Origin of the sequence: Dyella agri (assembly GCF_044904705.1) — a bacterium.
GTDB lineage: Bacteria > Pseudomonadota > Gammaproteobacteria > Xanthomonadales > Rhodanobacteraceae > Rhodanobacter_A > Rhodanobacter_A agri.
Map to the genome: position 1 here is coordinate 1 of NZ_JADIKL010000006.1, position 57,671 is coordinate 57,671.

Genomic DNA, 57,671 nt, shown 5'->3' on the forward strand with positions numbered 1-57,671 from the left:
AGCATCGGCGACCCACTGGCTATGGACATACAACCACGAGCGTCCGAACATGGCTCTCGGCGGCATCACACCCATGCAGAAATTGGCCTTGCCCGCTTAGCTCCACTTTTGGCGAGCGCTAAAAGCGGGGGGATTACCACAGCAAGGATCAATGCAAAAGTTTTCATGGCATCACCGCCGGAAAATGGGAAAACTCCGCCCTAGTCGGCGCCATCATGTGTCGAATTGATCCATTTAAACACTGGCTATAGTGGTGGGTTACCCAAGAAGCCGCAGCCATTTTGCGCGTAACCAACTGAATATGAAGTACAAATGGAAATTTTCCTGAAAGAGATTTCCTTTGACCCCAAGGTCCAGCACCCTCCGGTTCGATCGTTGAGTGCAACAGCTACCGTTTAGCGCTTGGCCACGCAAGAGAAAAGTAACTCGGGCGCCCAAAAGGGCACACGAAACCGCTTCGAAACTCACCCTATGCCAGGTGAGCCTTCGCCTCCCTTGCTACAGGCCTTCCCTGGCCCGTCGAGGTTCAGCGCGCCGCGGGGCTATAGCGCAAGGTCAGGTACCAGGTGCGGCCAGGCTGGTTGAAGTAGTACACGGTCTCGTAGTCGTGGTCGAAGGCGTTGGCCAGCTTGGCCTCGATCTGCCAGTCCGGCGTGAAGTGCCAGCTCGCGCGCAGCGCCAGCGTGCTGTAGCCGCCGAGGCGGTGCGTATTGGCGGCATCGTCGTAGCTGCGGCCCGCGGCGTACCAGGTGGTACCGACGCCGAACGCGCCGAAGCGGCGATCGATGTCGATGCGCGCCATGCGTTCCGGGCGGCGCGGCAGCAGGTTGCCGCTGTTGGCATCGGCCACGGCGTTGCCCACGTCCTTGGGCTGCTGCAAGGTGAGATAGCCCTGCACCTGCCAGCCGTCGAGGTTCACGCCGACCTGGCCTTCCAGGCCGCGGATACGCGCCTTGCTGACGTTGAAGGGCACGTAGTTCTGGCTGGGATCGAGCAGGATCAGGTCGTCGATCCGGGTCTGATAGGCGCTCAGGCCCCAGTTCCAGTTTTCCAGCTGCTGGGCCACGCCCAGCTCGGCACTGCGCGACTTCTCCGGCTTCAGGTCGGGGTTGGCCGACGGGATGCCGTAGTACGGCGGGTAGTACAAGTCGTTGAAGGTCGGGGCGTGGAAGGCTGTGCCGTAGCTGGCGTACACGCGCAGGCCGTGGTCGAAGTGGTAACCCCAGGAGGCCGCACCGGTGTCGTGGTCGCCGTACTGCTGGTTGTGGTCGTGGCGTACGGAGAGCTGCACTTCATTGCGGCCGAACGTGCCCTGGTACTGCGCGTAGGTGCCGGTGTCGTCGCGCTTGTCGGCGAGGTAGCCGGTGCTGCTGTCGATATGCTCCTGCTGATAGTCCACGCCCACCGTCAGCAACTGGTTCGAAGCGAGCGCGATGTCGTTCTGCCACGAGAACTGGTTGCGCCGCGAGTTGAAGTAGCCGGTCTGCGCCCGCGGGTAGTACGCGCCGTAGTAGGTGCCCTGGTAGTAGGTGGTGGCGAGATCCTTGCTCTGACCCGCGTTCAACGTGACCTGCCACGCTTCCAGCGGCGAGAAGCTCAGGCGCGCGCCGGCCACGCGCTGCTCGTTGACGGCATCGTTGCCGCCGTACGGGCTGCCGGCATAGTCGACGTCGTTCTTGCTGCGCAGCCAGGTGAAGGCCAGCTCGGTGCCGTTGTCCCAGCGGTAGCCGGCATTGGCCGCGCCATTCCAGTTGCGGTAGGCGTTGTCGCGCGAATCGTCCACGAAGCAGCCCGCCATCGCTTCCGCCGCGCCCATCTTGCAGCCCGGGAAGCCGCTGGTGTGTTCGCCGCCCAGGCTGAGGTTGTACCAGGCGTGCTGGTCGCCGCCGGACAGGCCGGCCTGGCTGCCGAACAGGCCATGGCTGCCCGCGGTCACGCTCAGCGACGGCGCGATGCCGCCATTGGCCTGGCCGTGACGGGTGAAGATCTGGATCACGCCGCCGATCGCGTCGGCGCCGTACAGGCTGGAGCGCGGGCCGCGCACGATTTCGATGCGCTCGATCTGCTCTACCGGGATCTGCTCCAGCGAAGCGAAGCCGGCGGTGACCGAGCCGACGCGCACGCCGTCGATCAGCACCAGCGTGTGGGTGGAGTTGGTGCCGCGCATGAACAGCGAGCTGGTCTGGCCCATGCCACCGCTCTGGGTGACGTTCACGCCGGGCAGGCCGGTGAGCAGGTCCAGCACCGACACCGGCTGCAGCCGCTCGATGTCGGCGCGGGTGATCACGGTGATCGAGGACAAGGCCTCGTCGGCGGTGATCGGCGTGCGGGTGGCGGTGACGATCACCGGTGCCAGTGCATTGGCGTCGTTCTGGTCGGCCGCGTAGGCGGAGGGTAGGCAGCACAGCAGTGCCGCAGCCAGCAAAGTCTTCTTCACGTCTCGTTCCTCGGCCGCACACCCGCGCGGCACATCGTATTCAAGGGCCGGCGAACGGAAACGGGGGCGGGAGCAGGCAGGTACGGCAAGGGCCGGACGCGTCTGTCCAGCCTCGCCCACCGCGAGCCAGCAGTCTTGTCCGGGCCGGTCTCCGGGCTCGCGAGCGACGCCGTATGCGTCGGTGGCGGCGCCTTCCCGTGCCATCGGGCACAGTGGCGACAAGCCGCACCTTGACTCGCTTACCGTTGCGGGGGCAGCGCCGGAATGATGGTGGAATCACCACGCACCGGCTTCCCGTTTCATCCTTCGGGCGACGGCCGTCGGGACACCTGAACCGGGAAAGTTTAACTTTGGGCGGCCATACGCGGCAATGTGCCGGGCCATGGCGCCTGCGCGCCGCTACGAGGAGCGGCCGCCGATCCAGCTCTGCCGCACGCGGCAATCGGCATCCATCGCGACGAGATCGGCGCGCCAGCCTACGGCGATGCGCCCGTGACTGGCGCCGAGACCGAGGAAGTCGGCGGGATAAGTGCTGGCCATGCGCACCGCCTCGTCCAGCGGCAAGCCGAGCATCTCGACGGTGTTGTGCACGGCGGCCGCCATGTCCAGCGCCGAGCCGGCGAGCACGCCGTCCGCGGTCTGGCAGATACCGTCCTTCGCGATGATGGTTTCGCCGTTCAACACGTAGCTGGGATCGTCCGCACCCACTGGTGGCATCGCATCGGTAACCAGCAGCGTCTTGCCGCGCGGCTTGGCAGCGACGGCGTTGCGCAGGCTGGCCGGATGCACGTGGTGGCCGTCGACGATGATGCCGCACCAGCTGCCGGGATCGTCCAGCGCCGCGCCCACCACGCCGGGCTCGCGGCTGCCCAGCGGCGTCATCGCGTTGAACAGGTGGGTGAACCCGCGCACGCCGGCAGCCAGCGCGGCGCGGATGGTGGCGTGGTCGGCGGCGGTATGGCCGGCATTGACGACCACACCCGCGGCGGCGAGCCGCGCGATGGCCGCGTGCGACACGCGCTCGGGTGCCAGCGTCACCAGGCGCACGCCGCGATGCGGCGCGCACAACAGTTCGAGTTCGTCCTCGCCGGGCACGTGGAACCATTTGGGATCGTGCACGCCCTTGCGCTCGGGTGCGAGGTAGGGGCCTTCGAGATGGATACCGAGCAGGCCCGGCACGCCTTCGTCGAAGGCCTGCTCCACCGCGGCCAGCGCGGCGCGCATGGTGGCGGTGCTGTCACTGATCAGCGTGGGCAGGAAGCCGGTGGTGCCGAACTTGCGGTGCGCCGCGCCGATGGTGCGGATCGTCTCCACCGTGGGTGCGGCGTTGAACAAGGCGCCGCCGCCGCCGTTCACCTGCGTGTCGATGAAGCCAGGCACCAGCAGGGCGCCGCCGAGGTCCCGCACCTGCGCCGCGCGCACGGCGGCGTGGTCATCCGGCAACAGTGCGGCGATGCGTTCGCCCTCGACCAGCACAGCGAGATCGTCGCGCCAGCCGTGGGCGGTGAGGACGCGGGCATTCGCGAGGGCGGTGGTCATGGCAGTCACACCGTTTCCGTAACCTTGTTGAGATGCGGCGGCACATCGGGATTGAAGCCGCGGCGCAGCGCCAGCTCGCTGGCGGCGCGGTAAAAGCTCTGGATGGTGAGCAACGGCGTGCACAGCGCGGGCAGGCCGGCGGCCAGCGGCAGGAAGCCCTCACCGCTGCGGCCCGGCGCAGCCACCAGCACCTGAGCGCCGCGGCCACGGAATTCGTTCGCCACGGCCAGCGTGCTTTCCAGCGTGCCGTCGTCCTGGGCGAAGCACAGCACCGGGAAGTCCGGGCCGACCAGCGCCATCGGGCCGTGCTTCACCTCGGCCGCACTGAACGCCTCGGCATGCAGGCCGCAGGTTTCCTTGAACTTCAGCGCCGCCTCCAGCGCGGCAGCGAAGCCGAAGCCACGGCCCACCACGAACAGGTTGTGCGCGCCGGCAAGGCCATCGACCAGCGCCGACCAATCCGCGTCCCAGCCCGCGCGCAGGGCGCCGGGCAGGGCTTCCAGCGCGGCGCACAGCTTCGCGTCGCCATGCCAGCGCGCGCACAGGTGCAGGATCGCGGCCAGCGCGGCGAGGTAGCTCTTGGTGGCGGCCACGCTGCGCTCAGGGCCGGCGTGCAGCGGGATCACCGTGTCGGCGACGGCGGCCAACGGCGAGTCCTCCACGTTGACCATCGCCACCACGCGCGCGCCGGCGACCTTGGCCGCCTGCGCGTTGCGCACCAGGTCGGGGCTCTTGCCCGACTGCGAGATCGCGATGAACAGCGCGCCTTCCCACTGTTGCGGCGCGGCGTACACCGAGGTGACCGAGGGCGAGGCCGAGGCGGTGACGATGCCGAGCTGGGTCTCGAACACGTATTTGGCGTAGGCGGCGGCGTGGTCGGAGCTGCCGCGCGCGCAGGTGACGATGAAACGCGGCGGCTGCGCGCGCAGCGCGGCGGCCAATTCGCCGACCACGCGCTCGTTGGCGGCGAACTGGCGTGCCACCACGTCGGCGGATTCGTGCGCTTCGCGGAACATCAAGGTGTCGCTGGCGTGCATGGTTTTCTCGTGTCGGGGGTAACGTCGCGCCGGGCGCGACGGGGGATCAATCGGCGTGCAGCTCGGCCACGAAGTCGTAGATGTCGCCGCGGTACCAGGAGCAGGTGAACTCGACCACGCGGCCGTCGTCGAGGAAGCTGCGCCGCTCGATGTTGAGCCCGGCACTGCCGGCGGCCACGTGCAGCAGGCGTGCGTGCTGCGCGCCCAGCGACACCGCGCGCAGGCGCTGCAAGGCGCGTTTCGGACGGCAACCCAGCGATTCCAGCACCTCGTACAGCGAATCGCGCACCAGCATCGGGTCGGGCAGCACGCTGGCCGGCACCACGGTGCGCTCGATCGCCAGCGGCTCGTCCTGGCCGTAGCGCACGCGGTGCAACCGCGCCACCAGCGTGCCGGGCGACAGGTTCATCGCCATCGCCTCCTCCGGCGTCACCTCGCCCACGCTGCGCTCGAAGAACTCCGAGCGCGGGTGCAGGCCGCGGTCGCGCAGGTCCTCGGTGAAGCTGGATAGCCGCGACATCGGCTTGACGATGCGCTCGGCGATGAAGGTGCCGGCGCCGTGGCGCTGGGTAAGCAGGCCTTCCTCGACCAGTCCGGCGATCGCCTTGCGCACGGTGACCCGCGACAGCTTCAGCGCCTGCGACAGGTCGCGCTCGCTGGGCAGCGCCTGGCCCGGCTCGATGTCGCGGTGCTCGACCACGTTGCGGATCGCACGGCGCAAACGCAGGTAAGCCAGCGGCTGATGCGTGGCGGGATCGCGGCAGATGCGGCGGTATTCGCGGGCCAGGGCGGTTTCCATCCTAAGAAGATACCAATAGCAAACCATTGGCCGCAAGCCGCCTGGCCATCCATTTCGACGCCGCGGTGAAAAACCACGCCAGAAGGCGGTCTCCGGGACCCTCATGAATTCGTATGCAGGGCAGTGCTTGCCCTGGTATTTCACTGGTACTATCGTCATGCCACGGGCCGAATCCCCTCCGCCCTGTCCGTTCCCCCCCGTATCGAGGTGTTTGCGTGACGGCTACCTTCCAGAAGGTCGATACCTTCGACCTGGTGATTTTCGGCGGCACCGGCGACCTCGCCCTGCGCAAGCTGCTGCCTGCACTGTTCCATCGCTACGTCGACGGCCAGATCCCTGCCGGCAGCCGCATCATCGGCGTGGCCCGCGAGCCGCTGGACGATGCCGGCTACCGCGCCCAGCTGAGCGAATCGCTGGCCGGCAACGGCGCCGACCCGGCCAAGGTCGACACCTTCCTGCAGCAGGTGTTCTATCGCCCGCTGGATGCGCGCAAGGACGAGGGCTGGGACGCGTTCGCCGCGCTGATCGGCGAGCAGCCCGAGCACATCCGCGTGTTCTACCTCTCCACCTCGCCCGAGCTGTTCGAAGACATCTGCCGGCGGCTCGGCCAGTACGGGCTGAACGGCGGGCACTCGCGCGTGGTGCTGGAAAAGCCGATCGGCCGCGACCTCGCCAGCGCGAACCGGATCAACGACGCGGTGGGCAAGGTGTTCGCCGAGTCGCAGACCTATCGCATCGACCACTACCTCGGCAAGGAAACGGTGCAGAACCTGCTGGCGCTGCGCTTCGGCAACGCCTTGTTCGAACCGCTGTGGAACGCCAGCCACATCGACCACGTGCAGATCACCGTGGCCGAAACGCTGGGCCTGGGCCGCCGCGCCGGCTACTACGACCGCGCCGGCGCGCTGCGCGACATGGTGCAGAACCATCTGCTGCAGCTGCTGTGCATGGTGGCGATGGAGCCGCCAGCCTCGCTGACGCCCGATGCGGTGCGCGACGAGAAGCTCAAGGTGCTGCGCTCGCTCAAGCGCATCGACGAAAGCAACGCCAGCCAGCTCACCGTGCGCGGCCAGTACCGCGCCGGCGTGGCCGAGGGCCAGTCGGTGCCGGGTTATCCGGACGAACTGAACGGTACCAAGTCGGATACCGAGACCTTCGTGGCCTTGAAGGCCGAGATCGAGAACTGGCGCTGGGCCGGCGTGCCGTTCTATCTGCGTACCGGCAAGCGCCTGCCCGAGCGCGTGTCCGAGATCGTGGTGGCGTTCAAGCCGGTGCCGCATTCGATCTTTGACGCCAGCGCGGGCCCGCTGGCGCAGAACCGCCTGGTGTTGCGCCTGCAGCCGGACGAAGGCGTGAAGCTGTGGCTCACCATCAAGGACCCCGGCCCCGGCGGCCTGCGCCTGCGCCACGTGCCGCTGGACATGAGCTTTGCCGAAGCCTTCGGCGTCGCCCAACCCGACGCCTATGAACGCCTGCTGCTCGACGTGGTGCGCGGCAACCCCACCTTGTTCATGCGCCGCGACGAAGTGGAGGCCGCATGGCGCTGGGCCGATCCCATCCTCGCCGCCTGGGCCGCCAGCGGCGAAGCACCGCGCCCCTACGCTTCCGGCAGCTGGGGCCCCAGCGCCTCGGTAGCGCTGATCGAGCGTGACGGCCGCACCTGGCACGAGGACAGCGAATAAGCGCCATGCCCAACGTGACCACGCACAGCTTCACGAATTGCAGCGCCCAGGCCGTGGCGCTGGCCGAACGCGTCGCCGCGCAGCTGCGCGAGGCGATCGCGGCACGCGGCACGGCCGTAATCGCGGTCTCCGGCGGCAGCACGCCTAAGGATTTCTTCGCACGGCTGTCGCGCGAGGCGCTGGACTGGGCGCAGGTCACGGTCACCCTGGTCGACGAACGCTGGGTGCCAGACACCGACGCGCGCTCCAACGCGAAGCTGGTGGAAACCACGCTGCTGCAGAACGCCGCCCGTGCCGCGCGCTTCGTGCCGCTGTACACCGGCACCCCCACGCCCGATGCCGGGCTGGCCGAGGCCGAGGCGCGCATCGCCGCGCTGCCCGCGCCATTCGACGTGGTAGTGCTGGGCATGGGCGAGGACGGCCACACCGCCTCGTTCTTCCCCGGCGGCGACCGCCTGGCCGAAGCACTCGATCCGCAGGGCACGGCAAAGGTACTGCCGATGCAGGCGCCCGGCGCCGGCGAACCGCGTATCACGCTGACGCTGCCCGTGCTGCTGGATACCCGCGCGCTGTACCTGCTGGTCAGCGGCGAGAAGAAGCGCGACCTGCTGGCCGACGTGCGACTGGGGCTGGCGGATGCGAAGAACTATCCGGTGCGCGCGGTGGTGAAGCAGGATCGCGTGCCACTGGCGGTTTATTGGTGCCCCTGACGGAGCGATCGCGGCCCATGGATGGGCCGCTCGTCGGGCAACGGCTTCACCGTTGTGCGACGGAGGTCAGGCCGGCGCAGCCGGGCTGGCCGAGCCTTGCGAGTGCAGGACTGCACTCGCAAGGCATCAGTAAAGGCTTCGCTTTTGGACGGTTCGATAAAAAGCGGGGCCTGTTGCAGGCACGGCAGCAGATCAAGAGCGCCATGCCTGATGCCGACCATGGGCTCCTGCCCATGGTCGGCTCGCCTGTGCCGGGCATAGCCCGGCGCAGGCTCCGCCGAATCAGGCGCAAAGCGCCTGATTCGCGGGCGGGCCTTCCCTGGCCCGCTGCTCGCTCCGCTTGTTGATTCCCGTTGATTCCCGGATTCGTGTCATGACCCTGCACCCCATCCTCGCCGAAGTCACCGCCCGTATCGCCCAGCGCAGCCGCGCCAGCCGCGCTGCCTATCTCGCGCGCATCGACGCCGCGCATCGCGAAGGTCCGCATCGCTCCCGGCTCTCCTGCGGCAACCTCGCCCACGGTTTTGCCGCTTGCGGCGCCCAGGACAAGGCGGCGCTGCGCAGCGGCCACGCGCCCAACCTCGGCATCGTCACCGCATACAACGACATGCTCTCGGCGCACCAGCCGTACGAGCGCTACCCCGAGCTGATCCGCCGGGTGGCGCGCGAGGCCGGTGTCACCGCGCAGGTGGCGGGCGGCGTGCCGGCGATGTGCGACGGCGTCACGCAAGGGCGTGCCGGCATGGAGCTCTCGCTGTTCTCGCGCGAAGTGATCGCGATGGCCACTGCGGTGGCGCTGTCGCACGACATGTTCGACGGCGCGCTGATGCTGGGCATCTGCGACAAGATCGTGCCGGGCCTGCTGATCGGCGCGCTGAGCTTCGGTCACCTGCCCACCATCTTCGTGCCGGCCGGGCCGATGCCCAGCGGCATCACCAACGACGCCAAGACCGCGGTGCGCCAGCGCTATGCCGAGGGCAAGGCCACGCGCGACGAGTTGCTGGAAGCCGAGGCCGCGTCCTACCACGCACCCGGCACCTGCACCTTCTACGGCACCGCCAACTCCAACCAGATGCTGATGGAGATCATGGGCCTGCACCTGCCGGGCTCCAGCTTCGTCAACCCGAATACGCCGCTGCGCGAGGCGCTCACCGAGGCTGCGGTGCATCGCCTCGCGACGATCAGCACGCCGGGCGAGCACCACACGCCGCTCGGCCACATGGTCGACGAGCGCACCATCGTCAACGGCGTGGTCGGCCTGCACGCCACCGGCGGCTCCACCAACCACTTGCTGCACCTGGTGGCGATGGCGCATGCGGCCGGCATCGTGCTGCGGCTGGAGGATTTCGACGCGCTGTCCGGCGTGGTGCCGCTGATGGCGCGCGTGTATCCGAACGGATCGGCCGACGTGAACCACTTCCACCAGGCCGGCGGCATGCCGTTCCTGATCGGCTCGCTGATCGACGCCGGCCTGCTGCACGGCGACGCACATACGGTATGGGGCCGCGGCCTCGACGCCTACCGCAAGATGCCAGCGCTGGACGCCGCCGGGAAGCTGGCGTGGCACGAGGCGAACGAAAGCGGCAACCGCGACGTGTTGCGCCCGGCCAGCGAACCGTTCCGCGCCGACGGCGGCTTGCGCGTTCTGGAAGGCAACCTCGGCCGCGCCGTCATCAAGGTGTCCTCGGTGCCGGGCGACCGGCTGGTGATCGAAGCGCCTGCCGTGGTGTTCCACGACCAGGACGACGTGAAGCAGGCCTTCGACCGTGGCGAACTCGACCGCGACTTCATCGCCGTGGTGCGCTTCCAGGGACCGAAGGCCATCGGCATGCCCGAACTGCACAAGCTCACCCCCACGCTGGGCGTGCTGCAGTCGCGCGGCCATCGCGTAGCACTGGTCACGGACGGCCGCATGTCCGGTGCCTCCGGCAAGATTCCCGCGGCCATCCACGTCACGCCCGAAGCCATCGATGCCGGCCCGCTGGGCAAGCTGCGCGACGGCGACATCATCCGCCTCGATGCCATCGCCGGCACGCTGGAAGCCAAGGTCGACGCCGCCGAGTGGGCCGCGCGCGAACAGGTGCACGCGGACCTCTCCGCGCATCACACCGGCATGGGTCGCGAGCTGTTCGCCAGCCTGCGCAATGCGGTGGGCTCGGCCGACGCCGGCGCCACCATCTTTGCCAGGCACGACCGCCACCACGCCGCCGACGCCTGATTCATCCCCGCAGGAGCGCACAGCGTGCGCTCCTGCGCCAAACCTTTCCCCGCGAGCCTTCCCATGACCCCACAAGACCACAAGCAGACCGTCCTCGCCGAAATCCTCGCGCTCGCTCCGGTGGTGCCGGTGGTGATCATCGAAGAAGTGGCCCATGCGGTGCCGATGGCGCGCGCGCTGGTCGCCGGTGGCATCCGCAGCATCGAGGTGACGTTGCGCACGCCGGCTGCGCTGGATGCGATCCGCGCCATTGCCGCCGAGGTGGAAGGCGCCGTAGTGGGTGTGGGCACCGTGCTCGACGGCCAGCAGCTCGAGGCTGCCCGCCAAGCCGGCGCGCGCTTCGCGGTATCGCCCGGCGTCTCGCCGAAGCTGCTCGACGCCGCCGACGCCAACGCGCTGCCGCTGCTGCCCGGCGTGGCCACCGCAGGCGAGGCGATGAGCCTGCTCGAACGCGGCTACAAGCACCTGAAGCTGTTCCCCGCCGTGCCCGTGGGCGGCGCGAAGCTGCTGGCCGCCTGGGCCAGCCCGCTGCCGCAGATCCGTTTCTGCCCCACCGGCGGCATCAGCCTCGCCAGCGCGCCGGATTTCCTCGCCCTGCCCAACGTGGCCTGCGTAGGTGGTTCCTGGCTCACCCCGAAGGACAAGCTGCAAGCCGGCGACTGGGCCGGCATCGAGCAGCTGGCGCGCGAGGCGGCGGCGCTGCGCTGAGCCACCCGGCCGCTCAGTAGCGGAAGCGGCCCTCGATCACCGTGATGCAGGCGCCGCCGATCCAGATGCGGCCGTCATTATCGTGCTCGATCGCCACGCGGCCTTCGCGCTGCAGCGCCACGCCCTGGCGCACCGTGTAGCTCGCCGCGGGGCGCCTCCCCTGCGCCTCCAGCAAGCGGGCCAGGGCGGCGTTGGCGCTGCCGGTGACGGGATCTTCGCCGGTGCCGAAGTTGCCGCCGGTCATCAGGCAACGCATCTCGAAGTCGGCCGGGCCGCCGGCGGGATGCGGCCCGTAGATCGCCACGCCATCGGTACCGGCCGCACGGGTCACCGCGGCCAGCGCGGCATCGTCTGGCTGCAGCGCAAGACAGTCCGCGGCGGAGTGCATGCGCACGAGCAACCACGGCGCGCCGTTGTCGACAGTGCTCGGGGTGGCAGCGAAATCGATCGCCTCGCTGCCCAGCGCGCGGGTCAGCAGGACGCCGTGCTCCGGCGGCAAGGGCTGGATGCGCGCCGGCGGCGCCGCGAAGGCCCAGCAATCCGCTGCACGCCTGGTCAGTTCCACCAGGCCCACGCCACACTGCTGGATCAGCCGGCCCGGTCGACGCGGCCGATAGCCGCTTTCAAGGAGGGCATACGCGGTGCCCAGGGTGGGGTGTCCGGCGAACGGCAACTCGCCGCCGGTGGTGAAGATGCGCACGCGGTAGTCCGCTTCAGGATCAGTGGGCGCCAGCAAAAAAGTGGTTTCGGACAGGTTGGTCCAGCGCGCGATGGCCTGCATCTGCGCGCCATCGAGGCCATCGGCATCGAACACCACCGCCAGCGGGTTGCCCTTGAACGGCACGGCGCTGAACACGTCGACCTGGCTGAATCGGACGGTGTGCATGGTATCCATCGAACTACGGATCTCCTGACGTCAGCCCGCAGCCGGCGCGCGCCGCGGCGTGCCGATGCTGCGCAGCGCCGGGCTGACCATGCAACTCAGCGCGATCGCGCTCAGCATGAGCCCGGCGCCCGCGAACAGCGCGGGCAGCGAGATCAGTTTCAGCAGGCTGCCGGCCACCGCCGCCGACAACGGCCCCAGGCCCATGAAAGTGAACATCAGCAAGCTCATCGTGCGGCCCATCATTTCCGGCGCCACGCGATGCTGGATCCAGCTGACGATGGTGACCTGCACGATGCCTCCCAGGATGCCGGTGGTGGCCAGCAGCGCGGCGCCGGTCAGCGTGGAGTGGTCGAGGCCCAGCGCGGCCAGTGCCAGGCCGGCGAGGCTGTCGATGCCCAACACCATCAGGCCCAACCGGTTGCCCACCAGTTTCGCGGCGATGCCGGACAACATGCTGCCGACCAGCATGCCGCCGCCGTTCGCGGTCATCAGGATGCCCAGCGAAGCGGCGCCGAGATCCAGCCGCGTGTCGGCCAGCATCGGCAGGCCGACCTGGATCGGACCGCCCACGAATACCGACACCACCGCCGCGTAGAGCACGAACGCACGCAGCGGCAAGTCGGCCCACACCGCACGGATGCCCGCACTGACGTTGGCCAGCACGCCGCCATCGGATACACGCGGATGGCGGTCGCCGTGGACGCGGATCATTGCCAGCGAAATCAGCGAAAACACGAAGCTCAACGCATCGACGACGAAGGCGAGGCCGAGCCCGGTGGCGTCAGCCACGCCGCCGTGGGCGCCGTGCGCGCCCGTGCCGATGAGCAGACCGGCCAATGCCGGCCCCACCAGCATGCTCAGCTGGCGCATCGCCATGAACAGCGCGTTGGCCGGGCGCAGCTGCGCCGGTGGCACCAGCTGCGGCAGCATCGCCGAACCGGCCGGGTAGGCGAACGCAGTGGCGAGGCCGATACCCAGCGCCAGCACATACACCTGCCACATGTGTACGGCACCGCCCAGCACCAGCGCGGCGAGCAGGCTCACCAGCAACGCATTCGCCGCACGCGCCGCCAACAGCACGCGGCGCGGCGACAGGCGATCCACCACCGCACCGCCGATCAGCATGAAGGCGGCGCGCGGCAGCGCCATCGTCGCCAGCACCAGGCCCAGCGCAGCCGGGCTGCCGGTGAGCTTGAGCACCAGCCACGGCAGCGCTACCAGGGTGAACTGGTCGCCGATCGCGGAGACCGTACTGCCGCCGAACAGCAGGCGGAAATCGCGCTGGGCAAGCGGCGACGTACCGGAAGCGGAAGACATGGGATTTCCTTCTGCAGAGTGTGTCCGTTGTGTACCGTGCTTCAGCCGGTTTCGGCCTGGGCATCGCGGGCGATCGCGGCGAGCCGGCGGGCGTGCTCGCGCACATCCTTCGGCCAGCCACGCGTATGTCGGTTGAAGGCGTCGCGGTCGCCGCGCCACAACGCGCGCGACGCTTCCTCGTAGCCGGCGAGGTCGCCGGCGACCGTGCGCATGAAGCGGTCGGCGGCTTCCCCCGCAAGGCGCGCGCGATCCTTCGCACTACCGTGGCGGCGCGCATCCTCCACCAATCGGCGCAGGGCGGCCGAGGCGCCGCCGGGCTGGCTGTTCAGCCAGTACCAATGGCGCGGCAGCAAGGTCACCTCGCGCGCCACCACGCCGAGCCGGGGACGACCCGCACCACGCGGCGCATCGGCGTCTGCGGCGGGCTGCAGGCGAGCCAGCACCTCGTCGGCGCTGCCGCGGAAATCGATCTCCACCGGCTGGCTGGTGGCGTCGTCGAAGATCAGCGGCGTGCGCGCCGGATCGCGGTCGAGCACGCGCTTCACCGCCAGCGCCACGTCGACGAGCGCGCCGGAGGCGATCAATGCGTGGCCGTCGAAGGCGGTGCAGGTGGCGTTGTCGTGCGGGGGCATGGTTCGATCCGGGTAAAATCCGATGCGTATTTTGCCCGGATCAAAACCATTGTCAATAACGCCCGGGTAAAACAGGAGCGCGCCATAACGGCCCGCATCAATGGCTGCGGTAGTACATCGCGGCTCCCGGTTTCAGCGGATCGGGACAGCCATAGTGCGCGGCGATGGCCTCCATCTGCGCATCGTCAACGTGGTTCGCAATGCGCTCCTGCGTGGTCATGCCGCCCGCGGCATCGAGCTTGAGGCAGTGCGGATCGACGGCGCCGGTCAGGTGGCCGATGAAGCGGACCACACCGGCCACGCCCTGCATGCGCGGGTCGGCCATGCGGAACACCGGCATGCCACGCACCGGCTCGCTGCCGCCCGGCACGCGGACGTTCTGCTGTCCGTAATCCGGTCCGGACAGCCGCCCGCCGCCGGCGACGTAGTCCGGCGGAGCGGTGACGATCAGGCTGTCGATGGAACGCGGCACTGCCTGCGGCATCGGTGGCGCCGGTTGTGCCGTCGGCCGGCTGGACAGCGCCACGGGCGGCGGCCGATGCGGTGGTGGCGCACTACGCGCCTGGTGCGGCACGCGCGGCGCGACCGGCGGCGGCTCGATTGTCCTGGCCTGCAACGGCAGCAGATGGACGAGCAACGCGTCCGACGCCGCGGGCGGCCTCTCCGCGGCGAACCAGCGCCAGCCCGGCGGCGGCGCGAGCAAGAACGCCAGAAAGCCCAGGTGGATCAGCAACACCGCCACCAGTGTGGCGATCCGCGCCCAACGCAGATGCCTTCGCCTGCCTGACGTCTCCTGCTGCGCCCTCGCCCTTCGTCCACTCATGCTGCGCGGTTCCATCCCGGTCACACGGCGCCGGTCGGCGCACAGACCCAGGCGAAGACCGGCTATGCGCCGATTGGTTCCGTGCAAGCATTCGGCAGAGGCTGCGCGCGATGGACCGGCGGCGCAGGCGCCGCCGAAGGACAATCAGCTGGTGGCGTCGAGGGGCAGAAGCATGTGCTCTTCGTCGAAGAACGCACCGTCGACCTGCAGCGCCCTTGGCTGCACGCCCCAGCTCACGAAACCGGCGGAACGGTACAAGGCCTTCGCTGCGGCATTCGTCGCATTGACGCCGAGTCCGAGCTGGCGCACGCCGTCGATGGAACGCGTGTGCGCGATCACCGCGTGCAGCAAGGCGGCACCCAACCCGCGCCGACGGCAGGCCGGCGCCACGTACATGCCCGCCAGCTCGGCGCCGTGGCGCAGCTTCTTCCTTTGCGGATGGATGAGGGCCACGAATCCGGCCAACGCGTCCTCCTCGAAGAGGCCGAACATGCACACCGAGCCGTCCGCCGCCGGCGCGATCCGCGTCGCCACCTCGTCGATGCTACGGCCGGCCTCGTCGTCATGGCTGGCGCTGAATACGTGCGGGCTGTCGCGCAGCGCCTGCAGCCGCAACGCCTGGTAGGCAGCGGCGTCGTGACGATCGAGCAGTCGGATCTCCATGGAAGTCGCCTGGCCTCGGATAGGGGAAGTGCCGGGCGGCCATCGTTCCACGGCCGGGCGGCTGGCGGCAATCCGTTAAGCTCGCAACCCTTCCGGATCGGGAACCGTTCGATGATCTACGTGCTGGCGAGTGCGATCTGCAGCGTACTGGTGTCGGTGCTGCTGAAGCTGGCACGGCGTTTCGGGCTGGACATCGGCCAGATGGTGGCGTGGAACTATGCGGCGGCGGTCGCGCTGGCCGCGTTGCTGCTGCAACCTTCGCTGGCGCCGCTGCAGCAGCCGGGCGCGCCGTGGTTCGCGCTGATTGGATTGGGTGTGCTGCTGCCCACGATCTTCCTGGCGCTGGGCGTCTCGGTACGGCATGCGGGCATCGTGCGGTCGGATGCGGCGCAGCGGCTGTCGCTGTTGCTCTCGCTGCTGGCGGCGTTCCTGCTGTTCGGCGAGAAACTGGACGCCACCAAGGCGCTTGGTTGCGCGCTGGGCCTGCTCGCGCTGCTGGGCATGGTGTGGCGGAGCGGGCAGGGCCGCGGCGAAGGCGGCGCAGCGCCGTGGCTGTGGCCCTTGCTGGTGTTCGCCGGCTTCGGCGCGATCGACGTGTTGTTCAAGCGCGTGGCGGCGGCCGGCGTGCCACTGGGCACCTCGCTCGCGGCGATGTTCGCGCTGGCACTGCCGGTGGCGTTCGTGCTGGCGATGTGGCGTGCCATGCACGGCGCGCGCTTCAGCCTGCGCAACGCGCTGGGCGGCCTGCTGCTGGGCCTGTTCAACTTCGGCAACATCCTGTTCTACCTGCGTGCGCACCGCGCCTTGCCGCAGCACCCGGCGCTGGTATTCGCCAGCATGAACCTCGGCGTGGTGGTGCTGGGTGCGTTGGCCGGCGTGCTGCTGTTCCGCGAGCGCCTGAGCCGCACGAACCTCGCCGGCCTGCTGCTGGCGTTGCTGGCGATCGCGTTGCTGGCCTGGGCTTGAGCCGACTGCAGGATATTGCAGGAGGGCAATGACTTCCGGGGCATGCGGGGGTGCGCAGGCGGTTTCTATGCTGCCTGTTCCACGAGGCGTCGCGCGCCTCCGCCATTCCGAGGATATCGCCCATGCGCAAGCTTCCCCTCGCCGCGGCCGTGGCCGCCCTGCTGCTCAGCACCGCCGTCGCCGCCGACACCAGCAAGAAGCACGACAAGGAGCAGCCCGCGGATGCGCCCGACGCAGCCCTGGTCAAGCCGCAGTCGTCGACCAGCGAGGGCTCGGTATCGGTGGAAGGGCATAGCATCGGCTACAAGGCGGTAGCCGGCACCCTGGTGCTGCATGGCTCAGGCGACAAGGAGCACGAGCCCACGGTAAGCATGTTCTACGTCGCCTATCTCAAGAAGGGCGCGAAGGCGAGCGAGCGGCCGGTCACCTTCATCTACAACGGCGGCCCCGGCTCGGCCACGGTGTGGCTGCACATGGGTGCGTTCGGACCGAAGCGCGTAGTGACCGCCGATGACACCCACACGCCGGCTGCGCCGTACCAGTTGGTGAACAACGACTACAGCTTGCTCGACGCCTCCGACCTGGTGTTCATCGACGCGCCGGGCGCGGGCTTCAGCCGGCTGATCGCCGACGACAAAGACCCAGGCAAGCGCGCCGAACAGATGAAGGATCGCGAGAAAGCGATCTATGGCGTGGACGGCGACGGCCATGCGTTCGCCCAGTTCATCACCGAATTCCTGTCGAAGTACGGCCGCTGGAACTCGCCGAAGTATCTGTTCGGCGAGAGCTACGGCACCACCCGTTCGGCGGTGGTGGCCAACATCCTTACCAACGAGGACAGCGTGGACCTCAATGGCGTGATCCTGTTGTCGCAGATACTCAGCTTCGACAACAGCATCGACGGCCCCGAGAGCAACCCCGGCGTGGACCAGCCCTACGAGCTGGCACTGCCCACCTACGCCGCGACCGCGTACTACCACCACAAGCTGCCCGCGCCGCCTGCCGACCTCGACACTTTGCTGCACGAGGTGGAGCAATTCGCCACCGGCGAATACGCGCAGGCCCTGATGGCCGGCGCGCAGCTCGACGCCGCGCGCAAGCAGGCCGTCGCCGAGAAGCTGTACCAGTACACCGGCCTGCCGGCGGCCTACTGGGTCAAGGCCAACCTGCGCGTCTCGGGCGGTATGTTCGAGCACGAGCTGCAAGCGAACGACGACACCACCACCGGCCGCCTCGACACGCGCTTCTCCGGCCCTTCGCTGGATCCGCTGGGCAAGGAATCGGAATACGACCCGCAGTCCTCGGCGATCAGCTCGGCCTACATCGCCGCGTTCAACGATTACGTGCGTAAGGACCTGAAGTTCGGCGACGGCCAGCGCTACCGCGAATACGCCGACATCCCGCATTGGGACATGTCGCACCAAGCGCCGGGCAGCCACGAGGCGCTGCAGCAGTCCACCAACGTGATGCCGGACCTGGCGATGGCGATGAAGACCGACCCGAACCTCAAGGTCTTCCTCAACGGCGGCTACTACGACCTCGCCACGACGTTCTATGCGGCGCAGTACGAGATGGATCACCTGCCTATCCCCGACTCGCTGCGCAAGAACATCTCCTACGCGTGGTATCCCTCCGGCCACATGGTGTACGCCCACGAGCCCTCGCTGAAGAAGCTGCACGACAACGTGGCGCGCTTCATCGAGAGCACGGATAACGCCAAGCACTGAACCGGCATGGCGGCCGCGGCAGGGGCGTGCTGAAATGCATGCCCCCGCCGAACCGGAACACCCCATGCGCGCCCTGGTCGACCGCTATCTCGATGCCTACAACCGCCTGGACGTGGCCGCCATGCTGGCGACGATGCAGGACGCGGTGGTGTTCGAGAACTACACCGCCGGCGCACTGGCCCTGCGCACCATCGGCATCGCCGAGCTGCGCCACCTCGCCGAAAGCTCGCGCCACCTGTTCTCAATGCGCCGGCAAACCGTCACCGCGTGGCGCGAAGACGGCGATACCGCCTACGCCAGCATCCATTTCGAAGGCATCTTCGCGATCGATCTGCCGAACGGCGTGCGCGCGGGGCAGTCGATCGCACTGGAGGGACGCAGCGAGTTCCGTCAGCATGACGGAAAGCTGATCTATATCGCTGATTACAGCGAGTAAGAGTGGGGGCGGGCGCGCCGCACTTTCTCCCTCTCCTCTTCGAAGAAAGGATCGGGGTGAGGGGACGGGTGCTCGCGATGCGCTGCTTATCTCGCTTTTCCGGCAAGCGCGACACGGCATGCTTTCAATTCGCCCGCCCTGAAAAGAGGGTGTAGTGGATACCGCTCGAGCGGACAACTGCGGATTTGCAGAGGCGCGACTCGGCGCAGCGTATGGCGCTCTTGATCCGGCTCTTCGAGCAGTGCGCGCAGGATGCGCGCCGCTTTTCCGGGGCCCCTGGGCGGCGGTGAGGCGGGGACGATCAGGCCGCGCAGCGGGCGTTGCCATGGAGGGCAACGCCTTTCCGCGCGGGCAGGAGCCCGCTCGGAAAGCCCGGCACCGACTCACGGACTTTCCGTCCATGGATGGACGGAAAGCGCCAACCGGGGTGTCGTTTTCTCTTGGCTACTTCTCTTTTGGACAAGCAAAAGAGAAGTAGCTCGGGCGCCGGCAGGCGCACGAAACCGCTTTGTCGTTGGCGAAGACATACAAGCAAGAGCCCCTCTCCCCCCTACCCCTCTCCCGCAAGCGGGCGAGGGGAGATGAAGAGTGTCGCGAGCACAGGCCCCTCACCCCAACCCTCTCCCCGACGGGAAGAGGGAGAAGGGCGCACGCGTCAGCGCTTGGCCGGCGTGCCGCGCAGCGGTGCAGTGGAACCGCGCACCACCAGTTCCGGGCTGAAACCCTCGTTGCCCTCCTCCTGCGGTTCGCCGTTGGCCGCACGCTGGAGATTGCTGATCAGCCGCTGCGCGGCGTGATGGGCGATCTCCTCGGTGGCCTGGCGTGCAGTGGTGAGCGCGGGCCAGGATTGCTTGGAGAACGGGCTGTCCTCGAAGCCGGCGATGGACAGCTCCCACGGCACGCTGATGCCGCCGGAATGTGCCGCGGCGAGCACGCCGGCGGCGATTTCGTCGTTGGAGCCGAAGATCGCGGTGGGCCGGTCCTTCAGCGCGAGCAGCTTGCGTGCGCCGCGGAAACCGTCGTCGAAGGAGTAGTCGCCGGGCAGGATCAGCTTGCGGTCCAGCGCGATGCCGTAGTCCTTCAGCGCGTCCTCGTAGCCCTGGTAGCGCTCGGGGCTGGAACGGTGGTCGCGGCCGCCCCACAGGAAGCCGATGCGGGTGTGGCCGAGCTGGATCAGATGCTCGGTGATCGCATACGCGGCATCGCGGTCGTCCACGTAGACGCAGGGGTAGCCGTCCTGCGGGTCCTGCCGCGCGGAAATCACCCGCATGAAGGGGATCTTCGCCGCTGCCAGGGTACGGATCAGCTCCGGCTGCTCGGACATCGGCGGCGCCAGCACCAGGCCGGCCAGCCGCGCATGCGCCGCCAGCGCGACCAGCTCCTCGGCCAATCGCGGCGAGGTGGAGTCGCAGGGATGGATCTGCAGGCCGTAGCCGTTGGCGCGGCAGGCCGCCAGCACGCCGCTCTGCATGCTGATGATGTAGTGCGGATTGGGATTGTCGTAGACCAGCCCCACCGCGTAGGCGCGCGTGCTGCGCAGGCTGCGCGCGGAAGGGTCGGGCCGGTAGCCCAGCGCGTCGATCGCCCGCTGCACCTTTTCGCGCGTGCGCGCGTGCACCGACGGCTCGTTGTTGATGACCCGCGAGACCGTCTTCAGCGAGACGCCCGCCTGCTCGGCTACATCCTTGATGGTGTTGCTGCGCAAGCTGTGGAGCCTCAGGTTCCGTCGGACGGGGTGGCGGCGCGCCGCCATGGCGCGCAGTCTAGTGGATGCGGTCGCGATGGCGGCAGGTCGTTCAACCCGCCACGTGCTGGCCCACGCGGTGGCCACGCAGGCCGTAGTACAGGATGTACAGGTAGCAGGGCACCATCAGCAGCGCGAAGGCCGCCTGAAAGTTGATGACCTCCTTCAGGTGCACGAAGGCCTGCGGGATCAGCGCACCACCGGCGATGCCCATGATCAGCAACGCCGAGCCGGCCTCGGTGTGGCGGCCCAGACCCTTGATCGCCAGCGGAAAGATCGCCGGCCACATCATCGCGTTGGCGAAACCCAACGCCGCGACGAAGGTGACCGAGGCATAGCCGGTGGTGAGGAAAGCGCCCAGCGTGAACAGCATGCCCAGCACCGCGGACACCGCGAGATAACGTTGCTGCGAGACGATCCGCGGGATCAGTACCAAGCCAACCAGGTAGCCGACCAGCATCGCGCCGAGGGTGAACGCGGTGAAGAACTTGGTCTGGTCCAGCGGCAGGCCGAAGCCGGCGCCGTAGGTTCCGATCGCGTCACCGGCCATGACCTCCACGCCCACATACAGGAACAGGCACAGCACGCCCAGCCACAGGTGCGGGAAGCTGTAGATACTGCGTCCGGTATGGCCGATCGCGTGTTCGTCGTTCGCACCCGCCGGCTTGATCTCCGGCAGCGGGGAACCCAGCACCCACACACCCAGCAGCAGCAGCACGCCGGCCATCGCCAGGTAGGGCAGGTGGATCTTGGCTGCGAACCCGTTCAGCAGGCTGTCGCGCAGTGCCGGGTCGGCGGCCTTCACCTGCGCGTCGAGGTCGCCGATGCCGTGCAGTACCAACGCGCCGATCAGCAGCGGCGCGAAGATGCCGGCAACCTTGTTGCAGATGCCCATGAAAGCGATGCGCTGCGCCGCGCTGTCGATCGGGCCCAGGATGCTGACGTAGGGATTCGAGGCCGTTTGCAACAGCGACAGACCCGCGCCGAGCATGAACAGCCCGGTGAGCGCGCCGGCGAACACACGCATGGTGGCGAACTGACCGAACAGCGCCGCGCCGGCCGCCATCACGAACAGACCCAGCCCCATCCCCTTCTTCATGCCGGTACGGCGCAGCAGCGACGAGGCCGGCAGCGAGAACACGAAGTACGAAATGTAGAACGCGAATGGCACCAGGAACGCATAGGCGTCGGGCACCTGGAACGCCAGCTTGACGAAGGTGATCAGCGGCCCGTTGAGCCACGTGAAGAAACCCATGATGAAGAACAGCACGCCGATGATGATCATCGGCCCGATGTAGGAACGTCCGGACGGCGCGGCCGCCACAGTGCTTGCCATGAAGTCTCTCCCCGAGGAACGGCGTGACGGCCGTGAGCATAACGGCACGCGCGGCCGCCAAAACATCTTTATTGGCCGCAAAGTACAACGTTGTCAACCAGGGATGACCTTGGCCTGGCCGGAACCCGTCGGCCAGGCCACACGTGTGGGTACCCGCACCCGCGAGGTTTTTTGGTTCTAACCACGGCATGGGCTATTCGCCCGCGCGGCCGCTTCCAGCGGCGATTTCCTGCTTTCGATGCCAGCCGCAACGCCTGATGCGCCAGGTTTTGGCGCGTCGACAAAATTTAAATCGATCCAGCCTCGCGACCCCTGCCAACGGTCATGTTGCAAGGCTTCGCACGCCCTGGTGAAAATTCCGGGACAGTTACTTGACAACGTTGTCATGACACTTCCAGACTCCACCGCCATCGCCCGCCGGCATGTTCGCGCGACCCATGCGTCGCACCGGCCGGCCGCAGCGGACAAGGGGAAAATTCACGTGGGAGAGTTCGCCAGCCAGCGTCATGCCGCCCGGCCGTCGCCGCAAACGTCGGCGCCGAACGGCGTGCTGGGCCAGACCGAGCCGTTCCTAGCCGCCGATGTCGGCGGCACCCACGCGCGCATCGGCCTGGTACTCGGCACGCCCGGCGACCGGCGTCCGGTCAGCGTGCTGCACTACCACCGCTATCACTGCATCGACTGGTCCGACCTCGGCGCCCTGCTGCGCGATTTCGTTGCGCAGCTGGCACTGGCTGGCCACGCCACGCTGCAGGGGCGTATCCGCCGTTGCGTGGTGGCCAGCGCCGGCGTGGTGCTGGACGACAGCATCGTCAACGAAAATCTGCCGTGGCCGGTGTCGATCGGCGCACTGCGCGAAGAGCTGGGCCTGACCCAGCTGGAAGTCATCAACGACTTCGAGGCAGTGGCCTGGGCCACCCAGTTCCTCGATGCCGACGAGACGCTGCCGGTGATCGAGACCGCGCAGCCGGCGGCGCGCGGCCCGGTGCTGGTGATGGGTCCGGGCACCGGACTGGGTTCGGCGGTGCTGCTGCCACGCGCCGGCCATGCCCAAGTGCTGCCCACCGAGGCCGGCCAGATCTCGCTGGCGCCCGGCAACGAGCGCGAGATCGACATCCTGCGCGTGCTGGCGCGTGGCCGCAGCCATATCTCCTACGAGGAGGCGCTGTCCGGCCCCGGCCTGCTCAACCTCTACCACGCGTTGTGCGAACTGCGCGGCTGCGCGGTGGCGCTGATGACGCCGGCAGAGATCACCGGCGCCGCGCTGGCCGGCCACGATGCCGCGGCACAGGAAGCGTTGCAGGTGTTCTGCGGCCTGCTCGGCAGCTTCACCGGCGACCTGGCGATGCTGTACGGCGCCAGCGGCGGCGTATTCCTCGCCGGCGGCATCCTGCCGCAGATCCACGGCTTCCTGCGCGCCAGCAGCTTCGCCGAACGCTATTTCAACAAGGGCGTGATGCGCGCATTTCTGCAGAAGGTTCCCGTACGACTGATCGAGCACGGCCAGCTAGGTGTCATCGGCGCCGCCGGCTGGTTTCTGGACGAGCGGCAGGGAGATCAAGCCATGCCACCGCTCTAGCGACACGGCGCCGAACGCCGTCAACAACCACGACAACCCGGTCCCGGACCGAACCAGCCCTCTGAGGGGAGGACATCATGAACCATCGCAAGACACTGCTTGCCGCGAGTATCGTCGCCGGCCTGTGCCTGTCCGTCGGCGCGTACGCGCAGGACAACAGCCAGAATCAGCAAAACACCCAGAACAGCAGCGCTCCAAACAAGAAAGAAACGAAGACCCTGTCGACGGTGACCGTGATCGGTGTCCGTGCCTCGCAGGCGAAGGCGCTCGACATCAAGCGCGACGCAAACTCCAACGTCGACGTGGTCACCGCCGAAGACGTGGGCAAGCTGCCGGCACACAACGTGGCCGACACCTTGCGCGCCCTGCCCGGCGTGGACATCAGCTCGTCCAGTGCCCAGGAAGGCGGCTTCGACGAAGCCGACCGCATCAGCCTGCGCGGCACCGCCCCGAGCCTGACCCAGACGCTTATCAACGGCCACACCGTCGGCTCGGCCGACTGGTTCGTGCTCAGCCAGGGCAACACCGTCGGCCGCAGCGTGAGCTACACCTTGCTGCCGTCCGAAATCGTCAGCCGCGTGGAAGTGCACAAGTCCTCCGAAGCCCGCTTCCAGGACGGCGGCACCACCGGCAACGTGGACATCATCACCCGCAAGCCGCTGGACTTCGACAAGCAGTACACCGCGGACGCCAGCATCGGCGGCGTGTACTCCAGCACGGCTTCCAAGACCGACGGCCAGTTCTCCGGCCTGTTCAACTGGAAGAATGCCGACAGCACGTTCGGCGTCCTGGCCCAGGTGTTCGACGAGAAGCGCCACCTGCAGCGTGAAGCCCAGGAGCTTCCCAGCGGCTTCACCCAGATTGGCGCGACCAGCCCGGTCGCGGCGACCAATCCCGACCTCGTGGGCGTGTATATCCCCTCGCTGCTTGGCTCCACGCTGTTCACCCAGACCCGCACGCGCAAAGGCGGCCTGCTTGAGGCGCAGTTCCGCCCGAGCAACGACCTGACCCTGGACTTGAGCGGTTTCTACTCCAAGCTCGACGCCGACAACTACAACCGCAACTACATGCTGTGGGCCGGCAACTGGGGCATGACCCAGGCGCCGAACCCGGGTTACACCGTGCAGAACGGCGTGCTCACCAATGCCACCTATGCGGGTAAGGCCGGCACGGCCTACACCGTGTACGACATGATCGCGCGCCAGTCCCAGGCGAAGACCTACTACTACACCGCGGACGCCGACTGGAACGTGTCGGACAACGTGACGGCGACGTTCCAGGCCGGCACCACCAAGGGCACCGGCACCACGCCGAAGCAGTACATCGCCGAACTCACCGACAACTATGGCGGCGGCGCCAGCTGGCAGACGCATGGTGCGGGCTCGCCGGTGGATTGGAGCGTGGGCGGCGACGGCAGCCTGGCCGGCGCGCAGTGGAACGGCACCTGGGGCGACCAGCTCGTCAAGGCCACCGACAAGGAAAACTGGCTGTCGGCCGACTTCACCCAGTACATGAACACGGGCACGCTGGAGTCGTTCAACTACGGCGTCCGTTACGCCAAGCACGACCGCGCCACCATATCGCCGGAAGGCGCTACCCCGGGCGACCTCTGGGGTGCGCTGCAAGGTGCCGCCACCGCCAACTACCCGGGCAACTTCGCCGAGGGCCTCGGCGGCCAGTTCCCGCGCAACATCTGGTACTTCACCCAGTCCGCGCTGGCCAATGCGGTCAACTCCACCGCCACCTGGCTTGCGGGCAATGACGGCCCGACCGGCCGCCACAACTATGGTGCCGACTGGACAGTGACCGAGAAGAACGCCGCGGCGTACTTCCAGGCCAACTTCCAAGGCGACAACTGGAGCGGCAACGCTGGCGTGCGCTACGTCAACATCAGCCAAGGCATCAACACGTATGCCGCCACCACGGTCAATCCGGACGTGAGCAGCCTGTTCGGCATGTGGGATCGCGAGCACTACAGCAACCACTACGGCCGCTTCCTGCCGAGCTTCAACCTGAAGTTCAACCTGGCGCAGGACCTGATTGCCCGCTTCGCGGTGTCGCAGACCCAGACCATGCCGGACTATTCCGCCCTGGGCGCATCCTCGTGGGGTTCGGACCTGAGCAAGACCGGCGGCGGCGGCAACCCGCACCTCAAGCCGGTGCTGTCGACCAACTTCGACGCCGGCCTGGAGTGGTACTTCATGCCGCGCGGCCTGCTGGCGGCCACTGCGTACTCGATGAACATGAAGGACTACGTGGCCTACGGCACCACGAACCGTCAGCTCTACAGCGAGCTGAGCCACCAGCTGGAAACGTACAACGTCGCCATCCCGCTGAATGCCGATGCCCGCCTGTCCGGCCTGGAGTTGACCTACAACCAGCCGATCGGCGACTACTTCGGCGTGAATCTCAACTACACCTATGCGGACGGTTCGTCGTCCTTCACCTGGGCGGATGGCACGCACAACCTGCTTGGCACCTCGAAGAACACCTACAACGTGGGCGCCTACTTCGAAAACGACATGTTCAACGCGCGCATCGGCTACAGCTGGCGTTCGTCGTTCCTGATCGGCCTGCAGGGCGCGGTGCCCTACTACCAGGCGGCGACCGGCACGCTGGGTGCGTCCATCGGCTACAAGGCGACGGATTGGCTGAGCTTCAGCCTGGATGCGCTGAACCTCAACAACCCGACCACCAAGTACTACCAGAGCGCATACATCCCGACCGCTTTCTACGAGAACGGCCGTCAGTATTACCTGACCGCGCATCTGAAGTTCTGATCCGGCATTTCCGCTTCACTGCAGTATCCACGCAGGCCACGGACGGCCTGCACTCTCCCCGAGCGGGCCCGGCTGTATTTTGCGGGCCCGTCTTTTTGCGACCACCGTCCATGGCGGCCGCCCTTCGGGTGATCGCTGGCGCGATGTCGAAATCGCTCCGGCGCTTTTTATATGGAATGGCCACGGAGATGGCATGCTGGGCCATTCGTGCAGGAGTCGCCGATGAATCGTCTTGCCTTGCTGTCCCGTTGCGCCTGCCTGCTGCTGGTGCTCGCCCTGCCGCTGGCGCCTGCCGCCCACGCCGATGACGCGACGCCACCCTCTCTGATTCCGCTGCCGGCGCAACTCGAGTTGCAGCACGGCGGCTTCACCGTGGACGCACACACACTCGTGCTGCTCGCGAGCCACGATGCCGCGACGAAACAGACCGCGGACTACCTGATCGATCTCGTCGCGCGCACGCGCGGCCTGCAGTTGCAGCTTGCCGCCGACGGCCATGCCGCGCAGGCCATCGTGCTGCAGCGTGACCCGCGGGCGCCGGTGGCGCAGGCCGAAGGCTATGCGCTAGCCGTCACACCCGAGGGAATCCGCGTCACGGCGCGCGACGATGCCGGCCTGTTCCACGGCGCGATCACGCTGTCCCAGCTTCTGACGCCCGACGCGAAACAAGGCGCGGTGGACGTGCCCGCGCTCAGCATCCGCGACTGGCCGCGTTTCGCCTGGCGCGGCCTGATGCTGGATTCCGCGCGCCATTTCCAGAGCGTGGCCGAGGTCGAAAAGCTGATCGACCAGATGGCCCAGCTCAAGCTCGACGTGCTGCACTGGCATCTCACCGACGACCAGGGTTGGCGCATCGAGATCAAGCGCTATCCCGAGCTCACCCGTATCGGTGCATGGCGTACGCCACCCGGCGCCGGCCACGACGGCGAACCGAAGCGCTACGGCGGCTTCTATACGCAGGAGCAGATCCGCGCAGTGGTGGCCTACGCCGCCGCACGCCACGTCACCATCGTGCCGGAGCTGGACATGCCGGGCCACGCACAGGCCGCGGTGGCCTCTTATCCGCGCATCGGCGTCACCGGCAAACAGCCGAAGGTGTCTACCGACTGGGGTGTGAACTCCTGGCTCTACAACGTGGACGACGACACCTTCACCTTCATCGACAACGTGCTCGACGAAGTGCTGGCGCTGTTCCCCTCGCAATACATCCATGTCGGCGGCGACGAGGCGATCAAGGATAAGTGGCAGGCCTCGCCCGCGGTGCAGGCGAAGATGCGCGCGCTGGGCATCGCCAACGAAGATGCGCTGCAGGGCTGGTTCATCGGCCGCATCGGCCACTACCTCGAAAAGCACGGCCGCAAACTGATCGGCTGGGACGAGATCCTGGAGGGCGACAACCTGCCCGCCGACGCCACGGTGATGTCCTGGCGCGGTATCGACGGCGCGATCAAGGCCGCGCTGCTCGGCCACGACGTGGTGATGTCGCCCTCGCCCGATCTCTACTTCGACCACGTGCAGGGCGACCTCGCCGACGAATACGCCGGACGCCTCGGCGTGGAATCGCTGAAGGACGTGTACGGCTTCCAGGTGCTGCCCGACGTGTTGAATGCCACGCAGGCGAAGCATGTGCTGGGCGTGCAGGCCAACGTGTGGACCGAGCACCTCCCGACGATGGCGCACGTGGAGCACACCACCTTTCCGCGACTCGACGCGCTCGGCGAAGTGGCTTGGTCGCCCGCCGCCAGCAACGACTGGCAGGGCTTCCTCGCCCGTCTGCCGGCGCAGCTCGAACGCCATCGTGCGCAGCAGGTCAACTACGCCGACAGCGCTTTCGCCGTGGACATCGCGGCGGACCGCAACGTGGCGCTGGCTACCGGCAAGGCGACGGTGACGCTGGGCGATCAGACCGGCTTCGGCACCATCCACTACACGCTGGACGGCAGCATCCCCACGCCGGCTTCGCCACGCTATGACGCGCCGTTCAACGTGACGCTGCCCACCACCGTGCGCGCCGCCAGCTTTGCCGTCGATGGCAGCAAGCTCGCCGCGCCCCGCGAGCGGAGGCTGGATCGCGCCGCGCTGCTGAGCCTGTCCGGCACGGAACTGGGGAACTGCCCCGGCAGCGATTTCCGCCTGCGCCTGCAGCCGGCACCCGATGCCGCCAGCCTCCAGCCGGTGTACGCAATGAATGTGTTCGACGCCTGCCAGCTGTTCCCGCCCACGCTGATGGATGGTGTCGACGCGATCCATGTCGACGCGGTGCGACTGCCGCGCAACTACGCGCTGGCGCACGACACGAAACTGGTGGTGTCGCGCCCGCACACCACGCCGTTCGGCGAACTGGTGGTGCACGCGGATCGCTGCGACGGCCCGGTGCTGGCCACGATGCTGCTGCCCGACCCGGCACACAGTCCACCCCGGTTCAAGTTCGACGCGACACTGCGCGCGCAGGACGGCGAGCACGCGCTGTGCCTGATCTACACCGCGCCCATCGACGGTCCGCTGTATGCGCTGGGCCGGGTGTCGCTGCAGGCCCGGCCTTAAGCATGCTCTGATCGATTCCACGCACCCAACCTGACAGACAGCATGGGCCGGGGGCGAGAAGCTTCGCCGTTCCGGCGCAGGCCGGAATCCTTTGCCTGGATGCCTGCGGAGCATCGCCGGATGCCGGTATCCGCCGCCTGCCAGCGGACGTCCGCGTTCCCGTCCGCGGACGGCTTCCGGCTCACGCCACGCACCGCGATATCCCCATAAACAGGCATGTTGGTGAACGCATAGGGGTTGGTACGGGTATTGCTGAGTACGGGCATTACCCACTCACCCCAGGACATGTCCCATGGGCTCACGATTGTTGCCGTTCATCGCCGCCCTCTGCTTCTGCGCAGGCGCCTTGCAGGCTCAGGAACCGCCCGCGCCCAGCAGCCGCGCGCAGGCCGTCAAGATCATCGCGGACATGCAGCGCATCGTCACGCCGCTTGGCATCCAGCGGCACGAAAAGGTGCGCATCGGCGGGATTGACCAGTGGGTGAGCATCCGCGGCGCCGACCGGCGCAATCCCATCCTGTTGATGGTGCACGGCGGGCCCGGCTGGGTCTCGATGCCGACCAGCTGGTATTTCCAGCGCGGTTGGGAGGAGTACTTCACCGTGGTGCAATGGGACCAGCGCGGCGCCGGCAGCACCTATGCCGCCAACGATCCCGCGGCGGTCGCCCCCACGATGACGCCGGAGCGCATGATTGGCGACACCGAGGAAATGGTGGCGTGGCTGCGCAAGAAGTTCGGCAAGAGAAAGATCTTCCTGCTCGGCCATTCGTGGGGTTCTTACCTCGGGCTGGAAGTCGCCCAGCGCCATCCAGACTGGCTGTATGCCTATATCGGCATGGGACAAGTGATCAACTCCCCGGCGAGCGAGCGCGAAGGCTGGCAATTCGCGATGGATGAAGCCCGCAAGGCCGGCAACGGGCAGGCGGTCAAGGAACTGGAATCCATCGCGCCGTACGCCAGCGGCACCGGGCCCGTTTCCCTCGCCAGCCTGGCGATCCAGCGGAAGTGGCTCAACCAGTATGGCGGCATGGTGTACGGCCGGACGGGCGGCCAGGCCGAAGCAGCCGCCATGTCGCTTTCACCCGAATACAGCGATCGCGACGTGCAGCTGCTCGGCGAGGCGAACGAATACTCCGTGAACAAGCTCCTCGTCAGCGTGCTCACCATGGACCTCAGCCATATCCATCGCTTCGGCTGTCCGGTGGTCATGTTCCTCGGCAGGCACGACCGCAACGTATCGTCCAACGTCGCCGCTGCCTGGTTCCAGACGGTGCAGGCACCCTCCAAGAAACTGGTGTGGTTCGAGAACTCGGCGCACGAGATGATGAACGAGGAGCCAGGCAAAACCTTGCTGTCGCTGGTGCAATACGTCCGTCCGCTCGATACCGACGATCCCGGCGACGCGGGCGCCACGGCCGACGCGCGGCCGGCGGCGGAAGGTGGCGCCCCGCGGTGATTCCCGCATGGGCGCCGATGTGATGGCCGCGTCGCCCGCGCAGCTTCCTCAGCTCACGGGCGACGCCTGCGTGCGCAGCCGCAATGCCTGCCGCGCCACCTGCATCTCGGCTGCGGACAGCTCCGCCAGCGGCAGGACTTTTCCGGCGACGAGCGCGGCCAGCGGCACACCATCGCGATAAAGCACGCGCGAGCCAGGTACCGCCGGCACCTTATCGCCGGCCAGCACGCTGCCCACCAGGTTCAGCGGATCGCAACCGCCGATGACGACCAGCTCGCCGTCGTCCGCGCGCTGGCGGATCGCGCGCAACGGCGCGATGGCTTCCGGCAGCGCGAACTGCTCGCCCACCAGGCCTTCGACGAAACGCCCGCCACGGATCTCGCCACGCGCCTCCAGCCGGCGATACACGCGCAGCAGCTCGCGCCATGGCGGCAGCCAGGGCGCCTCGCGTTCCAGCAACTGCCAGAACACTACCCCGTAGCGAGCGAGCAAGGTACGCGCCACGTGCTCGACGGCTTCAATCGAATGAACGTCGCGCGAAACGCCGCCATCACCTCCTCCCTCCTTTGGGGAGAGGGCTGAGGCGAGGGGCTGCCCTGGTGCCGGCGCCGCATCCGGCTTCCCTGCAAGCACCTGCCCCTGTTCCGCCCTACCGGGCACCCTCACCCCGGCGGGGGAAGGGAAACGAGCCACAAGCGACCAGCGACCCGCGTCCTCGATGCCACCGAATCCATGCCGGCGCATGCGCCGGTGGCGCGGCGCCTCGCGTTTCGCCGCAGGCAGCAGCAGCGCACGCAGGCCGGCGAAACTGTCCGCGCTGGCGCGGCCGGCGGCAACCAGTTCGCCCAGCGCGTCCTCCAGCTCGGTGCGCAGCAGATGGGCAATGGACAGCAGCTCGTCGAAGAACAGCGCGCCCTGTTCGCTCAGCGCATCGGCCACCGCCTGCGCGCGCGAGGACAGCAGGCTTTCCTGCGACGAGGCGCTCTGCGCGATGCTGGTCCAGGCGGCCATCTTCCGGCGCGGCAGCAACACGATCGGCGTGGCGCGTACCGGACCGCTGCCGCCACCCGCACGCAGGCGACTCCAGCCGATGCGGCCGGCGCGGCACTGTTCGTCCAGCCAGCTGGCCGAATAATCGGCGATGCGCGCGGGCAGGATCTCCGCCTCCCAGGTGCCGGCCGCGGCTTCGTAGCCTTCCAGCTGCGCCAGCGTCGCCGAAAGCGCGTCCGGCCCACGCAACTGCGTGGCCGGACTCGCATGCTGCCAGTCGAGCAGGAAGCGCATCAGCTCGCGCCGGCTCACCGGCTCGATCTCGCGGCGCAAACGGCCCAGCGTATAGCGGTGGATGCGCGCGAGCAGGTGACGCTCACACCACTGCGTTCCGGCAACGGCAAGGTCGAACGTCCCCTGGATCACATAGCCTTCGGTCTGCAGACGCAGCAGCGCAGCCTCCACCTCGGCGGGTGCCACGCCCAGCGGCGCCGCCAGCGCCTCGACGGTGACCGGCCCCAGGCCGAGCAGCCGGCCGCGCACCAGTTCGCGCATGGCGTCCTCGCGCGTCCACGCCTGTTCCGCGTATCCGGCGGGCGCGGCGATGACGGGATGCAGCGATGCATCGGGATGCACGGCCTGCCATTGCGGCAGCTTTTCCGCGCTGACCCATGCGCCGCCGGCATCCCGCAACGACAGACGCGTGGCGCGCTGGTCCTGCGCCAGCGCCCGCAGCTTGTCGTTCCAGCCCTCGTTCGCCGCCGCCTCCTCCGCGGTGATGCCGCCCAGCGCATCCAGCGCCTCGTGCATCTCATCGACGCTGCGCACCTCGGGCCAAGCCTCGGCGCGCACCGCGGCGATGGCTGCGGGATCGAGCCGGCCCAGATCGCCCGCACTGGCCGGGCTGTCCTGGCGCACGGCGCGGGTGCGGCGCTCCTCCAGCGGCGCATCGTCGAGGAAGGCGTAGGGCGCGGCATTGAGCACCGCGCCGGCGAGCGGGCTGGGTGCGGCCAGATCACGCGCGACCAGATGTATCTCGCCACCTTCGAGGGCGCGCAGCAGGCGCAGCAGGCCGTCGACGTCCATCGCCTCGCGCAAGCAATCGTGCAGGGTCTGCGCCACCAGCGGATGATCGGGAATCTGCCGCTCGCCCACGATGTTTTCCAGGCAGGCGACCTGGTCGGGAAACACCGCGGCGAGCAGGTCCTCGCTCTTCATGCGCTGCAGCTGCGGCGGCACTTTTTTCCCGCCGGTGAAGCGCGGCAACGCCAGTGCGGTGACCGCGTTCCAGCGCCAGCGGGCGGGAAACAGCGGCGCGTCGAGCAGAGCCTGCACCAGCACATGCTCGGCACTGTTCGAGTGCAGGTAGCGCGCCACTTCCTCCAGCGGAAAGCTGTGGCTGGTGGACAGCGACAACACGATTGCGTCCTCGGTGGCCGCGGCCTGCAGCTCGAAATTGAACTGGCGGCAAAAGCGCTTGCGCAGCGCCAGGCCCCAGGCGCGATTGATGCGGCTGCCGAACGGCGCATGGATGACCAGCTGGGTGCCGCCCGACTCGTCGAAGAAGCGTTCGAACACCAGGGTCGATTGCGTGGGCAACACGCCCAGCGCGGCTTTCGCGCTGGCCAGATACTCGACCAGCTGCCGCGCCGCGGCTTCGCTCAGGCCCAACTCATCGCACAGCCACGCGAATGCCTTGCTCCCCTCTCTCTCTGGGAGAGGGGTTAGGGGTGAGGGTTCGGTATCACCTGAAAGCCCGTCGCCCACCGAACCCTCACCCCTCTCCCTAAGGGAGAGGGGTTCACCGCCGAGGCGCTCGCCAATCTCCTCGCGCAGCCGCGACACCGCGAACGACAACTCATCCGTGCGCCCCGGCGCCTCGCCCAGCCAGAACGGGATGCTGGGCGGCACGCCGTGCGCATCCTCCACGCGCAAACGGTCGCGCTCGACGCGCAGAATGCGGTAGCTGGTGTTGCCCAGCTGGAAGATGTCGCCGGCGAGGCTTTCCACCGCGAAGTCTTCGTGCACCGAGCCGATCACCGTGGCCTGCGGTTCCAGCACGACGAGGTAATCGGCGGTATCGGGGATCGCGCCGCCGGAAGTGAGCGCGACCAGCCGCGCACCGCGGCGCGCGCGCAGCCGCCGATGCACGGCGTCGCGGTGCAGGTAGGCCGCGCGCGCACCACGGCGGGTAGTGAAGCCCTCGGCCAGCATGCGCACCACCGCGTCAAAATCCGCGCGCGCCAGCGTGCGATAGGGATGCGCGCCGCGCACCAGCGCGTACAACGCATCCTCGTCCCACTCGCGGCAGGCCACTTCGGCGGCGATCTGCTGTGCCAGCACATCCAGCGGCTGCGGTGGCTGCACCAGCGCATCGAGCTCGCCGCGGCGCACGGCGTCGAGCAGAGCGGTGCATTCGACCAGGTCGTCGCGCGTGGTGGGGAACAAGCGCGCCTTCGGCGTGCCGCCGACGTGGTGGCCGGAACGGCCCGCGCGCTGCAGGAAGGCGGCGATGGAACGCGGCGAGCCAAGCTGGCAGACCAGGTCCACGTCGCCGATATCGATGCCCAGCTCCAGCGAAGCAGTGGCCACCAGCACCGCCAGCTCGCCGCGCTTCAGCCGCTGCTCGGCATCGAGGCGCTGCTCCTTGGCGAGGCTGCCGTGGTGTGCGGCAACGGCTTCCTTGCCCAGCCGCTCGGACAGCTGCCGCGCCGCGCGTTCGGCCAGGCGGCGCGTGTTGACGAACACCAGGGTGGTGCGATGCGCCTGCACCAGTTGTGCGATGCGGTTGTAGACCAGCTCCCAGCAATCGTTGGACATCACCGCCTCCAGCGGCAATGGCGGCACTTCGATGGCGAGGTCGCGCTTGCGGGTATGGCCCGTATCTATGATGGTAATGCCGCTTTTCGCGTTCACTTCCTCTCCCCTTTGGGGAGAGGATTGAGGTGAGGGGCGGGTGCTCGCATCGGCCTCGCCTGGTGCGAGCTTCGATGAAGTCTGTGGCGCGGCCGACTCCTCACCCCGGCCCACTCCCCAAAGGGGAGTGGGCGATGTTGCGCCGACCAGGAAGTCGGCAATTTCCTCAATGGGCTTCTGTGTCGCCGAAAGCCCGATCCGCTGCAGGCGCCGCTGGCATAGCGCCTCCAGCCGCTCCAGCGTCAACGCCAGGTGCGCACCGCGCTTGCTGCCGGCGACAGCGTGGATCTCGTCCACGATCACGCTGCGCGTGCTCGCGAGCATCTCGCGGCCGGACGCCGAGCCGAGCAGGATGTACAGCGACTCCGGCGTGGTGACCAGGATCTGTGGCGGCGTCTTGCGCATCCACGCGCGTTCGGCCTGCGGCGTGTCACCGGTGCGCACCGCGGTGCGAATGGCGACTTCAGGCAAGGCCAGCTTTTCCAGCTCGGCGCGGATGCCTTCCAGCGGCTCTTCCAGGTTGACGTGGATGTCGTTGGACAAGGCCTTAAGCGGCGACACGTAGACCACCCGCGTCTCGTCCGGCAGCGCGCCGCCGCTCGCCACGCCCTCGCGTATCAGCGCGTCGATCGCGGCGAGGAAGGCGGTCAGCGTCTTGCCCGAACCCGTGGGCGCCGCCACAAGCACGTGGCCACCCGCCCGGATCGCCGGCCAGGCCTGGGCCTGGGCCGCGGTGGGCGCGGCGAAGCGGCCGGCGAACCAGGCGGCGACGGCGGGATGAAAATCGTTCAGGGGGGAAGCATCCGCTTGCATGCAGGCAGGGGGCACGACATCCATCGGGACTTCGGATTCTACGCGCCCATCCATCCGCGGCCGCCACATGGGCGCCCGCTTCATGGCCATTGCCTGCCATGCAAGCGACGCCTCTCCATGCCAAGATGCGCGCTGGCCGCCGTCCGCGAGGATGCCGAGGGGAGTCCGCGGGCCGCGCCTCCATGCGAAGGAAACGTATGCGTACATGGTGCGATTGGACGATCCGCCATCTCGGCCGGATCGGCGTACTGGCGCTGGTATCGGGGCTTGGCGTATCGACGGTGCAGGCGGCGAGCCTCGATGCCGCCTTGCTGCCCAAAATCCAGGCCGCCACCTTCGAGGTGGTGCAGGCCAAGCCGACCAGCGACTCGCTCAGCTACGAGAAACCGCTGCCGCTGGACCTGCTGCCTTACCAGGAGCGTACCGACAAGTACTACTCCATCGGCACCGCGTTCGCGATCGGCCACAACCGCTACGTCACCGCTGCCCACGTGCTGCTGGTCGGCGCGGACAGCCTATGGGGACAGCCCGAGCTGCGCGACACCGCCGGCCACGTCTACCCGATCGACAAGATCGAGAAATTCGACCTGCGCAAGGATTTCGTGGTGTTCTCGCTGGCCGGCTCGCCCGGCGACGCCACCCTGGACCTGGACACCAAGCCGACCTTGAACACGGCGGTCTACGCCGTGGGCAACGCGCTCGGAACCGGCGTGGTGATCCGCGACGGCCTGTACACCTCGGACACACCGGAGCAGCAGGATGGCGCCTGGAAGTGGATGCGCTTCTCCGCCGCTGCTTCGCCCGGCAACAGCGGCGGCCCGCTGCTGGACAAGGACGGCAAGGTGATCGGCGCGGTGCTGATGAAGTCGGCCAACGAGAACCTCAATTACGCGCTGCCGATCCGCGAAGTGCTGGACGCGCCGGACGGCAAGGCTGTCATGGACACCCGCATCGCTTACGAGCTCGACCTGTTCGACACGGTGCAGAACAGCGACCTCAAGACGCAGTTCGCGCTGCCTGCCGGCCTCAGCGATTTCTATCGCGAGTTCCAGAAGCGCATCGATGCCAACAGCGACGCGCAGCTGAAGGCGCTGCTGGCGCGCGAGTCGGCCAATCTGTTCCCGAACGGCGCAGGTTCGGCGCGCTTGCTGCACGAACAGACCGTGCTCAACGGCTTTCCCTCGCTGATCGTGCGCGGCAGCGATGGCGAATGGGGCCGCACCGGCACGCAGTCGCAGTACTTCACGCTGGACGGCAATGGCTACGTGCGCGTGGGCGCGGCCGGGCGCAGTGGCCTGATCCGGATCCGCCGTCCGGACGGAATGGACGCGGCGAAGTTCTATGGCGATGCGAAGACGCGCATGGACCTGTTGGCACGCACCGGTCTGTTCAAGCGCGATGTCGCCAGCGAGAAGGTCAAGATCACCTCACTCGGCAAGCCGATCCTTGAATCGACCCATGTCGACCGCTGGCAGCGCCCGTGGCAGGTTGCCGCCTGGTCGCTGCCCTACGCGAACGCCCTCGTGGTGGCGTATTCGCTGCCCACGCCGGACGGTTGCGTGATGCTGGTGCGCTTCACGCCGCCCTCGCATCAACACGACACGATGCTGGACCTGGACGAGCTCAGCAGCTTCGTCCACGTCACCTACGAGGGCACGCTGGCGCAGTGGAAGGATTTTCTCGGCAAGCCTGCGCTGCAGCCGGCCGCCCTCCGCAATATCCGCATCGATTACGACTACGGCCATCGCTTCAACTACACCTCGCAGCGTGTGGCGTTCTCCTATCCGTCCTCGGTGCAGGCGATCAAGCCGGATAACCTGCTGTGGCTGGGCTTTAGCTTCTTCCTCGACGGCGGCAAGCCGGTGTGGGACGTCGGCGACGTGAACATCTGGAAAGACACTGCTTCCGAGGACCACGACAACGTCAACGTCCAGCGCTATATCGCGCCGCCGTCCGGACTGGACGACGACATGAGCAGTCGCTGGAGGAAACTGTCGGAAAAGCAGTATCCCTACAACGCTGTGGCGCGCTACGAGGACGATTTGATGAAGATCAACGCCGTGGTCGCCCCGGCAGCCTCCGGCAGCCAACCGTCCACGGTGCTGTACACCGCCTTCTACGGCACCGCGGGCACGCAGCCCCAGGCCGACATGAAGGATAAGCTCGACCTGCTGACCAAGGACATGCGGGTCATTGAGCATTGATCGACATGCCGGGAAGGGACGCGGCGTTGCGTGTCCCTTCCCGGTCAACGTGCGACATCGCATCCGGTGATGGAAAAGCAGGCGTGAAACAACGAAAGTCTTCGGTGCGAAACGCGCACGACGCAGAACAGACACCAGATACCGCATGGCTGGAGATGCCGGACGGCCAACGCTTGCGGCTGCGCGACTGGCCGCTGTCGCAGGCACGCGGCAGCGTACTGATCGTGCACGGACTGGGCGAACATGCCGGCCGCTACGCGAAGCTTGCACGCTGGTTCAACGCGCTGGGTTATGCCGTGCGCGCCTACGACCAGCGCGGTCATGGCCAGAGCCCCGGACCACGCGGCGTACTCGGCCATCCCGACGACCTGCTGGCAGACCTGTCCGTGGTGCACGCCGACTACGCCCGCGCGCTGGGCACCGCGCCGCTGCTGCTCGGTCACAGCATGGGCGGGCTGGTTGCGCTGCGCACCGTGCTGGACGAACGCATCACACCGAAAGCACTGCTGCTGTCCTCGCCCGCGCTGCGCAGCCACGCATCCAGGGGATTGCAACGGCTGGCTGCGACGCTGGCACACCTGCTGCCAAACCTGCCGCTACGCAACGGACTCGACCTCGAACGCCTCAGCCACGATCCGCAGGTGATCGCCGCATATCGCGACGATCCGCTGTGCCACGACCGCGTCAGCCCGCGCCTCGCCGACTTCATCTTCCGCGCCGGTGCTTCCTGCATCGCCGACGCCAGCCACCTCGAAGTACCCACCCTGCTACTGGTCGCCGGCGACGACGCACTGGTCGACGCCAGCGGCAGCCGTGATTTCTCCGCCGCATCCGCGCGCACGAAACAGCTCACCACGCGCTACTTCGCCGCGCTCTATCACGAGCTGTTCAACGAGGCAGAACCCGGCCGCGGCCAGGTTCTGCGACAGCTCCAGGATTGGCTTACCGCCAATCATTGAAAAACGCCTGGGCGCCGATTGGGGGTGTCAGCCGCCCGTGCAGATGCTTGCACAGCGTGTGGAGGCCGCGCGGTGCGCGCCTTGCTCATAGGAAACCCCGGGCCGCCATTTGCGGCCCGGGATCACGGCACGTGGCCGTGCGTCGATAACTCAGGCCGCAAGGCCGTCGATGCGGGTGGCTTCCGCGACGTCCTGCCATTGCGCCAGGTCGCGCAGCAAGGTTTCGGCGTGACTGCGCACGGCATCGACGGCGTCGGCACCGAGCTGAAGGCGAAGCGGCGTCGCCGGCGCATCGATGGCCAGCTCGATCGCCGCCGCCGCCTTGCGCGGATCACCTTGTTGCGCACCGTGCATGCCACTTGCCATGGCGCGTGTACCGCCTACCGTTGCCTCATAGTCGGGCATGGACGGCATGCGTCGAGTGGCGTCCCCCATGAGTTCCGTGCGGAACGCACCGGGTTCGACGATGAGCACCTTGATGCCGAACGGCGCCACTTCCGCAGCCAGCGCTTCGGAAGCCCCTTCCAGCGCAAACTTGGACGCCGAATAGGCACTGAAACCGGCGAACGACAGCTGGCCGCCCAGGCTGGAGATGTTCACGATCGCCCCCGAGCGCTGCGCACGCAGCACAGGGAGCGCCTTCTGCGTCATGGCGATGGCACCGAAGAAATTGGTGTCCATGATCGCGCGCAACTCCACTTCCGGCGTTTCCTCGAGGGCGCCAAGCACCCCGAAACCAGCATTGTTGATCAACACATCGATGCGGCCAAAACGCGCCAGCGCTGCATCGATGGCGGGCTGGATGTCCTGCGGCCGGGTGACGTCGAGGCGAACGGTGAGCACGCGCTCCGGCGCGAGGGCGACAAGGTCCTGCAGCTTGTCGACGTTGCGCGCCGAGGCGACAACGTTATGCCCACGGCTGATGGCGTGCTCGGCAAAAGCGCGGCCGAAGCCGGACGAAGCTCCGGTGATGAACCATGTTTTATGGGTAGACATGTGTACTTTCCTTGATCTGTCGTTTCGACAACATCGCCGTTTTCGATGTCGCTGTCGTTTCAGCTTCCGTAAGCGGCAGACCCCGATGCGGTGAGTCATGCCGCTCGCGTTTGCCGGCCATCAGTGCTTGGGCGCCACCATGGTCTGGAAGTAGTCGATGCCCTGGCCCCAGGCGCCACCGTGGGTCTGCGCAATCTTCTGCACCTGGACCGCGGTGTCGTGGCGCTTCCAGTCACCCTGCCACTCGAGCATCACGGCAAGCCAGGTCACCGGGATCGCGCCAGCCTTGACCATGCGCTGCACGGCCATCTCGTGCGACTCCTTCGACACGTCGCCGCTTGCGTCGACAACCACGTATACCTCGTAACCTTCCTTGAGTGCTGAGAGCACCGGCAAGGTGACGCACGAGTCGGTCCACAGCCCACTCACCAGCAGTTTTTTGCGGCCGGTGTGGGCAATGGCGTCATTCAGCGGCGGGTACTCCATGGGATTGATGACGGTACGGTCGAAGGGCTTCACATCCGGCCGCGCGTCGGTCAGCTGGTGGAAGAACTGACCACCGAACTGGTTTGCGCTGATCGTGGCGTAGAAGGTCGGCACATTGAACACCTTGGCGGCCATGCTCAGGCCCTCGGCGTTGCTGATCAGCTTGCTCACATCCATGGATTGCACGGAGAACACGAACTGCGGCTGATAGTCGACCATCAGCACGATGCTGTTTTCCGGCGTGAGCGGATCCAGCTGGCTGGCCTGGGCAGCGTGTCCGGCGAACATCAGGGACACAGCGACGACGGCCTTGGAAAGCAGGCGTTTCATGAATCACTCCTTCGACAAGTTAAGGGGAACGACGGGGACGGTGGGCGTGGACTGCCTCGCACGATGGGTGAGCACCATGCCGGCGAAAACCAGGGCAAGGGCCGGCCAGAACGCGGGCCCGAGAGATTCCTCGAACAGGATCGTTCCCAAAGCCACGCCGGTAAGCGCGATGACATAGCCAATTTGGCTATAAGCGGTGGCGCCCGCGACACGCTGCAACGTGGAGCCACTTACGTTAGCGGCGACGGAAACGAGGATCGACAACGCAAACAGCGGTGCAACTGACAGCATGGCCGCAGCGCTGGTGTGTGACTTGAAGGCAAACGCAGGTGCCAGCAACACACCTTGCATGGCCAATGTGCCCGCGGAGGCGGCTGCGGAACCGAGTTGGGCCGGCCAGTAACGCGACCGGTAGATGTTGCCGACAGCAAGCAGCATCGGCACGCCCAGCGAAAGGCACAGCGCAAAGGCCTCGCCGTGCGGAGCAACGCGGACCCGCGGAAGCAGCACCAACAAGGCGCCCACCAGGCCCAGCGACACGCCGAGCATGGCCTGGAACGAAGGCATGCGGCGGTCGATCAGCGCTGTCAGCAATGCGGTGAACATGGGAGAGAACGTCACCACGACGGTGAAGATCGCGGCGGGAATCCGTCCCAGCACCCAGTTGCCCAGTAGCGGCCCTGCCGCGAGCGCAATCAGTGAGGTCGTCAGGAAGTAGCGCAGTGTTGCGCCCTTGAGGGGCGGCATCGCACCGCCAAGCCGAAGCACGAGCAGCAGCAGCGCACCCGCTGTCGTCAGTTGCACGAAAGCAACCGCAAACTGGTCGATACCGGCACTGAGCAAAAGCTTGGTCACGATGAAACTCGCGCCCGTCAGCGCTCCCGTGAGCAGGGTCAGTGCAATGCGCTGAAGCGTGACGCCAGTCATGCCGGACTCCCTTCGAGCAAGTCCGAAGAAAATAGCAACGACATCGCGTGCCATAATCCGTGGCTGCGCTGACACAGTGTTTCTTCATGTCAACAATCGATCACTCCACGCTCGATCTGGCTGGCTTGATCGCGTTTGTAAGAGTCGCCGAACTTGGCAGTTTCGTTCGTGCGAGCGAGAGCCTGGATCTATCCAAGGCCGCAGTAAGCAAGCAGGTCGCCGCACTTGAACGGCGGCTCGGTGCGCGACTGCTGCAGCGGACAACGCGTCAGCTCAGCCTTACCGAAGCGGGACAGACTTATCTGCGGCACGCGCAAACCGCTCTCGCAGCGGCGCGTGCTGCGCAAGATGCAGTGGCCGATACGCAGACGGTTCCACGCGGCCGCTTGCGCGTCACCGCACCGATGTCATTCGGCCTGCTGCACGTGGCGCCATGGGTCGGCGGCTTTCTGAATGCTTATCCGCAGATCGACCTGGACCTGCAGTTCGACGACCGTACGCGGGACATCGTCCACGAAGGACTCGACGTGGCCCTGCGCATCGCGACGCAACTGGATACATCAAGCCTGGTCGCGCGACGGGTCGCCGGGACACGCGTGTTGTTGTGCGCCGCGCCCTCGTATCTCGAAGGACACGGAAGGCCGACTCATCCCAATCAGTTGCATGCGCACCCTTGCCTGCATTTTTCCATGACGCCACTGGGCCGTGCCTGGGAGTTCCGGCGTGGAGAAGAAACCGTGCGTCTCGCGTTGACCACACGCCTGGAAGCCAATTCGTCCATTGCGCTGCGCGCGGCGGCCGTGAACGGCGCCGGCCTCGTACGCATTCCGGAATTTGCAGTCGCCAACGACCTCGAGTCCGGCCGCCTCGAAGTGGTTCTCCCCGACTGGAAGTTTGCGGATCTCGGCATCTACGCCGTCATGGCAAGACGCGTCTACGTACCGGCCAAGGTGCGCGTGTTCCTCGACTATCTCGGCGGCGCCTGGAAGCGCACACCCGACTGGAGAGGTGGCGGCCTGTCGGCGAATACGTAGCTGCGCATTGCGAGGAAGCGCCGCCCAAATCGACGGTGGCTTCCAGCGAACCCATCGCACAGTTCCGCGGTGCTTGCGGCTCAGCTAGTACTTGCTAGGAATCCCAACAACGTCGGGGCTCGTGGCCAAACCTGTGAGACGTCTCTTAAAGTTTGGCCACTTTGGCCAAACTTTGTGAGATCGCACAACTCGCCAAAAACCCTGACATTTGTGGTGGGCCCACCAGGATTCGAACCTGGAACCAAGGGATTATGAGTCCCCTGCTCTAACCGTTGAGCTATAGGCCCGGCAGTCGGCGCCCGCATGGGGCACGGCGCGGTGCAGCTCGGCATGGTAGCGGTGGGTGGCGCGGGCGTCGAGCGATCGAGGCTGCTGACAGGATGCTGTCAGCAGATCGGCGTAGTCTGATCGTTCCTTCCCTTTGGAGATCCGCGCATGAACACCGAAGCTGTGGCGAAGCGTTTGGTCGAGCTGTGCCGCAAGGGCGAGTTCGAGCAGGCGCAGCGAGAGTTGTTTGCACCGGATGCGGTGAGCATCGAGATGCCGGGCGCACCGGCGGGTGCGATGGGCAACGCGAAGGGACTGGAGGCGATCTACGAGAAGGGTCGCCAGTTCAACGCGATGGTGGAAACCATGCATGGCGGCACCGTCAGCGATCCGCTGGTGGCCGGCAACTGGTTCAGCGTGTCCATGTCGATGGACGTGACGTTCAAGGGCCGCAGTCGCGAGCAGATGTCCGAGATCTGCGTGTACCACGTGCACGACGGCAAGGTGGTGAGCGAGCAGTTCTTCTACGACATGGGCTGAGCCGATCCGGAAAAGAAGACGGCCGCATGAGCGGCCGTCTTCTTGCCCTCTCCCTGACCCTCTCCCGCATGCGGGAGAGGGTGGGAACTCGGTCAATCAATCCACGTCGAGGAACGACCGCAGCTGCTCGGAGCGGCTGGGGTGACGCAGCTTGCGCAGCGCCTTGGCTTCGATTTGGCGGATGCGCTCGCGGGTGACGTCGAACTGCTTGCCGACTTCTTCCAGCGTGTGATCGGTGTTCATGTCGATGCCGAAGCGCATGCGCAGCACCTTGGCCTCGCGCGGGGTGAGACCGGCGAGCACGTCGCGCACGGTTTCCATCAGGCCGGTCTCGGTCGCCGAGTCGATCGGCGAGCTGGCGTTGCTGTCCTCGATGAAGTCGCCGAGGTGGGAATCCTCGTCGTCGCCGATCGGGGTTTCCATCGAGATCGGTTCCTTGGCGATCTTCAGCACCTTGCGGATCTTGTCCTCGGGCATGTCCATTTCCTTGGCCAGCTCCTCCGGCGTGGCCTCGCGGCCGTACTGCTGGAGCATCTGGCGGGAAATGCGGTTGAGCTTGTTGATCGTCTCGATCATGTGCACCGGGATGCGGATGGTGCGCGCCTGGTCGGCGATCGAGCGGGTGATCGCCTGGCGGATCCACCAGGTGGCATAGGTCGAGAACTTGTAGCCGCGGCGGTATTCGAACTTGTCCACCGCCTTCATCAGGCCGATGTTGCCTTCCTGGATGAGGTCGAGGAACTGCAGGCCGCGGTTGGTGTACTTCTTGGCAATGGAGATCACCAGGCGCAGGTTCGCCTCCACCATTTCCTTCTTGGCGCGGCGGGCCTTGGCTTCGCCGGAAGCCATGGCGCGGTTGATTTCCTTGATGTCGGTGAGCGGCAGGAACAGCTTGTGCTCGATCGCGGCCAGCTTCTCCTGCTCGGCATCGATCGCTTCGCGGTGGGTCTTCACGTTGGGCGACCACTTCTGGCGCTTGCGGCCCAGCTCGGCGGCCCACTCGAGGTTGCCCTCGTTGCTGGGGAAGGCCTTGAGGAACTCGGCCTTGGGCATCTTCACCTGCTTGACGAAGATGTCCATCAGCATGCGCTCGTGGTGGCGGATGTCGCCCACCACTTCGCGCAGCTTGCGCACGAAGCCATCGATCAGCGCGCTGGGCAGCTTGAGCTTGAGGAACTCCTCGGCCATCTGGTCGCGCAGCTTGACGATCTTCTTGTCGGTGATGCTGGTGGCCTTGGGGGCCGCCTTCTGGAACTTGCCGTAGTGGTCGCGCAGCAGTTCCATACGGCGCTTGACCTCCTCCGGGTCGGGACCGCTGGAACCGGCCTCCTCCTCGTCGGAATTGCTGTCGTCCTCGTCTTCCTCGTCGCCCTCGCCGTCGCCGTCCTCGGCGGCATTGGCAGCGGCTTCCTCGGCCTCCAGGCGGGCGGCGTCGGCGGCGGCCTCCAGGTCGAGGAAGCCAGCGAGGATCTCGGACAGGCGGCGCTTGCCATCCAGATGCTGGTCGTATTCCTCCAGCAGCAATTCGATGGTCAGCGGGAAGCTGGCCAGCGCGGTCTGCACCTGGGCAAGGCCTTCCTCGATGCGCTTGGCGATGGCGATCTCGCCCTCGCGGGTGAGCAGCTCGACGGTGCCCATCTCGCGCATGTACATGCGGACCGGGTCGGTGGTGCGGCCCACCTCGGCGTCCACGGCAGAGAGCAGGGCGACGGCTTCCTCGGCGGCGGCCTCGTCGTCGCCGCTCGCGCCGGGCGCGTTGTCGGCCAGCGGGTCGGCATCCGGTGCGGCGTCGTGCACCTCGATGCCGACGCCCTTGAGCACCGCCATGATGTCCTCGATCTGCTCCGCGTCGACGATGTCGTCAGGGAGGTGGTCGTTGATCTCGGCGTAGGTCAGATAGCCCTGCTCCAGACCCTTGGAGATGAGCGCCTTGATTTCGGACTGTTGCTCGTGGACTTTGTTGTTCATTCACCGACCGCCGCAAGGTTCAAGAACCGGACATTATAGCGATATGCTGCTTTTTTGACCAGTTTTCAAGGTGGAAAAGTTCACCGGCCTGTACGCAAAAATCGCGCCAGATCGCGGGCTTGCGCGTTTCCCGACACAACGGACATTCAGCCCGTGTCGAGCCGGAACGTCACCGGACCATCGTTGACCAGACTGACCACCATATGGGCGCCGAAACGGCCGGTTTCCACTACCGGATGCGCGGCGCGCGCCAGTTCCAGCAGCCGCTCGAACCAGCGCCGGCCATGCTCGGGGGCCGCCGCGCTGGTGAAGCTGGGCCGCATGCCGGAACGGGTGTCGGCAGCCAGCGTGAATTGGCTCACCAGCAGCAGGCCGCCGCCGGCATCGGCCAGCGACCGGTTCATTTTGCCGGCCTCGTCGGCGAACACGCGGTAGCCGAGCAGGCGTTCCAGCATGCGTCGCGCCTGCGGCTCGCCGTCATGGGGCTCCACCGCCACCAGGGCCAGCAGGCCGGGGCCGATCGCGCCCACGGTTTCGCCTGCGACCTCGACACGGGCGGAGAGCACACGCTGGATCAGGGCGATCATGGCTACTCGGCGGCGAGCGAAGTGCGCAGCATAAGCGCGCCGCGTGGCCGGTGGAAGCACGGCGATCCCGTACACTGCGCCGATGCGTGTCGACATGTTCCTGGTCTATCTCCTGCTGCGCCTCCTCGCCCTCTTGCCGCTGCGCACGCTGCAGGCCGGCGGCACGCTGCTCGGCCGCCTCGCGCTGTGGCGGCGCACCCGCACCGCGCACCACGTGGCGGTGAACCTGGCGATCGCCCGGCCCGGGCTGGACGAGGGCTCGCGCGCCACGTTGTTGCGTGAGGCGCTGGCCGAAAGCGGCAAGTCGGCCACGGAAATCATCAAGATCTGGGGTTCCGGCGCGGAGCGCGCGCTGCAGCTGGTGCGTGAGGTGCGCGGCGAATCGCTGTTCGACGCCGCATTGGCTTCGGGCAAGGGCGTGATCATCGCTGCGCCGCACCTGGGCTGCTGGGAGCTGCTCAACTACTGGCTGTGCCGCAAGACACCGATGGCGATCCTGTACCGGCCGCCGCGCATCGCCGCGGTGGAAGGCCTGTTGCGCAAGGTGCGCGGCGCACTGGCGCCGGAGCAGGTGCGCGCCGAGGGCGCCGGCGTGCGTACGCTGTACAAGCGGCTCGCCGGGGGCGGCACGGTGGGCATCCTGCCCGACCAGAAGCCGCGCGCCGGCGAGGGCGAGTTCGCACCGTTCTTCGGCCGCGAGGCGCTGACCATGGTGTTGCTGCCGCGCCTGGCCGCGCGCACCGGCGCTACCGTGTTGTACGCCTTCGCCGAACGGCTGCCGCGCGGCGCAGGCTACCGCATCCACTTCCTGCCCGCGCCGGACGGCCTGGCCGATGCCGACCTGGGCACGGCTTGCGCAGCGCTCAACCGCGGCGTGGAGGCCTGTGTGGAACAGGCCTTCGCCCAGTACCAGTGGCAGTACAAGCGTTGGTCGGCCGACGACCGGCCCAGCCCTTACGACAGCGGGAACCACACCTGAGATCCGTACGCGACGACAAGCGCTGCACGGCGGCGCCTATATCGTGAACTGCTTGCCCGGTGCACCTTTATCGCGCCGGGCCATTCCGAAACCTTGCGGCAGACGCGCCACACCCGCGGCCGCCGCGCTTCCACTCACACCACACGCGGAGCGACACGATGGAACTGGGCATGGTCGGGCTGGGCAAGATGGGCGCCAACATGGCGGAGCGGCTGGCGCAAGGCGGCCACAAGGTCACCGGCTTCGACCCCAGCGCCGACGCGCGCAAGGCGGTGGCGGCCAAGGGCGTGGCCGGCGCCGATTCGCTGGACGCATTGGTCAAGGCGCTGCCCGCGCCGCGCGTGCTGTGGTTGATGGTGCCTGCGGGCAAGATCACCGACGATACCGTCAACGCGTTGCTGCCACTGTTGTCGAAGGGCGACACCGTGATCGACGGTGGCAACTCCAACTACAAGGACACCATGCGCCGCGCCGCGCTCTACGCCGAACACGGCCTGGGCTACGTGGACTCCGGCACCAGCGGCGGCATCTGGGGCCTCAAAGAGGGCTACAGCATGATGGTGGGCGGCGACGCGAAGACCGTCGAAGCGCTGCGTCCGATCTTCGCCACGCTGGCGCCGGGACCGGACCAGGGCTGGGGCCGCGTCGGACCGGTGGGTTCCGGCCACTTCACCAAGATGGTCCACAACGGCATCGAATACGGCTTGATGCAGGCCTACGCCGAAGGCTTTTCCATCCTCGGCCACAAGCAGGAGTTCGGCCTGGACCTGCACCAGATCGGCGAAATCTGGCGCTACGGCAGCGTGGTGCGCTCGTGGCTGCTCGACCTCACCACCGACGCGCTGGGCAAGAACCCCACCATGGACGGCATTGCGCCCTACGTGGTCGATTCCGGCGAAGGCCGCTGGACCGTGAGCGAAGCCATCGATCTGGACGTGCCCGCCCCGATCATCACCGCCTCGCTGATCGAACGCCTGCGCTCTCGCGACACCGAATCGTTCACCGACAAGTTGCTGTCGGCCATGCGCAACGAGTTCGGCGGGCATGCGATCAAGAGCGAGCCGAAGTAAGGCTTGCCGAACTGCGGCATCCCGGCTGGAAGACTCAGCCGGGATGGAACGGCCAGAACTTCGGGATCAGCCACATCGACAGCGCGCAGAACAGCGCGATCAGTGGAATGCCCACCTTCATGAAGTCAGTGAAGCGGTAGCCGCCGGCGTAATACACCATGGTGTTGGTGGGGTAGCCCACCGGCGTGGCGAAGGAAGTGGCGGCGGCGAAGGCCACGGCTACCACGAAGGGGCGTGAGTCGGCGTGCACGGCGTGCGCCACGCTGGCGGCGATGCCCACCATCAGCACCACCGAGGGGTTGTGGCCCATCAGTTCGGTGAGCAGGGCAGTGAGCAGGTACACCATCAGCAACGCGGCGAGCGGGCCGTGATTGCCGACCAGGCCCATGCCGGCCTGCGCCACTTCGTGCGACAGGCCGGTCTTCTCGATCGCGGTGCCCAGCGGCAGGATCGCGCCGAGCAGCACGATGATCTTCCAGTCCATGCCTTCATAGACATCCTTGCGGCCGAAGCAGCCGGTGAGCGCCATCGCCGCCGCGCCGCAGATCGCCGCCACCGGGATCGGCAGCCAGTGCAGGCCGGAGACCACCACCACGCCGGCCATGATCGCCGCCGCCACGATGGCTTTGCGCGACATCCGCCGCGCGTCGTCCCGCTCGCTGAGCACGATGAAGGCGTCGTCGCCGCGCAGCTGCGGCATGCTGTCCTCATCCACCAGCACGAGCAGCACGTCGCCCACCGCGAGGCTGACGTCGCTGAGTTTGTCGCGCAGCACCTGGCCGCGGCGGTGGATCGCCAGCACCACCGCGTCAGGGCGGCGGCCCAGGTCGGTCTCGGCCAGCCGCCGACCCTCGGCGAGGCTAGCCGGCGCCACCATGATCTCGGTGAGCACGCGCGGATGGTCGGCGTCACGCACGTAGCGGCTCTCGGGCACGTTGTGCAAGTGGGCACGGCGCTGGAAATCCTCGATCTTCCCCCAGTCGCCGCGCACCAGCAGCACGTCGCCGGCCTCCATCTGCTGCGAACGCGGCGACCACATGCGCCGCTCGCCACGCAGCAATTCCAGCGGATACACGCCGTAGCGTTCGCCCAGCTGCGCTTCGCCGATGCTCCGGCCCACCAGTGGCGACTGCGCGGTGAGCGCGAGCTCGGTGACGTACTTGCCGATCTCCACTTCTTCTAGCTCGTCGGCGTCGATGTGGCGTGGCAGCAGCCAGCGTCCCACCAGCATCAGGTAGGCCATGCCGGCGATCGCCAGCAGCACGCCCATGCCGGTGAACTCGAACACGCCGAAGGCGGGCAGGCCGTACTTCTGCGCCAGCGAATCGGTAAGCAGGTTGGACGAGGTGCCGATCAAGGTGCACACCCCGCCCATCTGCGCGGCGTAAGCCATCGGCATCAGCACCCGCGCCGGCGACGTGCCGGTGCGCTGGCACACGCGCAGCGCCAGCGGCAGGAAGGTGGCTACCAGCGCAATGTTCTTCACGAACGCGCCCATCGGCGCGATCGCCAGCATGAAGGCAAGCGTGAGCAGCCACGGCCGGCGGATGCGTATCAGCAGCCGGCTCAGCGGCTCCAGTACGCCCGAGCGCTCGATGCCGATGGAAAGCGCGAACATCGCCGCCACCGTCACCGTGGCCTCATTGCTGAAACCTGACAATGCTTCGGCCGGGCTGACGATACCCAACACCACCAGCGCGGCGAGCACCACCAGCGCCACCAGGTCGATGCGCAGCTTTTCGCTGGCGAACAGCGCCATCGCCACGACGATGATGGCCACCACCGCCCAAGCCTGCCAGCTCATGCGCAGGCTCCGGTTCGTACGGTCGGCGGCGGTGTCTGCATCGGTTTATCCCCAACGGTTCCACCTGCATGCTACGCGACGGCGGCGCAGGCGCAAAACGCATGCATGCCGCATTCACCGCGATCCGCGGCAGAATGTCCGCATGAGCACGCCACTCTCCACCGAAACTGGTAGCGCGCGGCGCCAACCTACCGTGGCGCTGGCGCTGGGCGCCGGCGGCGCCAAGGGACTGGCGCACATCGGCGTGATCGAGGAACTGGAGGCGCAGGGCTACCGCATCACCGCGATCGCCGGCAGCTCGATGGGCGCGCTGATCGGTGGCATCCACGCGATGGGCAAGCTCGACGTCTACCGCGACTGGGTCGGCGCGCTGGCCAAGTTCGACGTGCTCAGGCTGGTGGACTGGACTTTTTCCGGCGGCGGCCTGATCAAGGGTGAGAAGATCATCGGCACGCTGCGCGGGTTGATCGGCGATGCGCTGATCGAAGAGCTGCCGCTGGCGTTCACCGCGGTAGCCACCGACATCGACCGCGAGCGGGAGGTGTGGCTGTCGCGCGGCTCGCTGTTCGACGCGATCCGCGCCTCGATCGCGATCCCCACCGTATTCCGCCCGCACCACATCGGCGGCCGCCGGCTGGTGGACGGCGGCCTGCTCAATCCGGTGCCGGTGACGCCGTTGATCCGCGAGCCGGCGGACTACCTGATCGCGGTGAGCGTGGACGGTGCGGCCAGCGAACCGGTGCCGACGATACCGCCCAGCGAGGAAACGGCCGACGTGCCGGGCTACCGCCAGCGCATCGGCAGCTTCATCGGCCGGCTGATCTCGCACGGTGGCAACGGCGACGCACCACGCGAACCCGGTGCGCTGGAGCTGCTCACCCAGGCGATGGATCTGATGCAGGCGAACCTGTCGCGGCTGCGCCTCGCCGCCTACGAACCGGACCTACTGATCCAGTTGCCGCGCAACATGGCCAGCCCCTACGAGTTCTACCGCGCCCGCGAACTGATCGAACTCGGACGACAGCAGGCCCGCGCATCGCTGGCGCACTGGCCGCAGGCAATCACGCCCGAACAGTGAATCGTCAGCGCGGCCCGTGTGTGTGCAGCCAGTGTTCCAGATAGGCCTTCATCGCCACTGCGTTGTTGTGCTCCTCGTCGCGCGCGCCGTAGAGCAGGGTGACGGTGTGCCGCGCCGCGTGTTCGGCAAGCGGGCGCCAGTACTCGGCGTGCTTGTCCAGCTCGCCGGCATAGCGGTGGCGGAAGCTCTCCCAACGCGCCGGATCGTGGCCGAACCACTGGCGCAGCGCGGTGGATGGCGCCAGCTCCTTGGCCCACAGGTCCAGCGGCACGTCTTCCTTCTTCAGTCCGCGCGGCCACAGGCGATCGATCAGCACGCGGTAGCCGTCGGATTTCGCCGGTGGCTCATAGACGCGTTTCACGGCAATGCTCATGCTGCACTCCCAGATGGGAATGCACCCAAGCATACGCCCGCATCACCGTGCGGGCGTACGCAGATCAGAGCTCTTCGACCCTGGTTACCTTGCCTCGGCGCATCAGCCAGGCCACACCGCGCAGGTCGGCCAGGCCTACCCACAGGCGATCGAGCATGCCGTATTTGGAGACGCCTGCGGTACGCGGCCGGTGGCCCACCGGCACGCTGGTGCTCTGGAAGCCGGCGCGCTTCACCAGCGCGGGCAGGTAGCGGTGCATGTGGTCGAAATAGGGCAGGCGCAGGAACGCTTCGCGCTCGAACAGTTTCAGTCCGCAGCCGGTATCGGGCGTGGCATCCCTGAGCATGCGCGAACGCACGGCGTTGGCGATCTTGGAGGAGATGCGCTTGTTGAAGCTGTCGCGCCGCGTGGTGCGCCAACCGGCGAACAGCTTCACCTCAGGCACTGCGGCGTCGCGCGCGGCGAGCAGTTTCGGGATGTCGGCCGGATCGTTCTGGCCGTCGCCGTCCAGCGTGGCGATCCACGCGCCGCGCGCCGCGCGCACGCCGTTCCATACCGCGGTGCTCTGGCCGCTGCGGGTGACGTGGTGCAGCACGCGCAACTCGGGGTGCTGCGCCTTCTGCGCATCGAGCACGGCGCGACTGTCGTCGGCGGAATCGTCGTCGACGTAGATCACCTCGTAGTCGACCTTGCCGCGCAGCGCAGCGGCGATCTCGGCGAGCAGGGGCGGGATGTTGTCGCGTTCGTTGAACACGGGGACGACGACGGAGAGCTGGGGCATGGGGCCAGTCCGGAAACGGTCAGGCGGCATTATCGCCGATGCGGATGGACAACGCAGGAATGCGTGGCGCCTTGCCGTTTGCCCTGAGCGCAGCGAAGCGGCGTCGAAGGGCTGCCCTTCGACGCCGGCGCTTCGAACCCGCGCTCAGGATGAACGATGCAAGGGGCGCCTCAGCGCAGCTTGCCGAGGATGCCCTCGAGCTCGTCGTTGCTGTGGTAGTGGATCACCAGCTTGCCGCGACCGCCGCTGCCCGTGGCGAGTTCAACGCGGGTGGCGAAGCGTTCGCCCAGCTCGCGTTCCAGCGCGTCGATGTTGGGATCCCGCGCGGCACTGCGTTTGGCCTTGCCCTTGGGCGCGGCCTGGGCGCGGCGCGCGGCGTCCTCCAGCTCGCGCACCGACCAGCCCAGCGTCGCCGCCTGGCGGGCCAACGGTACGGCAATGGACTCGTCCAGGGTGAGCAGGCAGCGGGCGTGGCCCATCTCCAGCTTGCTCTCATCGAGCAGCTTCTTGATCGGCTCCGGCATCTCGGTGAGGCGCAGCAGGTTGGACACCGCGGCGCGCGAGCGGCCCACTGCGTCGGCGGCCTGCTGGTGGGTGAGGTCGAAGTCGCCGATCAGGCGCTTCAGCGCGTCGGCCTCTTCCAGCGGGGTGAGGTCCTGGCGCTGGATGTTCTCGATCAGCGCCATCGCAGGCACCGCGACTTCCGGTACCTCCTTCACCAGCGCGGGAATCTCGCTCATCTGCGCGCGCTGGGCCGCGCGCCAGCGGCGCTCGCCAGCGATCAGCTCGTACTGGTGCTTGCCGATGGCACGCACCACCACGGGCTGGATCAGGCCCTGCGCCCGGATCGAGGCGGCCAGTTCGTCCAGTGCCTCGTCGTTCCAGTGGCGGCGCGGCTGGTACTTGCCGGGCTGGATCTGCTGGATCGGCAGCGTGCGCAGCTCGCCTTCCTGTTCCAGCACCGGCGCGGCGGCGCCATCGCCACCCAACAGCACGTCCAGTCCGCGACCCAGTCCCCGTTTCTTCGCTGCAGCCATTCCTCAGCCTCAATCGTGATGGTTGGCGGCAGGCGCCTTGAGTACCGCGCCGTGCACTCCCGGCGCCGGCGGGTCGGTGAAGTCGGCCGGATCGGTCGCTTCGACCGGTGCCGGCGGCAGGCCGCGTTCGCGGCGAATGACCTCGCCGGCCAGGCCAATGTAGGCGATCGCGCCACGCGAGCTGCGGTCGTACAGGTGGATCGGCTGGCCGTGGCTGGGCGCCTCGGCGAGGCGCACGTTGCGCGGGATGATCGAGCGCAGCACCTTGTCGCCGAAATGCGTGGTGAGCTGGGCGGAGACCTCGTTGCCAAGGTTGTTGCGCACGTCGTACATGGTGCGCAGCAGACCTTCGATCTCCAGCTTCGGGTTCAGCCGCTGGCGCACTGCCTTGACCGTCTCCAGCAGGCTGGAGAGGCCTTCCAGCGCGAAATATTCGCACTGCACCGGGATCAGCACGCCGTCGGCAGCGGTGAGGGCGTTGAGCGTGAGCAGGTTCAGCGAGGGCGGGCAGTCGATCAGGATGGTGTCGTAGCGCCCGGCCACCGTAGCCAACTGCTCCTTCAGCCGATGCTCGCGCGCCAACGTGTCCATCAGCTTCAGCTCGGCGGCGGTGAGGTCGCCGTTGCCGGGCAGGACGTCATAGTGGCCTTCGGTGGCGACCACGGCGTCGGCCACGGTGGCCTCTTCCAGCAGCACCGCGCAGCCGTTCGGGCGCGCCGCGTGCTTGTCCACGCCGGAGGCCATGGTGGCGTTGCCCTGCGGGTCCAGGTCGACCAGCAGTACGCGACGCTTCGCCGCGGCCAGCGCCGCCGCGAGATTTACTGCCGTGGTGGTCTTGCCGACGCCGCCCTTCTGGTTGGCGACAGCGATGATGCGTGCCATGTCGTCGATCGTGTGCCCGAAAGGGGACCTAGATTAGCAGGCCGCGTCGCCCGGGTTCAGTCGTCCGTCCGGCCGAGCACCACCAGGCTGCGCTCGGCGTCCAGCCCGGGCACCGCCAACGCATGGATGCCACGCACCACGAAGCCGGGCGGCACGCCTGGCAGTTCCTCGTCCGGCGCCTTGCCCTTCATCGCCAGCCAGCTGCCACCGGGCGCCAGCAGGTGCCCGCCCCAGGCCAGCATGTCGGCGAGGCTGGCAAAAGCGCGCGCGGTGATGCAGTCGAAGCTGCCCTCGACCTCCTCCACCCGGGACTGCACGGCGCGCACGCCCTCCAATTGCAGGGCGCGGATCGCCTCACGCAGAAAACGGACCTTCTTGCCGTTGGAGTCCACCAACAGGATCTGCCGCCCTGGCGCGGCGATCGCCAGCGGTATGCCGGGCAGGCCGGGGCCGGTGCCGAGATCGGCCAGCGTGTCGCCCTTCACGTAGGGCAGGATCGCCAGCGAATCGAGCAGGTGGCGGGTGACCATCTCGGCCGGATCGCGGATCGCGGTGAGGTTGTAGGCCGCGTTCCAGCGCTCGAGCAGCGCCTGGTAGTCGAGCAGGCGCTCCACCGCGCCGGCGGGCAGGGTGAGGCCGAGCGCGACGATGCCCTGTTCCAGGCGTTGCTGCAGGGCGGCGCGAGCGATCATGCGGAATCCAGGGCTGGGGTGGGCCGGCCAGTATCCGGCAGAACGGGCCTTGCGATCATCCGCGATCGCCAGGATCGAAGGGGCGGCGGTCCATGACTGCGCCGCTCTGCATTCTTGCGATCTTCCATGATCGCGAAAATCAAACGGGCGGCCATCCCTGGCCGCACTGCTAAAAAGGAAAACCCGCCGGGAGGCGGGTTCAAGGCTTGCTTAAGGCCCCTGTCGCGCGGCGCTCTTGGGCAGCCTGCGGAAGTGTGCAGTGCCTCAGGCGAAATCCAGCTCCACCCGGGTCACCATCACGCCGCGCGCGCGCAGCATGCCGTTGAGACTTTGCTTGAGCTGCTGGCCCAGCACGCGGCGGTCGTTCGCAGCCGTTTCGGCCTCGCCATGCAGCGCTTCCAGCGCGCCGCGGCGGATCAACTGGTCGGCCTGCTCGATCACCGCGTCAGCACGCTCGGGCTCCAGCACCTGCCAGTAGACGGTGCCACGCACGTCGCGCGCATCGGCCAGGGGCTCCTCGAAACGCAGCACGCGGCCGCCCAGATCGATGCGATGCGCCACCCGGTCCAGCAAGGGCAGCACCACGTGGGTACCCGGCTGCAGCAGGCGCACCGGCTTGCCGTGGCGGTGCAGGCTGTAGACCTGCCCGGCTGGCACATGCTTCACCGCCATCGCGGCAAGCGCGAGCAGGCTGAGAGCGGCGGTGAAAATCAGGGCTAACATGGCTTTAAAATCAGCAGGTTATCTATTAAATGCTGTGATTTGACTGGAAGTTCAGTATACAGCGATTTGAACACTGAAGATTAATTTTTATTTAACGCCGATGCCGCGCGTCTTGCAAGCACCTGTGTCGACTATCTGTGTCGGCACTGGCTGACTCGACTGAAGGACAAGCATCGGACGTACCAGCCGGCCGCTACGAGGGCGCGCTCGGCCGGCCACGCTGCGTATCCGCGCTGGCGGTCACGCCTTGGCTGTCGATCCGGTCCGCTTTTGCCGCTCGCGATCGGCAGCGCGGGTGGCGCGATGCCGGCAGGCGCAAGGCCCCGGCCGGCGAAGCCGGGGCAGCTGTGGACGCGGCGCGTCAGAACTTGCCGGCGCGGAAATCGGCGATCGCCTCGTGGATCTGCTCGGGCGTGTTCATCACGAACGGCCCATAGCGCGTCACCGCCTCGTTGAGCGGGCGACCCGCGACCAGCAGCACGCGTGCCGGCGCATCACTGCCGCCGATGCGCACGGTTCCGCCCGGCGACAGCACCGCCAGCTCGCTGCGCGCGAGCTTTTCACCGGCCACCTGGGCATCCGTGCCGTCGAACACGTAGGCGAAGGCGTGATGGCCTTCCGGCAGCGGAACCTCCAGCTGCGCGCCCGGTTCGACCGCGATGTCCAGATACACCGGCGCGGTGACGATGCCGGCCACCGGGCCGGTGGCACCGCCCAGCTCGCCGGCGATCACCTTCACCGTCACGCCGTCGGCCGGATGCACCACGGGAATGCGTTCGGGACCGATGTCCTGGTAGCGCGGCGCGGTCATCTTGTCGCTGGCGGGCAGGTTCACCCACAGCTGGAAGCCCCACATCAGGCCGTTTTCCTGCTGCGGCATCTCGGAATGCAGGATGCCGCGCCCGGCGGTCATCCACTGCACGCTGCCGGGCACCAGGTCGCCGCGGTTGCCGTGGTTGTCGCCGTGCTGCATGTGGCCGGCCAGCATGTAGGTGACCGTCTCGAAGCCGCGGTGCGGGTGCTCGGGGAAGCCGGCGATGTAGTCGTCGGCGCTGTCGGAACGGAACTCGTCCAGCAGCAGGAACGGGTCGAGCATATCCAGCCCCGGCTGGCCGATGATGCGCTTCAGCTTCACGCCTGCGCCGTCGGAGGTGTCGGTGCCGCGGATGCGGCGGAGAATGCGACGTTCGCTCATGGCAATGCTCCCATAGATGGAATGCCGCCAAGATGCGCGCGCGCAACGCTTTATCCAAGCGCCTCGGCGGGAACGGATTGTTTCGCGTTGTGGACAGGGGTCCAGGCAACGCCGTGTTCGATGGTCGAGATGCGCTTTCCCGACTCGCCCGCCCCGGTCCGGTCTGCAACCGGAGCGGGTTCCATCCGGCCTATCGCCGGCGGTCGGCCGACGTGCCGCCCATCCGTGACCTGCGGGCTAACCGCGGCGCGGCTAGCTCAATGCACCCAGTGTCCGCTGCGGTGGCGCGGTGGCGCGCTGTCGCCGTTTTCAGGCTCGGTGTGCCGCTGCACCATCGCCTCCAGCTCGGCTTCGGTGACGGGCTTGGTCTGCCAGTACTGGTTCACCGCGTCGAGTACGGAGGGCACCTGCGAGAGGCACTCGTCGTACTCCTCGTCGCTAAGCTTCTCGAATTCGGCGTCGGCGCTGAGCACGCCGTCGTCCACCGCCAGCGCCATCACCGGGCCGAGCAGCTCCATCAGCTGCGGATCATCGGCGAGGCGGCTTTCCCACAATGCGGCGCGCAGGTCGATGCCGCGGCTGAAGCCCTCGCACCAGCCGCCGGCGGAGAGCTGCGGGCCGGTTTCGGTGTCGATCTCGCCGAGGATGGGCTCGTAGGCATCCACGTCGAGCTCGGCACTGATCGAGTCGTTCAGCTTGGCCAGCAACGCCAGCACGCGGTTGCCTTCGGCCTCATCGGCGAACGGTTCGTGCAGCACCTCGGGCAACCATTCGTCGGGCAGCACTTCCAGCGGACCCACCGCCAACGCGCTGAGCAGGCCGTGCACGCCGTCGAGCAGCAGGCGGCCGTCGCCTTCGCTCACGTGGGCGCGCAGGTAGCGGTCCAGTTCGTCGAGTTCGTTGTCGGTGAGCGAGCTGGGCCAGTCGGTCTTGCTTGTAGTCATCAGGTATCCAGTTGCAGCGTCACCGGCGTGTGGTCGGAGGGGCGTTCCCAGCGCCGCGGTTCGCGGTCGATCGCGGCGGCCACGGCGGCGGATCGCAACGCCTCGCCGACTAGGATCAGGTCGATACGCAGGCCCATGTTGCGCCGGAACGCAGCTTGCCGGTAGTCCCACCAGCTGTAGTGGCCGCCCTCGGATTCGAACAGCCGGAAGCTGTCGGTGAGGCCGAGATCGGTGATCGCCTTGAGCGCGGCGCGCTCGGGCGGCGAGCACAGGATGTCCTCGCACCAGGCGGCAGGGTCGTGCACGTCGCGGTCGTCCGGCGCGATGTTGAAGTCGCCCAGCACCACCAGGTTCGGGTGGCGCTCGATCTCGCGGGCGAGGAATTCGCGCACGCGCTCCAGCCAGTGCAGCTTGTAGGCATATTTCTCGTCGCCCACCGCCTTGCCGTTGACCACGTAGAGGTCGACGATGCGCAGGCCGCCAACGCTGGCGGCGAGGATGCGCCGCTGCGGGTCGTCCAGCCCCGGAATGTCAGTGACCACGTCGGCGAATTCGCCCAGCGCCTCGCGGGCCAGGATCGCTACGCCGTTGTAGGTCTTCTGCCCGGAGAACACCGTGCGGTAGCCGGCCGCGGCCAGCTCGGCGGCGGGAAACTTCGCGTCCTCCAGCTTGGTTTCCTGCAGCGCCACGATGTCCGGCTGCGCGTCCGTCAGCCACTGCGCCAGCTGCGGCAGGCGCACCTTCAGCGAGTTCACGTTCCACGAGGCGATCTTCATGCGGGCATTGTACGGGATGCCCGCCGAGAGGCCCGTATGGGCCTCCGCCAGCTGAATCGTCGGTACCCGTAGCCGACGGTACGACGGTTTTCCATGTATGCTCGCGGCGGCAAGGACCGGGGAGGACTCGGATTTCCTGCTCCATATTGCGGCCGGGCGCCTACGCTTTCGACCGCAAACCATTCATGTTTCAAGGGTATGTGTCATGTCGGAACGTCAGAGCGGTACGGTCAAGTGGTTCAACGATGCCAAGGGCTTCGGTTTCATCACGCCTGAGAGCGGTGAGGACCTGTTCGTGCAT

General features: G+C 67.4%; 46 protein-coding genes, 1 tRNA gene and 1 riboswitch (1 of these 48 running past the window's edge). Of the genes, 19 read left to right on the plus strand and 28 right to left on the minus strand.

What is annotated here, in order from left to right; all coding sequences use genetic code 11:
- Positions 1–526 precede the first annotated feature (526 nt).
- The 4 genes from btuB to ISP14_RS11735 form a co-directional block, all read right to left on the minus strand.
- Positions 527–2,437 (minus strand): TonB-dependent vitamin B12 receptor, encoded by a 1,911-nt coding sequence (gene btuB / locus ISP14_RS11720; protein WP_404539898.1) that lies wholly within the window; start codon positions 2,435–2,437, stop codon positions 527–529.
- Between the two features lie 125 nt (positions 2,438–2,562).
- Positions 2,563–2,785: riboswitch (cobalamin riboswitch) on the minus strand.
- Positions 2,786–2,836: 51 nt separating this feature from the next.
- Positions 2,837–3,976, minus strand: a complete 1,140-nt coding sequence (gene nagA, locus ISP14_RS11725; protein ID WP_404539901.1) for an N-acetylglucosamine-6-phosphate deacetylase — start codon at positions 3,974–3,976, stop codon at positions 2,837–2,839.
- A 5-nt stretch (positions 3,977–3,981) separates the two neighbouring features.
- The gene (locus tag ISP14_RS11730) at positions 3,982–5,013 is read right to left on the minus strand and encodes an SIS domain-containing protein (RefSeq protein ID WP_404539904.1); all 1,032 of its coding nucleotides are present in this window, start codon (positions 5,011–5,013) and stop codon (positions 3,982–3,984) included.
- A gap of 46 nt (positions 5,014–5,059) precedes the next feature.
- Entirely contained in the window at positions 5,060–5,812 is a 753-nt protein-coding gene (locus ISP14_RS11735) for a GntR family transcriptional regulator (RefSeq protein WP_404539906.1), read from the minus strand.
- Between the two features lie 215 nt (positions 5,813–6,027).
- On the opposite strand from ISP14_RS11735, the gene zwf reads away from it, so the two are divergent.
- The 4 genes from zwf (at position 6,028) to eda (ending at position 11,130) form a co-directional block, all read left to right on the plus strand.
- Positions 6,028–7,494: a glucose-6-phosphate dehydrogenase gene (gene zwf / locus ISP14_RS11740; RefSeq protein ID WP_404539909.1), complete on the plus strand. Its 1,467-nt coding sequence runs from the start codon at positions 6,028–6,030 to the stop codon at positions 7,492–7,494.
- A gap of 5 nt (positions 7,495–7,499) precedes the next feature.
- Complete coding sequence (pgl, locus tag ISP14_RS11745) at positions 7,500–8,204, plus strand: 6-phosphogluconolactonase (protein WP_404539912.1); 705 nt, start codon at positions 7,500–7,502, stop codon at positions 8,202–8,204.
- 373 nt (positions 8,205–8,577) lie between these two features.
- Complete coding sequence (edd, locus tag ISP14_RS11750; RefSeq protein ID WP_404539915.1) at positions 8,578–10,422, plus strand: phosphogluconate dehydratase; 1,845 nt, start codon at positions 8,578–8,580, stop codon at positions 10,420–10,422.
- 63 nt (positions 10,423–10,485) lie between these two features.
- Positions 10,486–11,130: a bifunctional 4-hydroxy-2-oxoglutarate aldolase/2-dehydro-3-deoxy-phosphogluconate aldolase gene (eda, locus tag ISP14_RS11755; RefSeq protein WP_404539918.1), complete on the plus strand. Its 645-nt coding sequence runs from the start codon at positions 10,486–10,488 to the stop codon at positions 11,128–11,130.
- Between the two features lie 13 nt (positions 11,131–11,143).
- On the opposite strand, the gene ISP14_RS11760 is transcribed toward eda, so the two are convergent.
- The 5 genes from ISP14_RS11760 to ISP14_RS11780 all read right to left on the minus strand — a co-directional run bounded on the left by ISP14_RS11760 (position 11,144) and on the right by ISP14_RS11780 (position 15,451).
- Positions 11,144–12,016, minus strand: coding sequence for a PhzF family phenazine biosynthesis protein (locus ISP14_RS11760; RefSeq protein ID WP_404539920.1), 873 nt, complete (start codon positions 12,014–12,016; stop codon positions 11,144–11,146).
- A gap of 30 nt (positions 12,017–12,046) precedes the next feature.
- Entirely contained in the window at positions 12,047–13,333 is a 1,287-nt protein-coding gene (locus ISP14_RS11765; RefSeq protein ID WP_404539922.1) for an MFS transporter, read from the minus strand.
- A 41-nt stretch (positions 13,334–13,374) separates the two neighbouring features.
- On the minus strand, positions 13,375–13,965 hold the full coding sequence (locus ISP14_RS11770) for a DUF2239 family protein (protein WP_404539925.1): 591 nt from the start codon (positions 13,963–13,965) through the stop codon (positions 13,375–13,377).
- 97 nt (positions 13,966–14,062) lie between these two features.
- Positions 14,063–14,788, minus strand: a complete 726-nt coding sequence (locus tag ISP14_RS11775; RefSeq protein WP_404539929.1) for a hypothetical protein — start codon at positions 14,786–14,788, stop codon at positions 14,063–14,065.
- A gap of 144 nt (positions 14,789–14,932) precedes the next feature.
- The gene (locus tag ISP14_RS11780) at positions 14,933–15,451 is read right to left on the minus strand and encodes a GNAT family N-acetyltransferase (protein ID WP_404539932.1); all 519 of its coding nucleotides are present in this window, start codon (positions 15,449–15,451) and stop codon (positions 14,933–14,935) included.
- Positions 15,452–15,562: 111 nt separating this feature from the next.
- Between ISP14_RS11780 and ISP14_RS11785 the strand changes: the two genes are divergently transcribed.
- The 3 genes from ISP14_RS11785 to ISP14_RS11795 all read left to right on the plus strand — a co-directional run bounded on the left by ISP14_RS11785 (position 15,563) and on the right by ISP14_RS11795 (position 18,580).
- Positions 15,563–16,417 carry an EamA family transporter gene (locus tag ISP14_RS11785; RefSeq protein WP_404539935.1) on the plus strand — a complete coding sequence of 285 codons (855 nt, stop codon included), beginning with the start codon at positions 15,563–15,565 and terminating at the stop codon, positions 16,415–16,417.
- Between the two features lie 122 nt (positions 16,418–16,539).
- Complete coding sequence (locus ISP14_RS11790) at positions 16,540–18,144, plus strand: S10 family peptidase (protein ID WP_404539938.1); 1,605 nt, start codon at positions 16,540–16,542, stop codon at positions 18,142–18,144.
- Positions 18,145–18,208: 64 nt separating this feature from the next.
- A complete protein-coding gene (locus ISP14_RS11795) occupies positions 18,209–18,580 on the plus strand; it encodes a nuclear transport factor 2 family protein (protein ID WP_404539941.1) in 372 nt (123 codons plus the stop codon).
- Between the two features lie 655 nt (positions 18,581–19,235).
- Here the strand turns inward: ISP14_RS11795 and ISP14_RS11800 are convergent.
- The gene (locus ISP14_RS11800; RefSeq protein WP_404539943.1) at positions 19,236–20,285 is read right to left on the minus strand and encodes a LacI family DNA-binding transcriptional regulator; all 1,050 of its coding nucleotides are present in this window, start codon (positions 20,283–20,285) and stop codon (positions 19,236–19,238) included.
- Positions 20,286–20,376: 91 nt separating this feature from the next.
- On the minus strand, positions 20,377–21,660 hold the full coding sequence (locus ISP14_RS11805) for a sugar MFS transporter (RefSeq protein ID WP_404539946.1): 1,284 nt from the start codon (positions 21,658–21,660) through the stop codon (positions 20,377–20,379).
- A 481-nt stretch (positions 21,661–22,141) separates the two neighbouring features.
- On the opposite strand from ISP14_RS11805, the gene glk reads away from it, so the two are divergent.
- From glk to ISP14_RS11825, 4 genes are all read left to right on the plus strand, one after another.
- On the plus strand, positions 22,142–23,239 hold the full coding sequence (glk, locus tag ISP14_RS11810) for a glucokinase (RefSeq protein WP_404539949.1): 1,098 nt from the start codon (positions 22,142–22,144) through the stop codon (positions 23,237–23,239).
- A gap of 77 nt (positions 23,240–23,316) precedes the next feature.
- The gene (locus ISP14_RS11815) at positions 23,317–26,019 is read left to right on the plus strand and encodes a TonB-dependent receptor (protein WP_404539952.1); all 2,703 of its coding nucleotides are present in this window, start codon (positions 23,317–23,319) and stop codon (positions 26,017–26,019) included.
- 222 nt (positions 26,020–26,241) lie between these two features.
- Positions 26,242–28,563 (plus strand): beta-N-acetylhexosaminidase, encoded by a 2,322-nt coding sequence (locus tag ISP14_RS11820; protein ID WP_404539955.1) that lies wholly within the window; start codon positions 26,242–26,244, stop codon positions 28,561–28,563.
- 292 nt (positions 28,564–28,855) lie between these two features.
- Positions 28,856–30,019 carry an alpha/beta hydrolase gene (locus ISP14_RS11825; protein ID WP_404539957.1) on the plus strand — a complete coding sequence of 388 codons (1,164 nt, stop codon included), beginning with the start codon at positions 28,856–28,858 and terminating at the stop codon, positions 30,017–30,019.
- Positions 30,020–30,067: 48 nt separating this feature from the next.
- Here ISP14_RS11825 and ISP14_RS11830 read toward each other — a convergent pair whose 3' ends face one another.
- Positions 30,068–34,762 carry a DEAD/DEAH box helicase gene (locus ISP14_RS11830; RefSeq protein WP_404539960.1) on the minus strand — a complete coding sequence of 1,565 codons (4,695 nt, stop codon included), beginning with the start codon at positions 34,760–34,762 and terminating at the stop codon, positions 30,068–30,070.
- Between the two features lie 173 nt (positions 34,763–34,935).
- Between ISP14_RS11830 and ISP14_RS11835 the strand changes: the two genes are divergently transcribed.
- Positions 34,936–36,942 (plus strand): S1 family peptidase, encoded by a 2,007-nt coding sequence (locus tag ISP14_RS11835; RefSeq protein WP_404539962.1) that lies wholly within the window; start codon positions 34,936–34,938, stop codon positions 36,940–36,942.
- A gap of 83 nt (positions 36,943–37,025) precedes the next feature.
- Entirely contained in the window at positions 37,026–37,901 is an 876-nt protein-coding gene (locus tag ISP14_RS11840; RefSeq protein WP_404539965.1) for an alpha/beta hydrolase, read from the plus strand.
- 150 nt (positions 37,902–38,051) lie between these two features.
- Here the strand turns inward: ISP14_RS11840 and ISP14_RS11845 are convergent, their stop codons facing one another.
- Genes ISP14_RS11845 through ISP14_RS11855 form a run of 3 tightly spaced genes read right to left on the minus strand, consistent with a single transcriptional unit; the run spans position 38,052 to position 40,640 of the window.
- On the minus strand, positions 38,052–38,996 hold the full coding sequence (locus ISP14_RS11845; RefSeq protein ID WP_404539968.1) for an oxidoreductase: 945 nt from the start codon (positions 38,994–38,996) through the stop codon (positions 38,052–38,054).
- Positions 38,997–39,017: 21 nt separating this feature from the next.
- A complete protein-coding gene (locus tag ISP14_RS11850) occupies positions 39,018–39,713 on the minus strand; it encodes an isochorismatase family protein (protein WP_404539971.1) in 696 nt (231 codons plus the stop codon).
- A 3-nt stretch (positions 39,714–39,716) separates the two neighbouring features.
- Positions 39,717–40,640: a DMT family transporter gene (locus ISP14_RS11855; protein ID WP_404539974.1), complete on the minus strand. Its 924-nt coding sequence runs from the start codon at positions 40,638–40,640 to the stop codon at positions 39,717–39,719.
- Positions 40,641–40,726: 86 nt separating this feature from the next.
- On the opposite strand from ISP14_RS11855, the gene ISP14_RS11860 reads away from it, so the two are divergent.
- Positions 40,727–41,674: a LysR family transcriptional regulator gene (locus ISP14_RS11860; protein ID WP_404539979.1), complete on the plus strand. Its 948-nt coding sequence runs from the start codon at positions 40,727–40,729 to the stop codon at positions 41,672–41,674.
- 211 nt (positions 41,675–41,885) lie between these two features.
- Here the strand turns inward: ISP14_RS11860 and ISP14_RS11865 are convergent.
- A tRNA-Ile gene (locus ISP14_RS11865) sits at positions 41,886–41,961 on the minus strand.
- A 148-nt stretch (positions 41,962–42,109) separates the two neighbouring features.
- Between ISP14_RS11865 and ISP14_RS11870 the strand changes: the two genes are divergently transcribed.
- Complete coding sequence (locus tag ISP14_RS11870) at positions 42,110–42,481, plus strand: SnoaL-like domain-containing protein (RefSeq protein ID WP_404539984.1); 372 nt, start codon at positions 42,110–42,112, stop codon at positions 42,479–42,481.
- Between the two features lie 96 nt (positions 42,482–42,577).
- Here ISP14_RS11870 and rpoD read toward each other — a convergent pair whose 3' ends face one another.
- Positions 42,578–44,449, minus strand: a complete 1,872-nt coding sequence (gene rpoD / locus ISP14_RS11875; protein ID WP_404539987.1) for an RNA polymerase sigma factor RpoD — start codon at positions 44,447–44,449, stop codon at positions 42,578–42,580.
- Positions 44,450–44,595: 146 nt separating this feature from the next.
- Positions 44,596–45,036: a D-aminoacyl-tRNA deacylase gene (gene dtd / locus ISP14_RS11880; RefSeq protein ID WP_404539990.1), complete on the minus strand. Its 441-nt coding sequence runs from the start codon at positions 45,034–45,036 to the stop codon at positions 44,596–44,598.
- A gap of 82 nt (positions 45,037–45,118) precedes the next feature.
- Here dtd and ISP14_RS11885 point away from each other — a divergent pair, with 82 nt between their 5' ends.
- Entirely contained in the window at positions 45,119–46,015 is an 897-nt protein-coding gene (locus tag ISP14_RS11885) for an LpxL/LpxP family acyltransferase (protein WP_404540479.1), read from the plus strand.
- Positions 46,016–46,074: 59 nt separating this feature from the next.
- The gene (gene gnd, locus ISP14_RS11890) at positions 46,075–47,085 is read left to right on the plus strand and encodes a phosphogluconate dehydrogenase (NAD(+)-dependent, decarboxylating) (RefSeq protein ID WP_404539993.1); all 1,011 of its coding nucleotides are present in this window, start codon (positions 46,075–46,077) and stop codon (positions 47,083–47,085) included.
- Between the two features lie 34 nt (positions 47,086–47,119).
- Here gnd and ISP14_RS11895 read toward each other — a convergent pair whose 3' ends face one another.
- The gene (locus ISP14_RS11895) at positions 47,120–48,889 is read right to left on the minus strand and encodes an SLC13 family permease (protein ID WP_404539996.1); all 1,770 of its coding nucleotides are present in this window, start codon (positions 48,887–48,889) and stop codon (positions 47,120–47,122) included.
- Between the two features lie 142 nt (positions 48,890–49,031).
- Here ISP14_RS11895 and ISP14_RS11900 point away from each other — a divergent pair, with 142 nt between their 5' ends.
- Entirely contained in the window at positions 49,032–49,967 is a 936-nt protein-coding gene (locus ISP14_RS11900; RefSeq protein ID WP_404539999.1) for a patatin-like phospholipase family protein, read from the plus strand.
- A gap of 4 nt (positions 49,968–49,971) precedes the next feature.
- Here the strand turns inward: ISP14_RS11900 and ISP14_RS11905 are convergent, their stop codons facing one another.
- From ISP14_RS11905 to xth, 9 genes are all read right to left on the minus strand, one after another.
- Entirely contained in the window at positions 49,972–50,340 is a 369-nt protein-coding gene (locus ISP14_RS11905) for a DUF488 domain-containing protein (protein ID WP_404540002.1), read from the minus strand.
- Positions 50,341–50,404: 64 nt separating this feature from the next.
- Complete coding sequence (locus ISP14_RS11910) at positions 50,405–51,121, minus strand: glycosyltransferase (protein WP_404540005.1); 717 nt, start codon at positions 51,119–51,121, stop codon at positions 50,405–50,407.
- A 170-nt stretch (positions 51,122–51,291) separates the two neighbouring features.
- Entirely contained in the window at positions 51,292–52,158 is an 867-nt protein-coding gene (locus ISP14_RS11915; RefSeq protein WP_404540008.1) for a ParB/RepB/Spo0J family partition protein, read from the minus strand.
- Between the two features lie 9 nt (positions 52,159–52,167).
- On the minus strand, positions 52,168–53,040 hold the full coding sequence (locus ISP14_RS11920) for a ParA family protein (RefSeq protein WP_404540011.1): 873 nt from the start codon (positions 53,038–53,040) through the stop codon (positions 52,168–52,170).
- A gap of 56 nt (positions 53,041–53,096) precedes the next feature.
- Positions 53,097–53,732, minus strand: a complete 636-nt coding sequence (gene rsmG, locus ISP14_RS11925; protein ID WP_404540014.1) for a 16S rRNA (guanine(527)-N(7))-methyltransferase RsmG — start codon at positions 53,730–53,732, stop codon at positions 53,097–53,099.
- Between the two features lie 264 nt (positions 53,733–53,996).
- Positions 53,997–54,455, minus strand: a complete 459-nt coding sequence (locus tag ISP14_RS11930) for an SPFH domain-containing protein (protein WP_404540017.1) — start codon at positions 54,453–54,455, stop codon at positions 53,997–53,999.
- A gap of 361 nt (positions 54,456–54,816) precedes the next feature.
- Positions 54,817–55,650: a pirin family protein gene (locus tag ISP14_RS11935; RefSeq protein WP_404540020.1), complete on the minus strand. Its 834-nt coding sequence runs from the start codon at positions 55,648–55,650 to the stop codon at positions 54,817–54,819.
- Between the two features lie 257 nt (positions 55,651–55,907).
- Complete coding sequence (locus ISP14_RS11940; RefSeq protein WP_404540023.1) at positions 55,908–56,594, minus strand: YecA/YgfB family protein; 687 nt, start codon at positions 56,592–56,594, stop codon at positions 55,908–55,910.
- Entirely contained in the window at positions 56,594–57,370 is a 777-nt protein-coding gene (gene xth, locus ISP14_RS11945) for an exodeoxyribonuclease III (protein ID WP_404540026.1), read from the minus strand. The genes ISP14_RS11940 and xth overlap by 1 nt, the downstream gene beginning before the upstream one ends.
- Before the next feature lie 205 nt (positions 57,371–57,575).
- Here xth and ISP14_RS11950 point away from each other — a divergent pair, with 205 nt between their 5' ends.
- A protein-coding gene (locus tag ISP14_RS11950) for a cold-shock protein (RefSeq protein ID WP_404540029.1) crosses the window boundary here: on the plus strand, positions 57,576–57,671 show its start. Its footprint extends 114 nt past the window's final position; only the first 96 of its 210 coding nucleotides appear in the window; the start codon lies at positions 57,576–57,578; its stop codon lies off the right edge, out of view.

Bases quoted from the DNA above. Each gene is read 5' to 3' on its own strand.
- nagA (WP_404539901.1), bottom strand. From the start codon at position 3,976: ATGACCACCGCCCTCGCGAATGCCCGCGTCCTCACCGCCCACGGCTGG.
- ISP14_RS11730 (WP_404539904.1), bottom strand. From the start codon at position 5,013: ATGCACGCCAGCGACACCTTGATGTTCCGCGAAGCGCACGAATCCGCC.
- ISP14_RS11735 (WP_404539906.1), bottom strand. From the start codon at position 5,812: ATGGAAACCGCCCTGGCCCGCGAATACCGCCGCATCTGCCGCGATCCC.
- pgl (WP_404539912.1), top strand. From the start codon at position 7,500: ATGCCCAACGTGACCACGCACAGCTTCACGAATTGCAGCGCCCAGGCC.
- edd (WP_404539915.1), top strand. From the start codon at position 8,578: ATGACCCTGCACCCCATCCTCGCCGAAGTCACCGCCCGTATCGCCCAG.
- eda (WP_404539918.1), top strand. From the start codon at position 10,486: ATGACCCCACAAGACCACAAGCAGACCGTCCTCGCCGAAATCCTCGCG.
- ISP14_RS11760 (WP_404539920.1), bottom strand. From the start codon at position 12,016: ATGCACACCGTCCGATTCAGCCAGGTCGACGTGTTCAGCGCCGTGCCG.
- ISP14_RS11765 (WP_404539922.1), bottom strand. From the start codon at position 13,333: ATGTCTTCCGCTTCCGGTACGTCGCCGCTTGCCCAGCGCGATTTCCGC.
- ISP14_RS11770 (WP_404539925.1), bottom strand. From the start codon at position 13,965: ATGCCCCCGCACGACAACGCCACCTGCACCGCCTTCGACGGCCACGCA.
- ISP14_RS11775 (WP_404539929.1), bottom strand. From the start codon at position 14,788: ATGAGTGGACGAAGGGCGAGGGCGCAGCAGGAGACGTCAGGCAGGCGA.
- ISP14_RS11780 (WP_404539932.1), bottom strand. From the start codon at position 15,451: ATGGAGATCCGACTGCTCGATCGTCACGACGCCGCTGCCTACCAGGCG.
- ISP14_RS11785 (WP_404539935.1), top strand. From the start codon at position 15,563: ATGATCTACGTGCTGGCGAGTGCGATCTGCAGCGTACTGGTGTCGGTG.
- ISP14_RS11790 (WP_404539938.1), top strand. From the start codon at position 16,540: ATGCGCAAGCTTCCCCTCGCCGCGGCCGTGGCCGCCCTGCTGCTCAGC.
- ISP14_RS11795 (WP_404539941.1), top strand. From the start codon at position 18,209: ATGCGCGCCCTGGTCGACCGCTATCTCGATGCCTACAACCGCCTGGAC.
- ISP14_RS11805 (WP_404539946.1), bottom strand. From the start codon at position 21,660: ATGGCAAGCACTGTGGCGGCCGCGCCGTCCGGACGTTCCTACATCGGG.
- ISP14_RS11815 (WP_404539952.1), top strand. From the start codon at position 23,317: ATGAACCATCGCAAGACACTGCTTGCCGCGAGTATCGTCGCCGGCCTG.
- ISP14_RS11820 (WP_404539955.1), top strand. From the start codon at position 26,242: ATGAATCGTCTTGCCTTGCTGTCCCGTTGCGCCTGCCTGCTGCTGGTG.
- ISP14_RS11825 (WP_404539957.1), top strand. From the start codon at position 28,856: ATGGGCTCACGATTGTTGCCGTTCATCGCCGCCCTCTGCTTCTGCGCA.
- ISP14_RS11830 (WP_404539960.1), bottom strand. From the start codon at position 34,762: ATGGATGTCGTGCCCCCTGCCTGCATGCAAGCGGATGCTTCCCCCCTG.
- ISP14_RS11835 (WP_404539962.1), top strand. From the start codon at position 34,936: ATGCGTACATGGTGCGATTGGACGATCCGCCATCTCGGCCGGATCGGC.
- ISP14_RS11845 (WP_404539968.1), bottom strand. From the start codon at position 38,996: ATGACTCACCGCATCGGGGTCTGCCGCTTACGGAAGCTGAAACGACAG.
- ISP14_RS11850 (WP_404539971.1), bottom strand. From the start codon at position 39,713: ATGAAACGCCTGCTTTCCAAGGCCGTCGTCGCTGTGTCCCTGATGTTC.
- ISP14_RS11855 (WP_404539974.1), bottom strand. From the start codon at position 40,640: ATGACTGGCGTCACGCTTCAGCGCATTGCACTGACCCTGCTCACGGGA.
- ISP14_RS11860 (WP_404539979.1), top strand. From the start codon at position 40,727: ATGTCAACAATCGATCACTCCACGCTCGATCTGGCTGGCTTGATCGCG.
- ISP14_RS11870 (WP_404539984.1), top strand. From the start codon at position 42,110: ATGAACACCGAAGCTGTGGCGAAGCGTTTGGTCGAGCTGTGCCGCAAG.
- rpoD (WP_404539987.1), bottom strand. From the start codon at position 44,449: ATGAACAACAAAGTCCACGAGCAACAGTCCGAAATCAAGGCGCTCATC.
- dtd (WP_404539990.1), bottom strand. From the start codon at position 45,036: ATGATCGCCCTGATCCAGCGTGTGCTCTCCGCCCGTGTCGAGGTCGCA.
- ISP14_RS11885 (WP_404540479.1), top strand. From the start codon at position 45,119: ATGCGTGTCGACATGTTCCTGGTCTATCTCCTGCTGCGCCTCCTCGCC.
- ISP14_RS11895 (WP_404539996.1), bottom strand. From the start codon at position 48,889: ATGAGCTGGCAGGCTTGGGCGGTGGTGGCCATCATCGTCGTGGCGATG.
- ISP14_RS11900 (WP_404539999.1), top strand. From the start codon at position 49,032: ATGAGCACGCCACTCTCCACCGAAACTGGTAGCGCGCGGCGCCAACCT.
- ISP14_RS11905 (WP_404540002.1), bottom strand. From the start codon at position 50,340: ATGAGCATTGCCGTGAAACGCGTCTATGAGCCACCGGCGAAATCCGAC.
- ISP14_RS11910 (WP_404540005.1), bottom strand. From the start codon at position 51,121: ATGCCCCAGCTCTCCGTCGTCGTCCCCGTGTTCAACGAACGCGACAAC.
- ISP14_RS11915 (WP_404540008.1), bottom strand. From the start codon at position 52,158: ATGGCTGCAGCGAAGAAACGGGGACTGGGTCGCGGACTGGACGTGCTG.
- ISP14_RS11920 (WP_404540011.1), bottom strand. From the start codon at position 53,040: ATGGCACGCATCATCGCTGTCGCCAACCAGAAGGGCGGCGTCGGCAAG.
- rsmG (WP_404540014.1), bottom strand. From the start codon at position 53,732: ATGATCGCTCGCGCCGCCCTGCAGCAACGCCTGGAACAGGGCATCGTC.
- ISP14_RS11930 (WP_404540017.1), bottom strand. From the start codon at position 54,455: ATGTTAGCCCTGATTTTCACCGCCGCTCTCAGCCTGCTCGCGCTTGCC.
- ISP14_RS11935 (WP_404540020.1), bottom strand. From the start codon at position 55,650: ATGAGCGAACGTCGCATTCTCCGCCGCATCCGCGGCACCGACACCTCC.
- ISP14_RS11940 (WP_404540023.1), bottom strand. From the start codon at position 56,594: ATGACTACAAGCAAGACCGACTGGCCCAGCTCGCTCACCGACAACGAA.
- xth (WP_404540026.1), bottom strand. From the start codon at position 57,370: ATGAAGATCGCCTCGTGGAACGTGAACTCGCTGAAGGTGCGCCTGCCG.